Annotated in this window: 57 protein-coding genes (2 of these 57 only partly in view); 24 read left to right on the top strand and 33 right to left on the bottom strand. The window is 60.2% G+C overall.

The annotated features are described in order from the left end of the window. Window positions 1-312, bottom strand: the 5' portion of a protein-coding gene (locus OU993_RS28255) for a sigma factor-like helix-turn-helix DNA-binding protein (RefSeq protein ID WP_268162490.1). The gene continues 60 nt to the left of window position 1, outside the view; 312 of the gene's 372 nt are visible here — the first part of the coding sequence; its start codon is at window positions 310-312; its stop codon lies off the left edge, out of view. After that, window positions 297-944, bottom strand: a complete 648-nt coding sequence (locus OU993_RS28250) for a regulatory protein GemA (RefSeq protein WP_268162489.1) — start codon at window positions 942-944, stop codon at window positions 297-299. The genes OU993_RS28255 and OU993_RS28250 overlap by 16 nt, the downstream gene beginning before the upstream one ends. A 77-nt stretch (window positions 945-1,021) precedes the next feature. On the opposite strand from OU993_RS28250, the gene OU993_RS28245 reads away from it, so the two are divergent. Beyond that, window positions 1,022-1,807, top strand: a complete 786-nt coding sequence (locus tag OU993_RS28245) for a hypothetical protein (RefSeq protein ID WP_268162488.1) — start codon at window positions 1,022-1,024, stop codon at window positions 1,805-1,807. Window positions 1,808-1,874: 67 nt separating this feature from the next. On the opposite strand, the gene OU993_RS28240 is transcribed toward OU993_RS28245, so the two are convergent. The 10 genes from OU993_RS28240 to OU993_RS28195 all read right to left on the bottom strand — a co-directional run bounded on the left by OU993_RS28240 (window position 1,875) and on the right by OU993_RS28195 (window position 8,341). Then, window positions 1,875-2,531, bottom strand: a complete 657-nt coding sequence (locus OU993_RS28240) for a DUF3164 family protein (protein ID WP_268162487.1) — start codon at window positions 2,529-2,531, stop codon at window positions 1,875-1,877. 21 nt (window positions 2,532-2,552) lie between these two features. Then, window positions 2,553-2,792, bottom strand: coding sequence for a hypothetical protein (locus OU993_RS28235; RefSeq protein WP_268162486.1), 240 nt, complete (start codon window positions 2,790-2,792; stop codon window positions 2,553-2,555). Next, window positions 2,789-3,088 carry a hypothetical protein gene (locus OU993_RS28230; protein ID WP_268162485.1) on the bottom strand — a complete coding sequence of 100 codons (300 nt, stop codon included), beginning with the start codon at window positions 3,086-3,088 and terminating at the stop codon, window positions 2,789-2,791. Before OU993_RS28230 ends, OU993_RS28235 begins: the two co-directional genes overlap by 4 nt. Continuing rightward, on the bottom strand, window positions 3,085-4,104 hold the full coding sequence (locus OU993_RS28225; RefSeq protein ID WP_268162484.1) for an AAA family ATPase: 1,020 nt from the start codon (window positions 4,102-4,104) through the stop codon (window positions 3,085-3,087). Before OU993_RS28225 ends, OU993_RS28230 begins: the two co-directional genes overlap by 4 nt. Before the next feature lie 120 nt (window positions 4,105-4,224). Then, a complete protein-coding gene (locus OU993_RS28220; RefSeq protein WP_268162483.1) occupies window positions 4,225-6,222 on the bottom strand; it encodes a transposase domain-containing protein in 1,998 nt (665 codons plus the stop codon). Further along, window positions 6,222-6,680, bottom strand: coding sequence for a hypothetical protein (locus OU993_RS28215; RefSeq protein WP_268162482.1), 459 nt, complete (start codon window positions 6,678-6,680; stop codon window positions 6,222-6,224). The genes OU993_RS28220 and OU993_RS28215 overlap by 1 nt, the downstream gene beginning before the upstream one ends. Next, window positions 6,680-7,519 (bottom strand): ParB/RepB/Spo0J family partition protein, encoded by an 840-nt coding sequence (locus OU993_RS28210; RefSeq protein WP_268162481.1) that lies wholly within the window; start codon window positions 7,517-7,519, stop codon window positions 6,680-6,682. Before OU993_RS28210 ends, OU993_RS28215 begins: the two co-directional genes overlap by 1 nt. After that, window positions 7,519-7,878 (bottom strand): hypothetical protein, encoded by a 360-nt coding sequence (locus OU993_RS28205; RefSeq protein WP_268162480.1) that lies wholly within the window; start codon window positions 7,876-7,878, stop codon window positions 7,519-7,521. Before OU993_RS28205 ends, OU993_RS28210 begins: the two co-directional genes overlap by 1 nt. Then, window positions 7,875-8,003 (bottom strand): hypothetical protein, encoded by a 129-nt coding sequence (locus OU993_RS28200; RefSeq protein WP_268162479.1) that lies wholly within the window; start codon window positions 8,001-8,003, stop codon window positions 7,875-7,877. Before OU993_RS28200 ends, OU993_RS28205 begins: the two co-directional genes overlap by 4 nt. Before the next feature lie 2 nt (window positions 8,004-8,005). Further along, window positions 8,006-8,341: a helix-turn-helix domain-containing protein gene (locus OU993_RS28195; RefSeq protein ID WP_268162478.1), complete on the bottom strand. Its 336-nt coding sequence runs from the start codon at window positions 8,339-8,341 to the stop codon at window positions 8,006-8,008. A 135-nt stretch (window positions 8,342-8,476) separates the two neighbouring features. Between OU993_RS28195 and OU993_RS28190 the strand changes: the two genes are divergently transcribed. Both OU993_RS28190 and OU993_RS28185 read left to right on the top strand, forming a co-directional pair. Further along, window positions 8,477-9,190, top strand: coding sequence for an XRE family transcriptional regulator (locus OU993_RS28190; RefSeq protein ID WP_268162477.1), 714 nt, complete (start codon window positions 8,477-8,479; stop codon window positions 9,188-9,190). Between the two features lie 26 nt (window positions 9,191-9,216). Continuing rightward, window positions 9,217-10,149 (top strand): hypothetical protein, encoded by a 933-nt coding sequence (locus OU993_RS28185; protein ID WP_268162476.1) that lies wholly within the window; start codon window positions 9,217-9,219, stop codon window positions 10,147-10,149. A 22-nt stretch (window positions 10,150-10,171) separates the two neighbouring features. Here OU993_RS28185 and OU993_RS28180 read toward each other — a convergent pair whose 3' ends face one another. The 4 genes from OU993_RS28180 to OU993_RS28165 form a co-directional block, all read right to left on the bottom strand. Next, complete coding sequence (locus OU993_RS28180; RefSeq protein ID WP_268162475.1) at window positions 10,172-11,224, bottom strand: hypothetical protein; 1,053 nt, start codon at window positions 11,222-11,224, stop codon at window positions 10,172-10,174. Between the two features lies 1 nt (window position 11,225). Further along, a complete protein-coding gene (locus OU993_RS28175) occupies window positions 11,226-12,662 on the bottom strand; it encodes an AAA family ATPase (protein ID WP_268162474.1) in 1,437 nt (478 codons plus the stop codon). 797 nt (window positions 12,663-13,459) lie between these two features. Beyond that, window positions 13,460-16,381 carry a hybrid sensor histidine kinase/response regulator gene (locus tag OU993_RS28170; RefSeq protein ID WP_268162473.1) on the bottom strand — a complete coding sequence of 974 codons (2,922 nt, stop codon included), beginning with the start codon at window positions 16,379-16,381 and terminating at the stop codon, window positions 13,460-13,462. Between the two features lie 244 nt (window positions 16,382-16,625). Beyond that, the gene (locus tag OU993_RS28165; RefSeq protein WP_268162472.1) at window positions 16,626-16,838 is read right to left on the bottom strand and encodes a hypothetical protein; all 213 of its coding nucleotides are present in this window, start codon (window positions 16,836-16,838) and stop codon (window positions 16,626-16,628) included. Window positions 16,839-17,225: 387 nt separating this feature from the next. On the opposite strand from OU993_RS28165, the gene OU993_RS28160 reads away from it, so the two are divergent. Continuing rightward, the gene (locus OU993_RS28160; RefSeq protein ID WP_268162471.1) at window positions 17,226-17,474 is read left to right on the top strand and encodes a hypothetical protein; all 249 of its coding nucleotides are present in this window, start codon (window positions 17,226-17,228) and stop codon (window positions 17,472-17,474) included. Between the two features lie 54 nt (window positions 17,475-17,528). Here OU993_RS28160 and OU993_RS28155 read toward each other — a convergent pair whose 3' ends face one another. After that, entirely contained in the window at window positions 17,529-18,347 is an 819-nt protein-coding gene (locus OU993_RS28155; RefSeq protein ID WP_268162470.1) for a polysaccharide deacetylase family protein, read from the bottom strand. A gap of 351 nt (window positions 18,348-18,698) precedes the next feature. On the opposite strand from OU993_RS28155, the gene OU993_RS28150 reads away from it, so the two are divergent. Beyond that, entirely contained in the window at window positions 18,699-18,902 is a 204-nt protein-coding gene (locus OU993_RS28150; RefSeq protein WP_268162469.1) for a hypothetical protein, read from the top strand. 41 nt (window positions 18,903-18,943) lie between these two features. On the opposite strand, the gene OU993_RS28145 is transcribed toward OU993_RS28150, so the two are convergent. After that, window positions 18,944-20,719, bottom strand: coding sequence for a methyl-accepting chemotaxis protein (locus OU993_RS28145; RefSeq protein WP_268162468.1), 1,776 nt, complete (start codon window positions 20,717-20,719; stop codon window positions 18,944-18,946). 377 nt (window positions 20,720-21,096) lie between these two features. On the opposite strand from OU993_RS28145, the gene OU993_RS28140 reads away from it, so the two are divergent. Next, window positions 21,097-21,279, top strand: coding sequence for a hypothetical protein (locus OU993_RS28140; RefSeq protein WP_268162467.1), 183 nt, complete (start codon window positions 21,097-21,099; stop codon window positions 21,277-21,279). A gap of 43 nt (window positions 21,280-21,322) precedes the next feature. Here the strand turns inward: OU993_RS28140 and OU993_RS28135 are convergent, their stop codons facing one another. Then, complete coding sequence (locus tag OU993_RS28135; RefSeq protein ID WP_268162466.1) at window positions 21,323-22,570, bottom strand: AGE family epimerase/isomerase; 1,248 nt, start codon at window positions 22,568-22,570, stop codon at window positions 21,323-21,325. 165 nt (window positions 22,571-22,735) lie between these two features. On the opposite strand from OU993_RS28135, the gene metH reads away from it, so the two are divergent. Next, the gene (gene metH, locus OU993_RS28130) at window positions 22,736-26,509 is read left to right on the top strand and encodes a methionine synthase (protein WP_268162465.1); all 3,774 of its coding nucleotides are present in this window, start codon (window positions 22,736-22,738) and stop codon (window positions 26,507-26,509) included. 83 nt (window positions 26,510-26,592) lie between these two features. On the opposite strand, the gene OU993_RS28125 is transcribed toward metH, so the two are convergent. The 9 genes from OU993_RS28125 to OU993_RS28085 form a co-directional block, all read right to left on the bottom strand. Further along, window positions 26,593-26,889 carry a HigA family addiction module antitoxin gene (locus OU993_RS28125; RefSeq protein WP_268162464.1) on the bottom strand — a complete coding sequence of 99 codons (297 nt, stop codon included), beginning with the start codon at window positions 26,887-26,889 and terminating at the stop codon, window positions 26,593-26,595. A gap of 32 nt (window positions 26,890-26,921) precedes the next feature. Further along, entirely contained in the window at window positions 26,922-27,203 is a 282-nt protein-coding gene (locus tag OU993_RS28120) for a type II toxin-antitoxin system RelE/ParE family toxin (protein WP_268162463.1), read from the bottom strand. Window positions 27,204-27,281: 78 nt separating this feature from the next. Continuing rightward, entirely contained in the window at window positions 27,282-28,151 is an 870-nt protein-coding gene (locus OU993_RS28115; protein ID WP_268162462.1) for a protein phosphatase 2C domain-containing protein, read from the bottom strand. 5 nt (window positions 28,152-28,156) lie between these two features. Next, the gene (locus OU993_RS28110; protein ID WP_268162461.1) at window positions 28,157-29,200 is read right to left on the bottom strand and encodes a zinc-dependent alcohol dehydrogenase family protein; all 1,044 of its coding nucleotides are present in this window, start codon (window positions 29,198-29,200) and stop codon (window positions 28,157-28,159) included. 109 nt (window positions 29,201-29,309) lie between these two features. Further along, on the bottom strand, window positions 29,310-30,371 hold the full coding sequence (locus tag OU993_RS28105; protein ID WP_268162460.1) for an ABC transporter ATP-binding protein: 1,062 nt from the start codon (window positions 30,369-30,371) through the stop codon (window positions 29,310-29,312). 13 nt (window positions 30,372-30,384) lie between these two features. Next, window positions 30,385-31,167 (bottom strand): ABC transporter permease, encoded by a 783-nt coding sequence (locus OU993_RS28100; protein ID WP_268162459.1) that lies wholly within the window; start codon window positions 31,165-31,167, stop codon window positions 30,385-30,387. Beyond that, window positions 31,164-32,063, bottom strand: coding sequence for an ABC transporter permease (locus tag OU993_RS28095; RefSeq protein ID WP_268162458.1), 900 nt, complete (start codon window positions 32,061-32,063; stop codon window positions 31,164-31,166). The genes OU993_RS28100 and OU993_RS28095 overlap by 4 nt, the downstream gene beginning before the upstream one ends. Window positions 32,064-32,159: 96 nt before the next feature. Continuing rightward, on the bottom strand, window positions 32,160-33,263 hold the full coding sequence (locus OU993_RS28090; protein ID WP_442793054.1) for an ABC transporter substrate-binding protein: 1,104 nt from the start codon (window positions 33,261-33,263) through the stop codon (window positions 32,160-32,162). 140 nt (window positions 33,264-33,403) lie between these two features. Next, window positions 33,404-34,291, bottom strand: coding sequence for a MurR/RpiR family transcriptional regulator (locus tag OU993_RS28085; protein WP_268162456.1), 888 nt, complete (start codon window positions 34,289-34,291; stop codon window positions 33,404-33,406). Window positions 34,292-34,463: 172 nt separating this feature from the next. Here OU993_RS28085 and OU993_RS28080 point away from each other — a divergent pair, with 172 nt between their 5' ends. From OU993_RS28080 to OU993_RS28035, 10 genes are all read left to right on the top strand, one after another. Further along, window positions 34,464-35,231 (top strand): N-formylglutamate amidohydrolase, encoded by a 768-nt coding sequence (locus OU993_RS28080; protein ID WP_268162454.1) that lies wholly within the window; start codon window positions 34,464-34,466, stop codon window positions 35,229-35,231. Between the two features lie 143 nt (window positions 35,232-35,374). Then, complete coding sequence (locus OU993_RS28075) at window positions 35,375-35,884, top strand: TRAP transporter small permease subunit (protein WP_268162453.1); 510 nt, start codon at window positions 35,375-35,377, stop codon at window positions 35,882-35,884. Further along, window positions 35,881-37,206, top strand: coding sequence for a TRAP transporter large permease (locus tag OU993_RS28070; RefSeq protein ID WP_268162452.1), 1,326 nt, complete (start codon window positions 35,881-35,883; stop codon window positions 37,204-37,206). The genes OU993_RS28075 and OU993_RS28070 overlap by 4 nt, the downstream gene beginning before the upstream one ends. Window positions 37,207-37,314: 108 nt before the next feature. Next, window positions 37,315-38,355 carry a TRAP transporter substrate-binding protein gene (locus OU993_RS28065; protein ID WP_268162451.1) on the top strand — a complete coding sequence of 347 codons (1,041 nt, stop codon included), beginning with the start codon at window positions 37,315-37,317 and terminating at the stop codon, window positions 38,353-38,355. Between the two features lie 116 nt (window positions 38,356-38,471). Continuing rightward, window positions 38,472-39,842: a glutamine synthetase family protein gene (locus OU993_RS28060; RefSeq protein ID WP_268162450.1), complete on the top strand. Its 1,371-nt coding sequence runs from the start codon at window positions 38,472-38,474 to the stop codon at window positions 39,840-39,842. Next, window positions 39,839-40,366 (top strand): helix-turn-helix domain-containing protein, encoded by a 528-nt coding sequence (locus OU993_RS28055; protein ID WP_268162449.1) that lies wholly within the window; start codon window positions 39,839-39,841, stop codon window positions 40,364-40,366. Before OU993_RS28060 ends, OU993_RS28055 begins: the two co-directional genes overlap by 4 nt. Continuing rightward, window positions 40,335-40,754 (top strand): type II toxin-antitoxin system VapC family toxin, encoded by a 420-nt coding sequence (locus OU993_RS28050; protein WP_268162448.1) that lies wholly within the window; start codon window positions 40,335-40,337, stop codon window positions 40,752-40,754. Before OU993_RS28055 ends, OU993_RS28050 begins: the two co-directional genes overlap by 32 nt. Before the next feature lie 23 nt (window positions 40,755-40,777). After that, window positions 40,778-42,157 (top strand): aldehyde dehydrogenase family protein, encoded by a 1,380-nt coding sequence (locus OU993_RS28045; protein ID WP_268162446.1) that lies wholly within the window; start codon window positions 40,778-40,780, stop codon window positions 42,155-42,157. Between the two features lie 5 nt (window positions 42,158-42,162). Then, complete coding sequence (locus OU993_RS28040; protein ID WP_268162585.1) at window positions 42,163-43,308, top strand: iron-containing alcohol dehydrogenase; 1,146 nt, start codon at window positions 42,163-42,165, stop codon at window positions 43,306-43,308. Between the two features lie 195 nt (window positions 43,309-43,503). Beyond that, window positions 43,504-44,220 carry a ParA family protein gene (locus OU993_RS28035; protein WP_268162444.1) on the top strand — a complete coding sequence of 239 codons (717 nt, stop codon included), beginning with the start codon at window positions 43,504-43,506 and terminating at the stop codon, window positions 44,218-44,220. A gap of 91 nt (window positions 44,221-44,311) precedes the next feature. Here the strand turns inward: OU993_RS28035 and OU993_RS28030 are convergent, their stop codons facing one another. Beyond that, window positions 44,312-45,892, bottom strand: a complete 1,581-nt coding sequence (locus tag OU993_RS28030; protein WP_268162442.1) for an adenylate/guanylate cyclase domain-containing protein — start codon at window positions 45,890-45,892, stop codon at window positions 44,312-44,314. Window positions 45,893-46,031: 139 nt separating this feature from the next. After that, complete coding sequence (locus OU993_RS28025) at window positions 46,032-47,450, bottom strand: L,D-transpeptidase family protein (protein WP_442793053.1); 1,419 nt, start codon at window positions 47,448-47,450, stop codon at window positions 46,032-46,034. Window positions 47,451-47,635: 185 nt separating this feature from the next. Here OU993_RS28025 and OU993_RS28020 point away from each other — a divergent pair, with 185 nt between their 5' ends. The 6 genes from OU993_RS28020 (at window position 47,636) to OU993_RS27995 (ending at window position 52,475) form a co-directional block, all read left to right on the top strand. Beyond that, the gene (locus OU993_RS28020) at window positions 47,636-48,475 is read left to right on the top strand and encodes a DUF4432 family protein (RefSeq protein ID WP_268162440.1); all 840 of its coding nucleotides are present in this window, start codon (window positions 47,636-47,638) and stop codon (window positions 48,473-48,475) included. Between the two features lie 90 nt (window positions 48,476-48,565). Then, window positions 48,566-48,904, top strand: a complete 339-nt coding sequence (locus OU993_RS28015) for a TIGR01244 family sulfur transferase (RefSeq protein ID WP_268162583.1) — start codon at window positions 48,566-48,568, stop codon at window positions 48,902-48,904. 81 nt (window positions 48,905-48,985) lie between these two features. Next, entirely contained in the window at window positions 48,986-49,327 is a 342-nt protein-coding gene (locus tag OU993_RS28010; protein ID WP_268162438.1) for a RidA family protein, read from the top strand. A 29-nt stretch (window positions 49,328-49,356) separates the two neighbouring features. Beyond that, a complete protein-coding gene (locus tag OU993_RS28005) occupies window positions 49,357-49,557 on the top strand; it encodes a hypothetical protein (protein WP_268162436.1) in 201 nt (66 codons plus the stop codon). Between the two features lie 119 nt (window positions 49,558-49,676). Next, window positions 49,677-51,422 carry an alginate export family protein gene (locus OU993_RS28000; protein WP_268162581.1) on the top strand — a complete coding sequence of 582 codons (1,746 nt, stop codon included), beginning with the start codon at window positions 49,677-49,679 and terminating at the stop codon, window positions 51,420-51,422. 30 nt (window positions 51,423-51,452) lie between these two features. Continuing rightward, on the top strand, window positions 51,453-52,475 hold the full coding sequence (locus OU993_RS27995; protein WP_268162434.1) for an SDR family NAD(P)-dependent oxidoreductase: 1,023 nt from the start codon (window positions 51,453-51,455) through the stop codon (window positions 52,473-52,475). Between the two features lie 357 nt (window positions 52,476-52,832). On the opposite strand, the gene OU993_RS27990 is transcribed toward OU993_RS27995, so the two are convergent. Then, complete coding sequence (locus OU993_RS27990) at window positions 52,833-53,204, bottom strand: hypothetical protein (protein WP_268161446.1); 372 nt, start codon at window positions 53,202-53,204, stop codon at window positions 52,833-52,835. A 463-nt stretch (window positions 53,205-53,667) separates the two neighbouring features. On the opposite strand from OU993_RS27990, the gene OU993_RS27985 reads away from it, so the two are divergent. Further along, window positions 53,668-54,195, top strand: coding sequence for a hypothetical protein (locus OU993_RS27985; protein ID WP_268161447.1), 528 nt, complete (start codon window positions 53,668-53,670; stop codon window positions 54,193-54,195). Window positions 54,196-54,426: 231 nt separating this feature from the next. On the opposite strand, the gene OU993_RS27980 is transcribed toward OU993_RS27985, so the two are convergent. Together OU993_RS27980 and OU993_RS27975 are read right to left on the bottom strand one after the other, a co-directional pair. After that, on the bottom strand, window positions 54,427-56,076 hold the full coding sequence (locus OU993_RS27980) for a thiamine pyrophosphate-binding protein (protein ID WP_268162432.1): 1,650 nt from the start codon (window positions 56,074-56,076) through the stop codon (window positions 54,427-54,429). Then, a protein-coding gene (locus OU993_RS27975) for a CaiB/BaiF CoA transferase family protein (RefSeq protein WP_268162430.1) crosses the window boundary here: on the bottom strand, window positions 56,073-56,222 show its final stretch. Its footprint extends 1,083 nt past the window's final position; 150 of the gene's 1,233 nt are visible here — the last part of the coding sequence; the start codon falls outside the window, past its right edge; it ends in the stop codon at window positions 56,073-56,075. The genes OU993_RS27980 and OU993_RS27975 overlap by 4 nt, the downstream gene beginning before the upstream one ends.

Genomic DNA, 56,222 nt, shown 5'->3' with positions numbered 1-56,222 from the left:
GCGGGCACGCTTCAGAAGCCTGTCGACGCCGCCTTCGGTGAGACCAAGGCGCTTGGCAATCTCACGGTTCGTGGCGCCGGCCTTGTGATAACGCACGGCCCGGAATTCGCGAGCAAGAGGTACCCGTATATAGCCGCCTGGGAACATCTTGGAAAGCCTCACCGCCGCGTCGGCGCCGATCGCCGCCGGCAGTTCCGAACGGTCCGGATCTGACGGAATATAGAGGCGCACACCGGCATGGACCTCGACAAGCCGGAAGAAGCCGTCGTCGCCAAGCGTGTCCTTCAGCTCTTGGGTCAGGTCTTCGGGCATGGTCGTTTCTTTCGGACTTCGACGCCCAACCCGTTCATCACCGTGTGCCATTCACGATCCGTGACAGCCGCCAGATAGAGGACTGGCTTGCCAAGGAGGGCAGAGACAGTTTCGTCGAAACCATTGCGGGCCGACAGGCTCGCATCCGGGTGCAGGATCTTCCATTGCGCCCAAGCCACTTTCGCGCCGTCCTTGGCAAGCCAGTCGAAGCCGTTGGTGTTGCCGTACATCACGCCGGCTTCGCGTTTCAGCCAGGCCTTCAGCGCCTCGATCGCCTTGTGGGCATCATCGGGGAAGTGAAGGAAACGGACGTGGTCGATGCCCGTCTGGCGTTTGACGAAGGCGAGAAGGGCACTGTCCCGGCGGTCACGGAAGACGCCGAGATTGTAGCCGGCGATCCAGAGCGCCTGGAGTTTCTTCGCGTATTTGCCGGACAGTGCTTTCGAGGACTGGCGGTTGTCTGGCTTGAACCCTTCGTTGCGGAAGACCGCGAGAACCTGGACGCGTTCAGTCTCGGTCATGTCCTTGGCGGATGTTTTGCCCGTTAGGTTGGCGAGCTTCGCACGGTAGGTGTCGTCGTCCAGTCCGAGGTGCTTCTTTGCAATGTGAAGTGCGGCGAGTGAGGTCGTCATGCGATCCTCGCTTGCGGAATCGACGAAGGGCACGGCACAACAACCGAGGGAACGTAAGTCCGGGGGTGTTTGCCGATATGTTTGAGCGCAACTGGTTTCGGAAGATTTTGTTGGTCGTCATCATTGCGGCGATTGTCCCGTCGATCATTTTTGGCGAACCTCGCTTGATCGAAGGACAGAGGGGTGGTGACGCTTGGCGTAACATCCTGTTCGACTTCCAGACGCTGATCGGAGGATTGCTGGCGATCTTTGCCGCGTGGTGGACGGTCGACACCATGGAGCGGACTGATGTGTCCGCAGAAGCTCGACATCAAAGAACAATTGATGAAGGTCGAGCGGTCGAACGCAACTCGCATGCGAGGCATCAAGAACTTGTTGATCTTTCGCAGAGAGCCGAGAAATTGAAGGTCGAGCGTGTGATAAACCCCCAACGAAGTGAGGTTGAGGTACTGGATCGGAAAGCTAGGCAGCTTTCTGAGGTATGGCCCAGGATTGTGAACGGAGAACCTGGAGTGTGGGGGCGGTGGGTCATTGCAATCAATTCCCTCGTCCGCGATCTTCACGATGTCTTGCACCGCCCGCAATTCGTAGGTGGAGAAGAGCTTTTCGACGGCAATTTGGCATTTGTCGTGTGGACTCTGCGAAACGGTTTGGCCGAGGTTCACCCATGGGTGACAAAGGCATACTACTTCGCCACTGAAAGTCACACTTATGAAGATGAAGGCGCGCTTTCGTTTTGGAGCGACGATGGGGGAGAGGAGCGTTTGAATAAATTCGTTTCCCTGTGCACCGATTGTCTGCCGGACTTGATTAGGGCGCTCGACAAGATGGGCGACCTGTATAACCTTTCCGGTGCTCGCTGAGCTGAGCCGCTGCAGTAGATTGACCGTGTTGCTGCTTCTTTTGCTTGCGGTATGAAGCTTTATCATCTCACGCCCTCGCCAGATCAATCGTGACCGCCTGCCAGCCGTCCTCCGGCTTCTGGCGCGTGTAGAACCGCACATATTCCTTTGAGCCGGTAATCCGCATCGCGTCGCGGATGGCATCCATGGCCCGCTGCCAGCGCACGTCCTCGATCGAATGGCGCAGCAGCATGAAGATCTTCGAGCGATTGATCTTGCCCTCCTTGTCCGTGTCGAAGGCGTCCGACACCAGCGCCTGGATCTCCGGCCGGCTGTCGGCCGACCATTCGTTCAGGCACTCGTCGACCAGCTTCTTGGCGACCTGCAGTTCCGGCCCAAAATCCACCTGGTCGGCCACCTGGACCTGAACCTTCATCAGGCCGTCGAAGGTCTGATAGGTGCGGTTGCCCTCGGCGCCGCCGATCTTGGCGCCGTATTCCTGGGCAAGCAGGGCGTCGAAGGTGCCGAGATCCAGCATCGTGTGATCGCGAAACCGTGCGATCTGAGCGTTAAGATCAAGCGCGAAGGCCATGATCTTGCGGACGGTTTCGTCTTCAAGCTTGTGTTGGGCCTTGACCATGTGGACCGGGACGTAGCCGCCCTTGGCGTCGGTGAGGAACTCGCGGCCGTTGATGATGGTGACGCCATCTGTGCGGTTGGTTTCTTCGATGATGACAGCTTCCATGGTGGTTCTTCTCTCTGAAATTCAGGCGTTCTTAGCGGTGACGGTTTCAACGAGGCGCAGGCAGGGCTTGCCGGCGTGGCGCGCGTTCAGCGCAAGCTGGATGATCCGCTTTTCGTCTTCGGTTTCGCGCACCAGTTCGATCGTCGTGTTGAGTTGCTGGACGAGGGCGGCGGTGTCTTCGCTGGAGAGCCGAAGCCCTCCGTGGATGGCCGGCTTGATCCGGTCGCGGATGGCCGTCAGTTCGATGAGTGCGGTGATCATGAGCGGCTTCCTTTCGTGAAATCGGGCCGGATGACATTGCCTTCGGCAGCGAGGATCAGGCTGCCGGCCGTCTCGGTCGTCAGGGCTTCGAGCGTGGCCGCCTGGGCGCGGCCGAGTTCGGTGAGGCGATGAACGGAAAGCTCGGTTTCCAGGCTCTTCGACAGCTTCGACAGAACCGAGATCCGTTGTGTCAGTCGCTTCACCTCCGGGCCGGTCATCGCAAGGCCGGTCTTGGTGAAGGGCTGGAACTGACGCTTCAGCAGATCGAGTTCGAAGGAGAGGGCGGAGAGGCTCATGCCATGTCCTCCACGTCTCGGTTCTTCCAGGCAGCCTCGATGTCGCGGATGCCGACCTCGCGGTTGTCGCCAAGTGCGATCATGCTGGCGAGCTTCATCGTCTTGTCGATCTGGCCGAGTGCGCCGCCCTTGAGGCCGATGCCGGTCAGCAGGCGGGTGCATTCAGGATCGGTCACGCCCCATGCGCGGATGAAGGCGGCGATGTCTTCGGCATAGGGCTTCTGGCGCTTCAGGTGCTTGCCGATCCGCCGTTTCAGCTGGGCGTAGGAGCGGCCCTTCACCTGTGCGACGAAGCGGGAATAAACCTCCTCGTTGCCGACGAGTGCGATGCCGCACTGGTGAATATCGGAGAAGTGCCGCAACTGGTTGATCGCGTCATCAACGAGGTTCTGCGCCTCGTCCACGATCAGAAGCGAGCCACCACCGACGCGGCTGAGCTTGGCGCCGATCGCGCGGGTGAGGCGGGATGGGTTGTTCTCGTGCACATCCAGTTCTGAAGCGAGTTCGACCAGCATGCCGTGAACGGTCTTGGTGTGCGGGCTGATCGTGGCATGGAACACATGCGGGTGCGTCGCGCGGTAGTGGCGGCAGGTCATCGTTTTGCCGATGCCGGCCGCAACGGTGATGATGACCAGATCGGCCGTCATCTGTGCCCACTGCAGCGTCTGGGCAATTTCCGACGAGATGCGGGTTTTGACGAAGGCCGGAGAGGTTGGGATTTCCGGCATACCTGCCGCTTCAATGACGGCGGTAACCCAATTGCGGAGCTGCTTGTTGATGTTTTCCAGACGCCCCGGATAGGTGCCCGAAAACCACTGCGAGAAGGTGCCGTCCTTCGCGCCGCTGCGGCGGGTGACCTCGGCTTTCGTCCAGCCGTTGGCGATGGCGATTTCGGCGACCTGGGAGCGGATCTGGCGCCAGTCCTCAAGGTCGTCGGCATGCTTGTCAATAAAGGCCTGTTCCGGTTCAGGCTGCTCCCAGCCGGAATAAGGTCTTGTGTCGATATGCTTGTTCATGCGATGGTTCCGTTGGTTGGCCCCTTGTGGGGCGTATTGTCGGGCGGGTTATCCCCGCCCGTTTTTTTGTTCGGGAACCGGACTCGGTACATTTCGGCTCTGCACTGCGATCCCGACGCACTACTTCCGGGATCGATCCCCTTGCGGGAATTGGATGACCGCTGACCCTCCGGAGATCTTCGTCAGGGCGCGGGAAAAGCTGTCTTCGAATGCGGCGTCGTCCGGCAGCGCGGGTTGTGCGCTGATCTTTGAGGGAACGATGCGGGTGACCTTTGGCCGGTTCGGCTCCGGGGCGGGCGGCGTGTTGCGTATGCCTCGGCTGTAGAGGTCGGCGAGCTGCCGCGCCGTCAGGCGGGCATGGGTTGCCTTCTCGGCGGCGATTGCCTTGCGATAATCACCGCGTGCCTTTTCGTGCCGTCGGGCGGCTTCGGCGTCGTAGAAGCCACTGTCCTCAATGCACTCGGCCTCGCAGATCAGCATGTCCTTCAGATCGTAGACCTTGATCGCGCGATGCAACTGCTCCGGATCGAACCGGATGATGACTTTCTTTCCCGCGTAACCCGTGAGCGCTGGCGACCAGTAGCGGTTGCCATGCAGGTGGATCTCTCCGTTCGGCTTGCGCGCGGTGAAGCCCTCGGCGGCCAGAAGCCAAAGAGACCGCTGGGCAGCCGTTGCCGTGCGAACGATCGTGCCAGGTTCCGCCATGCTGGCGTTGAAAGTCTCGTCGAAGCTTCGGCCATCGCAGTTGCCGCCTTTGCGCCCGGTGCGGGCGTTGTGTTCGGCCATCTGGTCGTTCACCAACGCCACGAAGGTGTCGAGCGGCACGGCACTGCTGCCGTAGTTGTCGGGCTTGGCCTCCGGCTTGTTGCCGGTATAGGCGCCGGCGCAGACCGGGTGCCGTGAAATGTCGTCGGTCAAATCGCGGAAGGCGCGCTCGATCGGCTTCGACTGGCCGGAATAAGGCTTGGTGAAGCGCAGATCGATGCCAAGGGTGGTCAGCAGACCTTGCGGATCTTCATCGCGGATCTTGAAGCGATAACGTGTCGGCGACCGGCCGGTGATCCACTTGCTCGCAAAGGCGCGGCCATTGTCGAGCGTGATGATGTCCGGGATGCCGTAGCGCTCGACCATGTCGCCGATGACCAGACGCACGGTCTCCTTGTTCTCGCTGTCGGAGATCCGCCAGGCGACGAATTTTCCCGAATAGAGATCCTGCAGCGCGATCATGAAGACGCGGCCGATCCTGCCATCCGGGAAGCGGACGAAGACGTCGAACTTGTGGCCGTCCATGTTGACCGCCTGCATGGCGTGCAGGTCGGCCCGGCTGCGGCGCTGGGCGGGATAGAGCGCCTTCGCCTTCTCACGCCCCTCGCGGGCGGCAATCTGGACGGCTTCCGGCACTTCGTGATCGAAGCGGCGGCGAAGCGCGCGCTCCGTCGGGATTGGAGACCACTTTTTGGTTTTGGCGAGTTTCACCACGCGACGGTAGCAGGCGGAGAAGGTCGGCCGTTCCGGGCGCAGGTAATCACTTTTCAGTATGTCCCAGGCTTCCTGGTGGCATTCGGCCCATTTGGTCTCGGTGTTGTACGAGGGGGCGAGCGCCGCCAGCCAGTCCTCGCGGGCGTGGCCGGCCACCAGCTTGCGCCATTCATAGAAGGCAGACTTCGTCACACCCGCTCTGGCGCAGGCCATGGTGACCGCCGCGCGCGAGGTCATCCCGCCGGCTTCCAGATCCTCCGCAATTTGAAGCGCCTTCAAACGGGCTTCGCAGAGGATTTTATGCTCGCTCGAAAGCGCCTCATAGGCATGCCAAAGCTTCGACTTGCGCTCCTTCTGTAGGTTGCGGTCGTCATTGGCGGGAACGGTGTGGATGACCAGGAGCCGGGTCTGAGCCGCACGCGGCAGAAGCGAATAGTGATACTCCCAGACCGGCTTGGTCTTGCCGGGTACACGGCGAGCCAGGCGCTCGTCGCCGCGCCAGTGGGCGCGTGCAATCTTGTCGATCGCCGAGATATCGCGCGGCAGGTCGGGAAGCCTGGCTTCGGCCAGTTCGGCGACCGAGAAGAACTCCTTCATCGGCAGTAGCGGTGCGGGTTTATGAGAGCGCTTCGGTGACATCACAGCCCCCGCCGCTTGATAGCGATCGGAACCGACCGGAGGGATTTGAGGCGCTGCTGCAGCTCGCGTTGTTCCTGCTGCAGGCGGGCAATCTCGGCAAGCCGCGCTTCGTCCCCTTCGAGCAGGGTCAAGCCGTCCTCGGAAACGACGAGATCCCAAAGCCAGACGGCGCCGGTGGCGCGCACGAAGGCCTTGAAGCGCACAAGGCTCACATCGTGGCTTGCCTTGCTTTCGGCCGTGTAGGCGTCAAGCGTGTTCTTCGACATGTTGGGCAGGCCGAGGTAATGCGCCATGCGGCCGGCGATCACATCGCGGGAGTGCGGGCATTCCCGAATGGCGCGGGCCATCTCCCGTTTCAGGCGGGAGCGGAACCGCTCGATGTCGATCGTCGCGACCGGTGCGCGCACCGGAAACATTGGTTCGAGGAAGAAATCCAGCTGGGCAGGGTGCTTGCTCATTATGCCGCCTCCGACTTCAGCTCGGCGAGCAGCTGCGACAGCTGATCATTGGTGGTCAGCCCGATATGCTCGAGGAACTGCGCGCGGGTCTCTTCGCTGGCATCTTCCCAGGCGGTCACCAGCCGAGAGAGAAGCAGCGCCTGGTCGGCCTTGGCTTTCGGCAGGCGAGGGGCGGGGTCAACGATGGCAAGCGCCTTCTTGACGTCCGGCTCGGATTTGAGGGCAACGGCGACCTGACGCTGTTTCTGCGGTTCCAGCTTGGCCAGCGCCAGCAGCTGCGACTGGTTGTCGGCGGCTGGTGTGCTTTGCAGGGACGCACGGAGGTCCGGGTGAAGCTTGCCACAGATTTCGCCTAGCCTCTTTGCAGACGTCGGCGAGAGCCCAAGCTTATCTGCAACAGCCCTCGTGTAGCCCTTCGCGGCTTCAGCGTCGAATAGGACCAACTTGGTCCTATTCGTATTCCCAGGGTTGATTTTTCCGTACTTGTTCTCCCAAAGGTCGCGATACGCCTGCACGAAATACGCCCGATCGAGAACGGAGAGATCCCGGCGGTGCAGGTTTTCCGCCAGTTCCAACATCTGCGCATCGGCGCTGTTGGCCTTCACCACGATGGCATCGAGCATCTCGATCTCGTGGATTTCGGCGCCTGCGCAGCGATGGCCGCCGATGACGAGCGTGTAGGGGCGTTCGGCTGCTGGCGTGGCGCGCACGACAATCGGCTGCAACTGGCCATGCTCTTTCATGGAGGCGCCGATCACGGCGGCATAATCCCGGTCGATCGGACGCTGCCGGTTGCCGATCAGGATCTGCGAAAGCGAGAGCTGCTTGTAATCCGGCATCAGGCAACCCCTCTCTCTTCTTCCGTCTGCAGGAAGGCGAGGGCATGCGCCCGCTTGGCAATACTGCGGTAATGCGTGCCGAAACGCGGGCTATCCAGACGACGGTCGATGGTACGGAGTGCCCGATTGACGGCTTCCCGCGAGCGGTCCTCGACCTCGACGACGCGGCGCTTCGGCCATTTGAACTCGGTGACCATCAGGTGGATCACGACCTGGCGGGCAAGCGCTGCATCAAACCACTGATGCGGCGGTTCCATGATGTCGCGGATCGCCAGATGCGGAAAACCTTCGCGCACGGCCGCATAGCAGGAATGAAGATGGGCTTCGTACAATGCCTTGGAGTTGAAGCTGTTGATCATGCGAGCACCTGCGAGATCAGGGCGGCTGTTGCGGCGATGAGGCCGGCAATCACCAGGCCAAAAATCAGGAGCCAATCTGCCAGGCGGCAGACGCTGGAGCGGGAGGGGATGAAGGGGTTTTCCATGTCTAGGCCCGCGCTTCGTTTTGGCGTTGCGCCATGGTGGCGGGACGGACATAGTTTTCAGCGGGTTGAGGCGACTTCCGCAGACCGGAGGCGTGGTAACGCGTCCGCCAGAGCAGTTCTGGCCGTGTGCCGAGAGCTGCGGCAATCGCCCGCTCACCCTTCACATTGGGCTCCCGGAGCGTCGTTCCGGCGGTTCCTCTGGGGAGGTTATAGTCTCGATCGATCTGGAGAAGCGAAAGACCCGCCGAAAAGAGCTTGCCCTTAATGGTGGTGATTTCCGAAATCTTCTTATCGATACGGGTATGGGTCTGCTTGTCGGCTTGGCTGGGCCGGTGCATAGTGGATCCTCGTTGTGGAGAGGGAGACCCTGGCCGGTCTCCCTTTTCATGGGGGTTTTGGTCCGTATTTATGGAGAGGATAAAACTGAAATCAGCTTATGTAAAGCTGAAATCAGTTTTAACGCGTGAATTGCATTGGCGAGGCCTGAGAGTGATCCCAAAACGCCCCTTGCAGCGCGGCTTCGAACGCTCAGAAGGGAAATTGGAGACCCTGACCGTGATGTGGTCGCGAAGGCTGTGGGGGTGAGTAAGAGCGCTCTCGCTTCTTACGAGCGTGGCGAGTCTGAACCGACCGCTTCGGTTTTGAGGGCGTACAGCAGCGAATTCGGTGCAGATCTCGTTTGGCTTCTGACCGGAGATGGCGCGATGCGCGGAGGCGCTGCGCAGCAGCTGGTTGCTGGTTCATCGTCGATTGGGGACATCGTTCGGCTTCCCCGGTTCGATGCCAAGGCGTCAGCCGGAAACGGCCTAATAGCAGTTGATCAAATGCCTGCTGGTGAAGTTGCGTTTGGCCGTGAGTTTCTGCGCAACCTCGGAGCCAATCCAGAATACTGTTACATCCTGGAAGCTCGAGGCGACTCCATGTGGCCCACCATTCCGGACGGCGCGCTCTTGATCGTTGATTCCTCGAAAACCGAAGTCGATGATGGCCGCATCTACCACTTCAACGTCATGGACAAAGTCTTGGTCAAACGAGCCAGGTGGTCCATGGACGGAAAGCTACATCTGACCTCCGACAACCAAGCCGCCGGCTATCCGCCGGAAGTCTTCACGGCCGATCGCGTGCACGAGCTGAGCGTCGGGGGCCGGGTGATGTTTACGGGGCACGCGCCGATGCCGGTGCGGTAGAGTAGGCATACATATAGGGACGACTTTTGCGCCAATCTGTTACCGTCATTTTCGCTCTGACCGTCAGCGTGCTCGCGGCGCTCTTTTTCTATGATTTGGGCGCCGCAAATCGAGAGATTGAAGGCCGGAGCAGTGAGATTCGATCATACTTAGAGCGCCAACAGAGGGCGCTTATCGAGAGCGAGTGTAGGCTCCCGGATCTAAATTCCGTTGCAACTTGCGTGACAGAGATATTGGGTCAGTCGTTGGAGGCAATACATAATCAGAAAGACCTCATTGCTCAGCAGAAAGTGGCAGAATGGACCAAATGGGTAGTAGCGACCGGACTTATTCAGACCCTCCTCTCCGCCGCAGCACTTATTTGGGTGGCCAAGACGTTTGCACAAACGTCCGCTGCAACACGGATTGCTCTTGAGAGCACCGCGTTAGCCAGAAGTGCCTATGAGACGGAACATCGACCCTGGCTGCACTTTGATGAACTGAACGCTTTTAGAGTACGGGTCCGGGGATCGTTTGTTCGTGTTCACCTGAAAGTCGGTTTCATCAACTACGGCAAGACGCCGGCACGGAATATTCGACTGCATGCCAAGGCTTATACATACCCCTTAGGTGCCAATGAAATGATGTCGTCCTTCGAAACCTACGCTCGAAATAAAGGCACGTCCGCTGTTTACACTCTCGCGAGCAACGCAAAATTGATGGAGGAGACAGTTGCGGTTTATCACCTGGCTGAACACGATAACGATGACCCGTTCGCTCAGTCCGAGGTTCGGTACTTGGTCGTCTTCCTAGGTGCGACGTATTCCAGCATGATAGATTCCGATGCTGAATACAGTACAACAGCCGCTATGTTCCTAGAATTTAACGAGGACATGAGGCCGGTTGTAGCGCAAATGGGTGAAATCGATCCAGCTAATTTTACTGTGGAGCGACAGCCGAAAATGGATCGAATGAGTTAGCTACGTAGGCTGATTGCTAGCTTCACGTTCTGAGCGCACCATTCGACACAAAGTACCAGAAGATTTTTTCGAAGAAGGCAAAGAATCTTTGTTGCCACCGCCTCTCCCGGATCAAAGCTCTAAACTCGGAGATCAGGCGACCGCTGGATTTGATTTGCTCAATGATCCGATCGCCATAGCCAGGCACATCTGTCAACTCGTGTAAGCCGGCTAGCTCAAACCTGCTTCGTATCCAAGATGCTGCTTGTTCGTTCAATGCGCAGCATTGCAGTTGTATGCCGGATTTTAAATCTGCATACATTTCGATCCTTTCTACAAGATCTATCGATGCGTCGTCTTCAGCAGCGGAAATTCTTAAATATACATCATTCGCAGTATTTCTAGTTCCTGATGGGAGTTGGCGCAGTACATCGAACGGAACAAAATTCTCTACCTCTCGGCACGGCGTGATAAAAAAGTCTCCAACGTTCCAGTTAGCCGTTTCGAACAGATGCGACAAAGAGGATGTTTTCTTCTCGACGCTACAGTCGGGACTGCTTTTATCGGAGTCTATTATTGCCAAAGCAATTCTTTTCCTCTCGAACTTGTCACGCAAAACGTTAACGGAGTTCTGTCCACCGCCATGTATGAGCTCGTACTCAAATTTTCTAACAGGTGATTTCCTGGCGATCTCCTCGAATATTTGTTTATACATAAACCCGTCAGAGACTACATCCTCTACAACTACAGCGCATGGATCAAGGACGCGAGATTCTATCGCAGCACCAATGGATATCTTAAAACAGTTATCTTGCTTGTGAGCGAATACACTTATATCATTTACTATGCTGACGTAGGCATAAGCTTGTTTGTGCAGATTTCCTGTTTGAGTATAATCCTGTGAGAGGCGATTGGTAAGAGCTTTTTCCTGATTGGAAAGGTCCAGGTCTTGAATTGCGGCAGCAATGGTTCTGTCGAGAACAACTAAGTGGTGTCCCCGGCGGTGACATCTTAGGAGCTCCCTCGCAAGCTCCAACAGCCTCGCATCGGTTGCGAGGGGAGGGAAGTTATCATCGTACGTCCATCTAATGATCATATCAAAACACTGCAGGTTGGAAAAATCCGTAAGGCCAATCGACCAAGCTGCCATCGTCGTCAAAGCCAACGGTTCGTACACTTGTGAGCGATGACGCGTCTCTGGGCTCGAAGAGAACCACTTGCACATCTGAGGGCAGGAGACGCTTAGAGGCAATGAATTCCCCCAGACGGTTGATCAAGGTTTCGCTGTGCGTTTCGACAACGTAGCGCATTTGAGGCCCAGGCTGCTTCGATCCGCCCTCAATACCGCTAGTAAGCGCATCTGCGAGTAGCGCTTGGTGGGCAGGGTGGAGATGTAGTTCTGGTTGCTCGATGGCCAGTATAGACAATGGCGGAGGGTTGCTTCTGTTCGGCGGCCTATTCTTTGCCCACCAAATTTGGCCAAGTACAGGCAAGATCTGCGAAACGCCATATCCGACGTCAACGATGTTTGACTCCATGCCGCCGTCGGTCAAGTTGATGCTGATGTGTCCAGTCTGTCGCGAAACGTTTACGCCATAGCCAAATAAGTGCTTCACCCATGATGAAAACTCGTCGATTTGACGTTTGCTCAATGAGTTAAGGAACATGGGGAAATTTTTGCCATCCGGATCAATTTCGGAGACCGCCAAGTCCTGATATCGGTAATAGCGATCACTGCGCACACGCGCCGGGCCGATGTACAAAGTTGATACAAATGTTCGTTCAAGATACTGATAAACAGCTCGAAAAATGCTGGGGCAGTTTATGAGATTTATTATCTGGTAGATCGCGCTGTAGGGGCCTATATTCGGGTAATTTGCAATGCTCCTAATAGCCGCGGCCACCGTTACTCCTTGTGTCCGAGCCAAAGCTGATATTTTTTCTGACGTAGGAATTCCGGAGTGGGCTAGTCGTGTCGCTAACTCTGCAACTGTTTTATCCTTCGTCCGATTATCAATTAATCGCCTCAAAGCTCGCGTAAGATGTGGGATAAATGATGTCCCACCTTGTAGAGCCCAAGGGGTAGATGTGCTCTCATCTCGCGGACGCCAGTAACTGATTTCGGGGAATAAGCTACCCGATGAAATTCGTACTCTCATGGGGGATATGATGGGGGCTATATCCTGACCATCAATTTCCATCCTCATAAAGTTGTTGTTTTCTTCAAGGGTAAGTGAATATTCAACCTTTGGATCCGATATTTTAAGATTTATGTTAGATATTACTGTTCTTTCGCCTCTCCTGTCTATCGCGCACTCGATCTTTACACCCTGTAGTCTGGATGTTGCGGATGGCATCCGCCGATAATCGCCGAACTGGTCAAAAAAGAAGGGGCGTTGTTCGGTAGTCAATTCGTCAATTTCGAATTTAAACCATATCTTTTTTTCCGGTGATTGACGATTGACCACTGTTTCGAATGTGCCGAAGTCCACAAAGTCGCCATACCAAAGCATTGGCGAACTGGTTCGCGTCATCAGTGACTGACGAAGTAGTGGGAGCGTCCGGAGAAATGAGCTTTTGCCACCGCTATTGCGGCCGACTAGCAGGGTAATCGGCTTTAACTCGATCGGATCCACTTGCTCAAGTCGACGTACATTGCTCAGTCCGTATTTAAGCATAGCGATTCGATGCCTCGGTTGTGATAGCGTTCTTTACACAATCTTTTTCTGCGGGAAAGGACTCTTTGGCTGAACGACGCTCAGTCTCTGCGGATGCATCTCGTTGGCGTCTCAGCGTACGTTAACCGTCACGGTTCAACGTTGTAGCACTGTTGTAATTGCCGGATCCTATTCACCTCCCGATCACCCCATCCCGGAAAATGCCAGAAAAGCAAGTGGTAGGTTGTGCTTTACCAATCAGGTGCTGACAGCGGCCCAAATGTCCGGTTGCTTCACCGTTGCCTTTGGTCCGTAGCACGGAGCGCAGCGCATGGCGCAAATCTCGCTTAGTGGAAAACGACACAAACACCTGAAAAACAAGTGTTTCTCGAATCCAATCTAATTGCCGAAATGTTTTTTGTAATCGCCGGTACCCAATCCTCTCCCTTTTGTCGCGGTCTCGCCGGTAAAGTCTCGTATAATCAACGGATTGGAGACACGTCGGGAGCGGCGTGGGCAGTTTGACGCTGATTTGAAAGCCGCGGCCAATCAGCAGGGATTTGCCGCATAAGAGCGGAATATGTAACCTCTTGGCTCCCCGAGCCGGAGTTAAGCCGCGCAGGGCTGACAACCGGTAAAATGCTGAAATGGCGGGCGTTTTCGCTTGTTCCCAGTTAATCCCGGAGATTCCCGCTATTTCCATCTTCTCCGGTCACCATCACCCGAATCCGCTTTGCCAACAGATCGTAATCATATGGTTTGGTGATCAGGCTGGCGCGCTCCAGGCCTTCGGAGCCGGGGACGTGCATGTCGCCGGTGGCGAAGATGACGGGGAGGTCGGGCTGGATGTCGCGGATGCGGCGGATGAGGTCGAGGCCGTTCATGTCGGGCAGGTGCACGTCGGTGACGAGGATGTCGATCGCGGCGCCGTCGATGGCGGCCAGCGCTTCGCGGCCGTTGCCGGCCTCCACCACGCTGAAGCCGAAGTCCGACAGGTAATCGGCCGTCGAGATGCGGATCAGCGCCTCGTCCTCGCAAAACAGCACACGGATCGTGGAGGATTTTTCGGTCATCATGGAAACGCCTCCTGAAGCTTGAGCGGATATCGCCTGGCCTGCCCGTTCGCGCGCCTTGTCGAGCAGCGCGCGGATCTTGCGGGCCAGCGTCTCGCGTGCATAGGGTTTGCTGAGCAGGTTCACGCCGGGATCCAGCCGGCCGCCATGCACGATCGAGTTTTCCGTATAACCGGAGGTGAACAGAACCTCGATCTCCGGGCGGCGTTCCTTGGCCTTGCGGGCAAGCTCGCTGCTTTTCAGGCGCCCGGGCATCACCACGTCGGTGAACAGGAGGTCGATCGCGACACCGCTTTCGATGATGGCAAGGCCGCTGTCGGCATCGCGGGCTTTCAGCACCTTGTAACCCAGATCCGAGAGCATGTTGACGGTGATGTCGCGCACCGCCTCGTCATCCTCGACAACCAGAACCGTCTCGGATCCACCGGTCACGTCGCCGCCGACCTCCTCGGCCAGCAGGTCTTCACTTTCCATCGAACGGGGAAGGTAGATGCGCACCGTCGTGCCGCTGCCCACCTCGCTGTAGATGTTGATGTGGCCGCCCGACTGCTTGACGAAACCATAGACCATGGACAGGCCAAGGCCGGTGCCTTTGCCCTCGGGTTTGGTGGTGAAAAACGGATCGAAGGCGCGTGCCAGCACGTCCGGCGGCATGCCGCAGCCGGTGTCGCTGACGGCCAGCATCACATACTGGCCTGCCTCCACATCGAAGGCATTGCGGGTGTAGTGATCATCCAGAAAGGCATTGCCGAGCTCAATCGTCAGGCGTCCGTGCCCGTCCATGGCGTCGCGCGCGTTGATCGCCAGATTGAGCAGCGCGTTTTCGACATTGGACGGATCGACCAACGTGTTCCACAACCCGCCGCCGACGATGGTGTCGATCTCGATCGCTTCGCCGAGGCTGCGGCGGATCAGGTGGTCCATCTCGCGTACCAGCCGGCCGAGATTGATCACTTTGGGGGCGAGCGGCTGGCGGCGACCGAAGGAAAGAAGCTGCGAGGCAAGCCGGGCTCCACGCGAGGCGCCGGAGAGCGCGCTTTCCAGCCGCTTTTCCGCCACGGGGTTTCCGGCGATGTCCCGTGCCAGCAATTGCAGATTGCCGGTGATCACCTGCAGCAGATTGTTGAAATCATGGGCGATGCCGCCGGCCAGATTGCCGATCGCCTCCATCTTCTGGCTCTGGCGCAGCACTTCCTGCGTCCTCAGAAGCTCGGCCGTGCGCTCTTCCACCCGGGTTTCGAGCGTTGTTGCGAGCGTTTCCAGACGGCTTTCGGTGTTCTTCTGGTCTTCGATGTCGGTGTTCGTGCCGACCCAGCGGATGATCTCCGCACTGGCATTGGCAATCGGCACCGCCCGGCTGATGAACCAGCGGAAGTTGCCTTCGGCACAGCGCAGGCGCACTTCCGCCTGGAAACTGCGCGCCTTGGCGATCGCCTCGCGCCAGACGCGCAGAACCCGCTCGCTGTCGTCCGGATGGATCATGGCGTCGATGGCATCGCGACGGCCGGCAATGTCATCGATGCCGAGATAATTCAGCATCGGCAGATTGCACCAGTCCATGCAGCCTTCGGCCGTCGCGGTCCAGACATGGTTGGGCAGAGCCTGCGCCAGCGAGCGGAAACGGTCCTCGCTCTCGCGGGCGGCCTCCTGGGCCTGGCGCAGTTCGGTGACGTCATTGCCCTGCACAAAGATGCCGGTCACGGTGCCGCTTGCATCGCGGACGGGCTGGAAAACGAAGTCGACGAAGCGATCGTCCGGAGCGCCGTGTCCGAGGCGACGCAGGGCGACCTTGGCACCGAAAGCCCGGTAAGGTTCCCCCGTCGCGAAGACCTGGTCCAGCAGTTCGTAAAATCCCTGACCTTCGATGTCCGGCAGGGCATCGCGCACCGTGCGCCCGACGATCTCGCTGCGGCCGACGAGTTTCAGGTAGGCGGCATTGGCGATTTCGAAGACATGCTCCTTGCCCTGCAGCACGGCCATGAAACCGGGTGCCTGTTCGAACAGGCTGCGCAGATATTCCCGCTCGCGGCCCAGCGCCAGATTTTCGCCCTGCACCGCATCGGCACGCCGCAGCACATCCGTTTCGACCTGCCAGGAACTGGGCACCGACTGGCGCAGAAGATGCAGTTCGGTGACATCGACCGTATGCTGCAGGATCAGCCGCACCTGGCCTTTTTCCGTCTTGATCGGTGTGTGCGTGGCGCTCCAGTAACGCTCCGCCATGGTGCCGTCGGGTTTGGCGATAGGGTAGGGGATCAGTGGCAGTTGATCGGGTTTGCCCGTCTTGAACACTTTTGCGAAGGATTGGCGCAGCAGCCGGCCATGAACGGATTGCGGATCGCTCGGGAAAACCTCGAACATGCCTCGACCGAGCAGCGCCTCGCGCGTCTGCATCGTCACGGCCAGATAGGCGTCGTTCATCCCGACCATCACCAATTCGGGATCAAGGATCACATAGGGATTGGGCGATAGATTAAAAAGCCTGTCAAGATCGAGCCCGGAGAGCCCAGTCCTTCGAAACATGCCATGTCCCCGCGCCGCACCTGTGATTCTCACTGGTTATAGTGCGCAAACACCCCCTGGCAAGGCACAGGCCGGGAAGAAGACGGCGGTGGCAGGCTTCGTCCAGTAACGGACAGTCAGCAATCGATCATAAAGTTATCGTTGAAACGATGACGCTGGTGACGAGAATCTGATGCTGCCGTTCCGCGCGGTTCGCTGGACTTCGGTCTCGGAGACCGCCGCGCCGGCACGCCCATCACTCTCGTCAGACAGCTTGTACCCCGGATGGTGCCGCGCCGACCAGATGCTGTGCCGCGCGCAAATCCCGTCCGTAGGAGGTGCGCAGGTTGTCGCGTCCGGCATCGGTCAGGAGTTCCTCCTTGCGCGTCAGATGGAAAACACCGTCCGCGAAGGTTCCGGTCGCGTTCTCGTCGCTCTCTTGTTTCAGCCACTCATCAATGAAGGTCATGATCGTCATCGCCCACTCCGTCGACAGCCAAACGAGCAACATGCGGCTTCGTTCCATTAGATCATGTGAAGGTTAAGAAAATGCGGCGGCGTTCGCTTAACCGACATCCGTGGGTCGTTCCATAATGGAACGGATGAAGAACGTATCGGGATCGGCGAAATCGGCAATTCACAGCTTTTCCACAACCCGTCCCGAGGCCGATTTTGGAGAGATCGCGTGTGTGATCAAAGGCTTGGATATTTTCCGCAAGAACGCTTGTGGATCAGGCTTCCGCTTCGGAACGTGGGTCTTGGCCCCGGTTCGGCGAGGCGTTGTGCCAGACCGGAAAACGGAGGCCTCGCGATATTTCTGTCGTAATTTACAGCGATAAAGGGTTTCGCTGCTGGAGGAATGGCGATGGATACCGAACTCAGCATAACCGAACTGGCCAATGATCCCCTGATCGGCCTTCTGATGCGTGCCGATGGCGTCGATCAGGAGCAATTGTCCGAATTGCTCGGCCGGACAGCCCGCTTGCAGGTGGCGCATCTGCAAGACCGCATCCGCCAGGCGCGGGCGGAGGAATTCTACAGCCGCCTCGATCTGGTGCATGCCCTGCGACCGGCCAATACGGCCTCTGCGAATGCGGCCTCTGCGCAGGTGTAACGCTGCGAACACTCTTTCGGCATCCGCGGTCGGATCGTGATCTCGGATCCGCTGTTAGGGGCTTGTGCCGGCCTCGCCAATTTCCTCGACATCCGACAGGCGCACGAAACTGACGCCGCGTCGTTTCAAGCTCGAGAGCGCCCGCGCAACACCTTCTCCGGCGGCGTGGCCGGGTTGGTTGATGTGGGCGATGATCACATCCCCGTCTCTAGCCGAGGCGATCTTCTTTTCCGTGATCGACGCACCGAGCAATGAACCGCCGTCGCCGTTGAGGGAATAACCGGCGATGCGATATCCCATCGCGCGGATCTGGCGGATGGCGGAGGGATCGTATTTGGCGGTCGATCCGCGAAACCAGGTGGCTTTTGGAAATCCTGCGGTCTCGATGGCCGCATTGCCGCCAATAACTTCCTGCGCGACCGCCTCGGCAGAACCTGCAGAGGCGATGCCGTAGATCAGGGTCGGAACATCGACTGCTGGCACATGGTTGGCGCCGTGGTTCTCCACCTCGAACAGGTCCGGATGCTGGCGCAGGATTGCGACGGCCTCCGGATTGCTGCGCAGCCATCTCGCCGTCACGAAGATGGTGGCCGGGATCCGTTCTGCGACCAGCACCGAGAGGATGCGCATGTCCGTCTTTCCCATGCAGGCATCCAGGGTGAGCGCCACCTGCGGCCGGTTGCGATCCGGTGCGGGCAGAAGGTGCAATTGCGGCTCCAGCAGGCGTGGCGATGGCGGCCTGGGTGGCATCGGTGCGGCCACGACGGCGGGTGAGCCGATCGCCACAGGTTCGGTGGCATGGCCAGGCCCCTCCGGCAACGACACAGAAAGAAGGGCGGCAAGAAGCAGGGCGGAAAGCGCGCGGTCGGTCATCGGTGCAGGTCTGAACGGGAAGCAGGACGGATGGGTTGCCCAGGGAGGACGGGGCCCCGTTCCTCTATCGCAAGGCGACCGTTTACGCCAGTCACGGTGGGATGCCGATGAGACTTCAGGAGGCATTGTCTCTGATCATGTGTCGGAACGGGGCATCAGACCTGCGTGCGCAACCAAATGGTAACCTCATCTGGCAATGGCGGGAGACGTTTCGCGACAGGTTGGTAATCTTCTGTTTGCCATCCCTGGTGGCGAGGGAAACCGTCGGACCCCCCACTCTGACGAGTGCGACGGTTTCCCTCCAGTTTCCGCATGCGGCGGCAAAACGAAATACGATGACAGGTGAGCTTGATGATCAAGGAACACACGGCCATCGAAGGCGTTCTGACCCCTGAGGAACTGGCGCTGCTGCAGCGCATTTTCGATGATGCCCTCAAGGGAACGGGTTATTCGAAGCAGAGCCTGGAGGCCAATCTTCTGGCCTCGCTCGTCATTCATCTGTACCTGCGCGGCGTTCGAAACGAAGACAGCCTGCGCGCGCTTCTGGCGGCCTGATCAGACCGCCATCACCGCCGTTTTGTGCTGATCCCGAGGGATCAAAACTCCTCCCAGTCTTCCTTCAGGGCATTGGCTCCGCTGACGGCCGGGCTCGGGCGTCTTGTCGGAGCGCTTCTGGCCGGGGCTACTGGCGCCTGGGTGGCGTGGCGCTGCGGTGCCGGGGCACTGGCGCGGCCGTTCAATGTGAAGTGGGACAGCAATTGCCGGAGGCTGGCGGTTTCGGAGGCAAGCGACGCGCTGGCCGCGTTCGACTCCTCGACCATTGCGGCATTCTGCTGTGTCATCTGATCCATCTGGTTGATGGCGCTGTTGACCTCGCCGAGCGCCACGGACTGTTCCTTCGCGGCACTCGCAATCGCTTCGATGCGTTCGTTGACGGCGGAAATATTGCCTTCGATCAGCTTCAGCGCCTTGCCGGTCTCGCTGACGAGGCGAACGCCGTTTTCGACCTCCGTTGACGAGTTCTGGATCAGGCCCTTGATCTCTTTTGCCGCGGCCGCCGAACGCTGCGCCAGTTCGCGCACTTCCTGGGCGACGACCGCAAACCCCTTGCCGGCTTCGCCCGCACGGGCGGCCTCGACACCGGCATTCAGTGCCAAAAGGTTGGTCTGGAAGGCGATTTCATCGATCACGCCGATGATGTTGGAGATCTGCCCGGAGGACGCTTCGATGCGTGCCATCGCGCTGACGGCATCCGCCACGACTTTTGCCGAGTTGATCGCGCCGGTATTGGCGGTCGCGGCGGCCGCCTTTGCCTCGTCGGCCCGCTGGGAGGAGGTCGTCACGTTCGTGGTGATCTGGTCCAGCGCTGCGGCGGTCTCTTCCAGCGATGCGGCCTGCTGTTCCGTGCGCTTCGACAGATCCTCCGCGCTGCGGCTGATTTCCCGCGTTCCGGTATCGATTTCCTGGGTCGAGCGGGCAACCGCGCCCAACGTTTCTGCCAGTTGTGAAACCGCAGTGTTGAAGTTGTTGCGCAGGACTTCGAAATCCTTGGCAAAACTGGACTGGATCGTGCAGCTCAGGTCACCACCGGCAACTCTCTTCAGCCCTTCGCCGATCTGGTCCACGGCGCGAACGCGCTCCGTCACATCGGTGGCAAACTTCACCACCTTCGTCACGCGCCCCTTGTCATCAAGGATCGGGTTATAGGATGCGTTGATCACGACCGTGCGGCCACCCTTGCCGATGCGCGTGAACTCGGCGGCCTGGAAGCGACCGGCATTCAGTTCCGCCCAGAAGGTCCGGTAATCGGCACTCTGGGCATAGGTCGGATCGACGAACATGCTGTGGTGCTTGCCCTGGATCTCGTCCAGCCGGTAGCCCAGCGTCGTGAGAAAGTTTTCGTTTGCGGTCACCACCTTGCCGTCGGTCGTGAATTCGATGATCCCCTGAACGCGGCTGATTGCATCCATCTGGTTCTGGTAGTCGATGTTCAGCATGCGCGCTTTGGCATCAAACCATTCGACGGCAAAACCGGTGACCTTCGAGCCTTCCTTCAGGGGCGTCACCGTCAGATCGAAGGCGCGGTGGCCGACCCAGATGGTTGCCTTATGCTGCTTCTGCAGAGAGGAGAGCATTTTGCGCTGATACTGCGGGTTCTTGTGAAAGATGTCGATGTTGCTGCCGATCAGCCTGTCCACGGCAAAGGCCGGCAGTTCCTTCTTCAGGTCGCTCTCAGCTTCAACGAGAAGTGCGCGGACGGCATCATTCATATAGCGGATGTTCAAATCCACATCCGCAATCATGATGTTGGCTCCGACACTGTTCAGCGCCTGCATCTTCATTCCGAGGGTTTTTCCTGCAAAGCCGAACATTCACGTCTCCCATTGACCAGTCTGGTCGTTCACTGTTGCGTCAACGATGCCGGACAGTTGTCGAGCACATTTCACACGCATTAGTCCTGATTTTTAGGGATCCCTAATTAAGACAAGGTAAACCGATGTCGCCAGCTTCCGATGTATGATTTCTTGGATCTCTTGCGAAAAGCCAAGAATTTGGCGGCTCTTGGCAGGCCAGGCCGCTCATCATCACATGGTCAGTTTTGCGCCATCTTTCGCCGTTAACCTTTTGTTCCCAGATATCGGTATAGCCTGGACTATCTGCCGCACGATTCGTTGAACCGCCTGGGAGGAACGAAGGAACGGCAGTTTTCGTTGGAGGCCAATATTCCGGCGAAAGACGGGAGGAACCCATGCGTGGCAGAGGTAAGACCGTAGAGAAAATCCAGCGTCTGTCGATGAAGATCCTGATCGGCGCGTTTCTGGGCTGTGCTTTGCTGGCAGGGCTCCAGCTTCTCGTGCTGACCCGCGTTGATGCTGCCTTGAAGATGCAGCAGGCAAGCCTGATCGACCGTCAGGCAGCGGTGGTCCGCTAGCCGCGCGGCGCGTTTTTTCCGCGCGGCCAATCCTGTTCGGACTTCAGAACGATCCGCCGTGTTCGGTAATCACCTTCGTCAGGCTGCCGGTCGCCGGGAAAAGCGGGATGAGGCAGGCCTGGAAGGCGTGATAGATGTCACCCTTGCCGGGGAAAAGCGTGGTGGCGGGCACAAGCTCCTCGGTGGTTTCTTCGAACCAGCCGCCATGGTCGCGGTCGATGAAATGGCCGGCAATGGTCGACCAGATCAGGCGGTAGCTCTCCTCGTGGAAGGCGCTCGGTGCATGCGCGTTGAGGAAATGCGCGGCGCCAGCCGCCTCGCACATCGGCCACCAGAGCTTGCTCTTTTTCTCCGGCACGTCCTGCCAATCCAGTGTGTAGAAGAAGCCGCCCTTGGCCTTGTCCCAGCCGAGCGTCATCGAACGTTCGAACAGGGCTTCGGCCGCTTCCGGCATCCAGGCATGCGACTTGCCGCCCAGCGCGTAGAGCTGCAGCAGCAGGCGCGCCCATTCCAGCCAGTGGCCCGGCGTCGTGCCGGCCGGCCGGAACATCTCGTTCGGATGGTAATAGGTGCGGTCGACCACCCATTCCTCGGAAAAGTGCTCGGCAACCCGAAAACCCTCTTCCCGGGCGCGGCGGTTGATCAGGAGATCGGCAATGCTTTCCGCTTTCTCGAGATAGTGGCGCTCGCCGGTCACCTCGAAGGCGGCCATCAGGCTTTCGGTCAGGTGCATGTTGGAGTTCTGGCCGCGATAACCGGGTACGGGCTGCCAGTCCGCCGAGAATTCTTCGGCGATTGCGCCGTGGCGCTCCTCCCAGAATTTCGTCTCGATGACCTCGGTGATATCGGCCAGCATCTTGTCGGCCAGCGGATGACCGATCACCTTGGCGGAAGAGGCGGCGAGCAGAACGAAGGCGTGGCCGTAACCTTGCTTCGAGGCATCGGCGGCGCCGTCATCATTGGCCTGCCAGAAATAACCGCCATGCGTCTGGTCGCGGTGTTTTTCCCAGAGATAACGCATGCCGTGATCGACCACATCGGCAGCGCCCGGACGGCCGAGCAGGTCGGCGATTGCGAAACAATGCACCATGCGGGCGCTGGCATGGATGCCGCGCGCCGGATTGTTCGTGTCGAGGGCCACGCCCGTCCGATCAAGATCGTAAAAGCCGCCTTTCGGGTTGATGGCGCGGTCCTGGAAAAAATCCATCAGGCCTTCCGCCTGGGACAGAAGCCAATGGCGATGATAGGGGCGATTTGCCCAAAGCGGGCTGAGCGGTCCGGCGGCGGTCATGTCTGCTCCGAAACTTGGAATGGGAACCGAACACGCCTATAGCTCGCCGGCGGGATGCTGTCATGACCCATTGGCGCCTATCGCGTTCCGTTGGCTTAACATTGACATAAAGATATCTTTATGTGATTAAGCCTGATCTGCCCCACAGCCCCGAGGAGAGTGCCCGTGTTCGATCATCTGTTTGGTCCCGAAGGAGCGGCGCGCAACGGTCACGAGATCTTCGAGGCGCTGGCGAAGGCCGCGCGCGAACGCATTCTCATTCTCGACGGCGCCATGGGTACGCAGATCCAGGGATTGGGTTATAATGAGGACCATTTCCGCGGTGACCGTTTTATCGGCTGCGCCTGTCATCAGCAGGGCAATAACGACCTTCTGATCCTCACCCAGCCGCAGGCGATCGAGGACATCCATTACCGTTATGCCATGGCGGGTGCGGATATCATCGAGACGAACACCTTTTCCTCGACCCGCATCGCCCAGGCCGATTACCAGATGGAAGAGGCCGTTTACGATCTCAACCGCGAGGGCGCGCAGGTGGTGCGCCGGGCAATCGAGCGGGCCATGCGCGAGGACGGCAAACGCCGTTTCGTCGCCGGTGCCATCGGCCCGACCAACCGCACCGCCTCCATCTCGCCGGATGTCAACAATCCCGGCTACCGCGCTGTTTCCTTTGACGATCTGCGGCTTGCCTATGCCGAGCAGATCGATGGCCTGATCGATGGCGGCGCCGATATCATCCTGATCGAGACGATCTTCGATACGCTGAACGCCAAGGCGGCGATCTTTGCCTGCGAGGAACGTTTTGCGGCGAAGGGCATCCGTCTGCCGGTGATGATTTCCGGGACGATCACCGACCTTTCCGGTCGCACGCTGTCCGGCCAGACGCCGACGGCGTTCTGGAATTCGGTGCGCCACGCCAACCCGTTTACCATCGGCTTCAACTGCGCACTCGGTGCCGATGCCATGCGTCCGCATCTGCAAGAAGTGTCGGGCATTGCCGATACCTTCGTTTGCGCCTACCCGAATGCCGGCCTGCCGAACGAGTTCGGCCAGTACGACCAGTCGCCGGACGACATGGCGCGTCAGGTGCGCGAATTCGCCAAGGAAGGACTGGTCAACGTGGTGGGCGGCTGTTGCGGTTCGACGCCGGAGCATATCCGCGCCATTGCCGAGACGGTGAAGGAGTTTGCCCCGCGCCAGGTGCCGGAACATCGCCCCTTCATGTCGCTCTCGGGTCTTGAGCCCTTCGAACTGACGAAGGACATTCCCTTCGTCAATGTCGGCGAGCGCACGAACGTCACGGGTTCTGCAAAATTCCGCAAGCTGATCACGGCGGCCGACTACACATCGGCACTCGCCGTTGCCCGCGACCAGGTGGAAAACGGTGCGCAGATCATCGACATCAACATGGACGAGGGCCTGATCGATTCCGGCCGCGCCATGGTGGAGTTCCTCAACCTGATCGCCGCCGAGCCCGACATCGCCCGCGTGCCGGTGATGATCGACAGCTCCAAGTTCGAGATCATCGAGCAGGGCCTGAAATGCGTGCAGGGCAAGGCGGTGGTGAATTCCATCTCGCTGAAGGAAGGCGAGGAGAATTTCATCCGCCAGGCAACGCTGATCCGCCGGTTCGGGGCCGCCGTCGTGGTCATGGCATTTGACGAGCAGGGGCAGGCGGATACCTATCAGCGCAAGGTGGAAATCTGCCGGCGTGCCTACAAGATCCTGACCGAACAGGCGGGTTTTCCGCCGGAAGACATCATCTTCGATCCGAACATCTTTGCGGTGGCGACCGGCATCGAGGAACACGACAATTACGGCGTGGATTTCATCGAAGCCACGCGCACCATCCGCCAGGAAATGCCGCTTGTGCATATTTCCGGCGGGGTCTCGAACCTCTCCTTCTCGTTCCGCGGCAATGAACCGGTGCGCGAAGCCATGCATGCGGTGTTCCTCTATCACTGCATCCAGGCCGGCATGGACATGGGCATCGTGAACGCCGGCCAGCTGGCGATCTACGAAAACATCGATCCGGAGCTGCGCGAGGCCTGCGAGGATGTGGTGCTGAACCGCCGCAAGGATGGCACCGAGCGCCTTCTGACGGTGGCCGAGCGCTTCCGCGGCGTGGCCGGCAAGGAAGCCAAGGCGCAGGATCTGTCCTGGCGCGAATGGCCGGTGGAAAAGCGGCTGTCGCACGCGCTCGTCAACGGCATCACCGAATATATCGAGGCCGATACGGAAGAGGCACGCCTTCAGGCGGAGCGTCCGCTGCACGTCATCGAAGGCCCGCTGATGGCCGGCATGAACGTGGTCGGCGATCTCTTCGGCTCCGGCAAGATGTTCCTGCCACAGGTGGTGAAATCCGCCCGCGTGATGAAGCAGGCGGTGGCCGTGCTGCTTCCTTACATGGAGGAGGAAAAGCGCCTCAACGGCGGCGAGGAAAAACAGGCGGCCGGCAAGGTGCTGATGGCGACCGTGAAGGGCGACGTGCACGATATCGGCAAGAACATCGTCGGCGTGGTTCTCGCCTGCAACAATTACGAGATCATCGATCTCGGCGTGATGGTGCCGGCAACCAAGATCCTCGAAGTGGCGAAGGAACAGAAGGTCGATGTGATCGGCCTGTCCGGCCTCATCACGCCGTCGCTCGACGAGATGGTGCATGTGGCGGCCGAAATGGAGCGTCAGGGTTTTGACGTGCCGCTCCTGATCGGTGGCGCAACGACGAGCCGCGTGCACACGGCGGTGAAGATCCATCCGCAATACAAGGCGGGGCAGGCGGTCTATGTCACCGATGCCAGCCGCGCCGTCGGCGTCGTCTCGAACCTCCTCGCCGAAGGTGGCCGCGAGGCCTATGTCGAGGGCATCCGCGCCGAATATGCCAAGGTGGCAGCCGCCCATGCGCGCGCCGAAGCCGAAAAGGTGCGCCTGCCGATTGCCCGCGCCCGTGCCAATGCCCAGAAGGTGGATTGGGCCGCCTATCAGCCGGTGAAGCCGAGTTTCCTCGGCACGAAGGTGTTTGACGACTATTCGCTGGAAGACCTGGTGCGCTACATCGACTGGACGCCCTTCTTCCAGACCTGGGAGCTGAAGGGGCGTTACCCGGCGATCCTTGAGGATGAGAAGCAGGGCGAGGCGGCCCGCCAGCTTTACGCCGATGCGCAGGCGATGCTGACAAAGATCGTCGCGGAAAAATGGTTCCGGCCGCGCGCCGTGATCGGCTTTTGGCCGGCGAATGCGGTGGGGGACGACATTCGCCTGTTCACCGACGAGAGCCGTGCGGAAGACCTGGCGACCTTCTTCACGCTGCGCCAGCAGCTGTCGAAGCGCGACGGCCGGCCGAATGTGGCGTTGAGCGATTTCGTCGCGCCGGTCGAAAGCGGCAAGGTGGATTATGTCGGCGGTTTCGTCGTTACCGCCGGCATCGAGGAAGTGGCGATTGCCGAACGCTTCGAGCGGGCCAACGACGATTATTCCTCGATCATGGTCAAGGCGCTCGCCGACCGGTTTGCCGAAGCCTTTGCCGAACGTATGCACGAACAGGTGCGCCGCGAGTATTGGGGCTACGCCAAGGACGAAAGCTTCTCGAACGAGGAGCTGGTCGCGGAAGCCTATGCCGGCATCCGCCCGGCGCCGGGTTATCCCGCGCAGCCCGACCACACCGAAAAGCGCACGCTATTCGACCTGCTGAAGGCCGAGGAGACCACCGGCGTGGTTCTGACGGAAAGTTATGCCATGTGGCCGGGCTCCTCCGTTTCCGGCCTCTATATCGGCCACCCGGACAGCTATTATTTTGGCGTGGCCAAGGTGGAGCGCGACCAGGTGGAAGACTATGCCCGCCGCAAGGGTATGGAGATCCCGGAGATCGAACGCTGGCTCGGGCCGGTGCTGAACTACGTGCCGGGCAATGGCGAGGAGACGGTGGACGACGCGGCGTGAGGGGGGGAGCCGAACCTTCACAGGTCGCCGCGTGGTACGCCATGATGGCGACGGTATTACCCCCGCGCCGGCGTTTTCGCGCGCTATGCCGCTTCGTATCGCTGGATCCTGTCGATATCAGCCCGAAGTTCTCTTGCACTGATCTTCAGGTCATAGCTCGCCTGAAGATTCATCCAGAATTCCGGCGAGGTCGCGAAGAACTTTGCCAGACGCAGCGCCGTGTCTGTCGTGACCGGGGCGGTCTCCTTGGCGATTCGCTCGATGCGCGTGCGGGGCACGCCGAGTTTCTTTGCAAGCGAACCGGCGCTCAGGGATAACGGCAGGAGATATTCCTCACGGAGAATTTCACCGGGATGCACTGGCGGAAGAATATCAGTCATTGTGTAACCTCCTTTACTGTGTGAGCCACATTTTAGTGGTAATCGACGATCTCAAGATCTTCCGCGCCTCCCTCTCGCCATACAAAGCAGATCCGCCACTGGTCGTTGATGCGGATCGAGTGTTGCCCGGAGCGATCACCTTTCAGGGCCTCCAGTCGGTTGCCCGGAGGCGAGCGCAGGTCGTCAAGCGTCGTTGCCACATTGATCATGGTGAGTTTTCTGATCGCGACCTTCAAAATGCTAGATGGGAAGCCTTTCGGAGTGTGACCACCGGCTACCGATCTCGTTCTCGCATCTTTGAATGAGCGGATCACGTTGCCACCGCATACTCAATGTATCGTGGTACGATACATAACACGGCAGTTGCCGACATGCTAGGGTCGGGCAATGCCTCACCCCTCCACCCGCACCAGCATCGCCGTCGTATCATCGCTCTGTTTGAACCGCGGGTATTTGAGGCCGTCCGGGTCCACCGCGCGTTCCAGGTGCCGGAGTTCCGCGATCAGCGGTCCAAGGCCGGCGGTGGCGGCGCGGCGGATGAGGGCGCCGGCATCGTAGATTTCGTAAAGGCTGACGAGATCGGCGAGGCCATCCGAGCAGATGATCGCCGTGGCGCCGCCGGTAAGCGGAATCGTCTTCTGCGCAAGATGGTCGGCGGCGTCGGGCACGAGGCCGAGCGACCAGACCCAACCATCCGGTGTGTTCTGTTTGGCGCGGCTTTCCCTCAAATCCTTGAGCGTCTCGGGGTCACCGACGAGCGAGCCGGCTGCGCCGATGCCGCCGAGCCGGGCGAGATGGGCCCGGGCGGCGGCCTTTTCGCGGGCGAAGGCGTCGGGTAGGGCGGTGAACGTTTCCGTCCGGCCATCGTCATGGAGAAGGTAGACGACGCTGTCGCCGAGGCCGAAAAACTGAAGGCCGGCATCGGTCACGCGAAGACCGGCGAGTGCGGCTGCCGGCCAGGCATAACGCGGCTGGTCGCCGGCGGTCGCCTCGAAGATCGTCCTCGCATCGGCGCTGATGCGGCGGACAAGCTCTGCCACCTGCACCTCGGGCACCAGTTCGACGGAAAGCCGTTGCGCGGCGTATTCGGCGATCCAGGCGGCATCCGTCTCGAAGCCGGTCATGAACTGCCGGTCGCCAAGGCCGGTTGCGCCGTCCAGCACGAAGGCGGCGGTGCGGTTGGCGCCGAACCGGTCCTCGTTGGGGCGGCCGGGTTTGCCGGCATCGGAGAGGCTGGCGATGACATCGAGGCGGACGGTCATGGGGGCTACTCGAAACGGTCGATGATGCTGATGCCGCTTTCGCGGAACGTATTCATGGCGGGCAGGGCCTCGGCGGCATCGGTGAGGCTGATGTGCCGTCCGATCAGCTTTTCGGGCGACAGCGTTCCGGCCTCGATCATCGCCAGCATGGCGTCGTAACGCCAGGCCTGCATGCCGTGGCTGTCGTAGATTTCCAGTTCATGGGCAATCACGCGGGCCATCGGGATTTGCGGCATGGCATGGTCAGCCAGCATCAGGCCCACCTGCACATGGCGTCCGCGGCGCCGGAGGTTGGAGATCGAATTGCAGCAGGTCTGCGGATGGCCGAGCGCATCGACCGAGACATGCGCGCCACCGCCGGTCACGTCACGCACCGCCTCCGCCACATCGGTTACCTCGCGGCTGTTGATGGTGGCTTCCGCACCCAATTCCCGCGCCAGCGCCAGCTTGTCGTCGGCGATGTCGATGGCGACGATCCGTGCGCCAAGTCCCTTGCCGATCATGATGGCCGAGAGGCCGACGCCGCCGCAGCCGTGCACGGCCAGCCATTCGCCGCCCTTCAGGCGTCCCTGGTCGATCACGGCGCGGAAGGAGGTGGCAAAGCGGCAGCCGAGGCTGGCCGCCGTCGCGTAGGACATGGCGTCCGGCAGGTGGACGAGGTTCTGCTCGGCATGGTCGATTGCCACAAATTCGGCAAACGAACCCCAATGGGTAAAGCCCGGCTGGAACTGCGCTTCGCAGACCTGTTGATTGCCCGAGCGGCATTCGTGGCAATGGCCACAACCGGAAACGAAGGGCACGGTGACGCGGTCGCCGACCCGGAAACGGCTGACATCACGACCGACAGCGGCAATTTTCCCCGCAAATTCGTGGCCCGGCACATGCGGCAGTGAGATGTCGCTGTCATGCCCCATCCAGCCATGCCAGTCGCTTCGGCAAAGGCCGGTGGCCTCGACCTTGATGACGACGCCATCGGCGGCGGGGCTTGGGTCGGGCAGGGTGGCAACCTTCGGTGCTTCGCCGAACCGTTCGAAATAAAGCGCGCGCATGATGGCCTCCCTCTCGTCAAAACCGGGCCAGCATTAGCCCGATTTGCCTTTCGGTGGAAAGACGCAAGCGCATGCGCCTCGCCCTGCGTCGGGACGGGAGAGGCGAGGATCAGTCGCCCAATACCATCAAACCGTCCTGCTGCAGCGCAAGCGTTACGGTTTCGCCGGCCTTCGGCAGCGTGGCCGAGGGATGGTTGAACATGTCGAAGGAGATGATATTGCCGCCGAGATCGACCTTGGTGCGCAAAACCGAACCGAGGAAGTTGGAGGACAGTACCGTGCCGGACAGCACGGCCGGTCCCGTGGAGGGGCCGGCAAGCATAGCCGCTTCCGGACGGAAGGCGATGGAAATCTGGCTGCCATCCGCCTTGCCCTCGATCGACTGCGGCAGGCTCAGCGTTTCCTCACCGATCTTCAGCGCGCCCGTGCTGCCGTTGACAAGTGTTGCCTGAATGACGTTCAGCGTACCGACGAAATTGGCGACGAAACGGGTGGTCGGACGGTTGTAGATCTCGCCCGGCGTGCCGATCTGGTCGGCCTTGCCGGCATTCATGACCACGATACGATCGGAGATCGACAGGGCCTCTTCCTGGTCGTGGGTGACGAACACGGTGGTGATGCCGAGCTGGCGCTGGATCTGGCGGATTTCTTCGCGCAGCGAGACGCGGATCTTCGCATCAAGCGCCGAGAGCGGCTCGTCCAGCAGCAGAACCTGCGGGGCTGGGGCGAGCGCGCGAGCCAGCGCCACGCGCTGCTGCTGACCGCCGGACATCTGGTAGGGGTAACGGTCGGCAAGGTGCTCGAGATGGATCAGCTTCAGCATCTCCTTGACGCGCGTCTCGATCTCGCTTTTCGGCTTGCCGGCGACCTTCAGGCCGAAGGCCACGTTGTCGAACACGTTCATGTTGGGAAACAGCGCATAGGCCTGGAAGACCATGCCGATATTGCGCTGGTTCGGTTTCAGCCGCGTCTGGTCCTTGCCGTCGATGACGATCGAACCGCCGGACGGCAGCTCGAAGCCGGCGATCATGCGCAGCACCGTCGTCTTGCCGCAACCGGACGGGCCGAGGAAGGAAATGAACTCGCCCTTGTCGATGGCCATGTTGAAATCATGCACGACCTTTGTCGCGCCAAAGGACTTCTGCAAATGTGAAAGCGTCAAAAAGCTCATATCAAATCATTCCTCAGACCGGGCGCTGCGGGGTTTTCTGCAGCTTGGAAACCAGCTGCATCAGGCCAAGGCAGGCCCAGGTGATGCCGAATGCGATCACGGCGAGCGCCGCAGGTTCATAGGCGCGGTTGGCGCCGAGCAATTGCATGTAGGGGCCGAAAGCCGGTTTGTTCAAAAGGGCGGCCATGGTGAATTCGCCCATGACGATCGCGAAGGTGACGAAGGCACCGGACATGACCGCAACCGTCACGTTCGGCAGGATGATGCGACCGATGATCGTCACCCAGCCGGCACCGAGGCTCTGGGCGGCTTCTGTGAGCGTTGTCACGTCAATAGTGCGAAGGCCGGTATCGACCGCCCGGTACATGTAGGGCAGGCTCAGTGTCGCATAACCGAAGACGAGCAGGATGTCGGTGCCGACATAGGAACCCGTCAGCGGCAGCCAGCTGGAGGTGTTGTAGAGCCGGATATAACCGAAGACGATGACGATCGCCGGGATGACGAGCGGCAAAAGCGTGATGAATTCGATATAGGGGCGCAGGAAAGGCAGCTTCAGGCGCACCCAGTAGGCGGTCGGCACGACGAGGAATACGCCGAAGATGATGGTCAGCAGCGCCATCCAAACCGAATAGCTGAAGGTCTCGTGGAAGCGGCTGTCGGCAAACACTTTTGCGTAGGCGTCGAAGGAATATTCGCCACGCCGCATTTTCAGCGAGAAGTTCGTCATGCCGACGAGCGGCAGAATAAAATAAAGAAGGCCGATGATGAGTGCGGCCCAGGCCCAGAGGCGTTTCATTTCAGCCACCTTTCGCTGCGGGCGCGAAGCCAGATGTAGATGGCATTGGCAATGCCGGTGACGACGATCATGCCGAAGGCAAGCGCATAACCCAGATGCGGATCACCCAGCACGTCGCCGCGGATCTGCGCAAACAGCAGGATCGGCACGATGTTGAGCGAGGAGCCGGTCAGCGCAATCGCGGTCGCCACCGCGCCGAAGGCATTGGCAAACAGAAGCGCCAGCGTGCCGAGCAGCGAGGGCAGAAGGATCGGGAAGGCAACGAGGCGCCAGTATTGCGCATTGGTGGCGCCGAGAATGGAGGCCGCTTCGCGCCATTCCCGCTTCAACCCGTCGAGCGCCGGCGTGATGATGAGGATCATCAGCGGGATCTGGAAGAAGAGGTAGGTGATCGTCAGGCCCCAGAAGGACAGGATGTTGAAGCCGAGCAGCCGCAGGTCGATGCCGAGTTCGCTGCGCAGGAAGACCGTCACGAGACCGACGGGGCCGAGTGTCGCCAGGAAGGCGAAGGCGAGCGGCACGCCGGCGAAGTTCGAGGCGACGCCCGAAAAGGTCAAAAGCGGTCCGCGGATCGTGCGCGGCAGGCCACCCAGCACAACGGCGGCGGCCATGGCAAAACCGATCAGGCAGCCGAGGATGGCGGAGGCGAAGCTGATCTTGATGGAAATCCAGTAGGCGGCGAGAATGGACGGTGTAAAGAGGCCGGCGACATTGGTAAACGTCAGGCTGCCGTCCGGCGTTTGGAAGGCGCCAATGACGATCTTCATCGTCGGCAGAATCAGGAACAGGAGCACGAAGGCGGCGAAGGGCAGGATGCCCAGCCAGTGCAGTGGTAGGCGCTGGAGCGGTTGCGCAGGCGCTGCGCCCGGTGCCCCGTTTGCCGTCTCAGTTGACATGTCGTCTTGCCCCTCTTGCCCGCGTTCAACGCGGATCTTTGCAGAAGCGGTGCCGCCCCGATCCTCGGACCGAGGGCGGCACCGCGATCTTATGCCTTACTTGACGTTGGCGCCGACGACCTTGTCCCAACCGCCGGTGACGGCAGCCTTGTTGGCGTCGACTTCTTCGAGCGTCGGGAAGTAGGCCTTTTCATAGGCAGCAGCCGGCGGCAGCTTGTCGATCAGGTCCTGCGGAACCTTGCCGGCCTTGACCATGGCGTTAAAGCGGGCCGGGTGGCAGTAGCCCTTCAGCCACAGGTTCTGGCCTGCGTCGGAATACAGGTGCTCCATCCAGAGCTTGGCAGCGTTCGGATGCGGTGCATAGGCGGAGATGCCCTGAACGTAGACGCCAGCGAGAACGCCGGAGGCCGGAACGACGACTTCAACCGGCGGGTTGCCAGCGAGCGTGTCCTTGGCGGCGAGTGCGTTGTAGTCCCACATCACGACGATCGGGGTGGCGCCCTGAGCGAGCGTGCCGGACTTGCCGATGACCGGAACGAAGTTGCCAGCCTTGTTGAGGTCGGCGAAGTACTTCAAGCCAGCTTCGCCGGCGTCCTTGCCAGCCTTTGCGCCGCTTGCCATGCCGGCAGCGAGAACACCGAGGATGGCCTGGTTGGAAGCGCGCGGGTCACCGGCGAGAGCGACCTGACCGGCATATTCCGGCTTCATCAGGTCGGCCCAATCCTTCGGCGAGGTCTTGACCAGGTCCTTGTTGACCAGGAGCGACATGACGCCGTAGTAGTCGCCGTACCAGTAGCCGTCAGCATCCTTGATGTTGGCCGGGATTTCGTCCCAGGTCGAAACCTTGTACGGCTGCAGCAGGCCTTCCTTCTTCATCTGCGGGCCGAAGGCCAGACCGACGTCGACAACGTCCGGAGCCTGCGGGCCCTTGTTGTCCTTGTTGGCCTTGACGGCTTCGACTTCGTCAGCCGAACCGGCATCCGGGTTCAGTTCGTTGACCTGGATTTCCGGGTACTTCTTCTTGAAGGCGGCAATCACTTCGCCGTAACCGCACCAGTCGTGGGGCAGGGCGATCGTCGTCAGCATGCCTTCCTTTTTGGCGGCAGCGATCAGTTCGGCGCTCGGCTCGGCATAGGCCAGGCTTGCCGTCGCAACGACCATCGCGGTCGTCATGGAAAGAAGTCGGTGGAACTTGGTCATCACGATAATCCTCCTGAGTTGAAGTCGTGTGGCGGCACTCGTAGAGCCGTTTGATGAATGGCATGTGACATGTGGATGTCTTGAAGTCTGTCGGCCGGGCCTGTGTCTGCCGGCGGCAGCTGTCCCCTTGTTTGTCGCGTCTATCCTTCCTTTCCCGTCTCTGTCCTGCGGAACAGCCGGCTTCGTTCGAACAGTCGTTCGAGGGCGCTCATGCGCTCCCGGGTCTTTTCCCAGGTGGCGCTCTGCACGGCCTCGATCAGTGCTTCCACCGTAAACAGGGTTACGACGGAGGAATCCCATGCGGAGGGCGCCTCGATGCGGACCTTAAACACATGCCGCGCGTGGCGCGCGACGGGCGAGGCCCAGACATCGGTGAACAGGATGATCACCACGCCGCTCGCGGCTGCCGCTTCTGCCAGCGTCGCCAGTTCCTGCTCATAACGACGGATGTCGAAAATCACGAGGACATCGCCCTGGTCCATGTTCAGGAGATATTGCGGCCACGAACTGCGGTTCGTCGAAATCAGCGTCGTCTTGGAACGGATGACCTGCATATGGGTGAAGAAATATTCGGCCAGTGCGCCCGTGATGCGGCCGCCGACGAAATAGATGCCGCGTTTGTCATCCTGCAGAAGCCGTGCCGCATCGTCGAAGGTCTTCACGTCGATGCTCGACAGCGTGTCGCGCAGATTGTTCGTCACGGCGTCGGCGAAACGGTTCAGGATATGAGCGGTCGGCGCACCGGACGCCCAGCGGTCGTGTTTGGCGATCGGGCTTGAGATCGTCGCCTCGAGGTCCTGGTGCAGGTGATGCTGGAACTCCGGATAACCCTTGTAACCGAGCTTCTGCACCATGCGGGCAACCGTCGGCGTCGAGACGCCGGCATTGTCGGCAACGGTGGTGATGCTGCCGAGACCCGACACGGGATAGTGCTCCAGCAGGCTGTCGGCCAGCTTGCGTTCAGCCGGAGTCAGTCCGTCGTAATGCAGACGGATGACGTCGAGCACCGTATGGGAAGGTGACGTCACGTTCAGCTCTATTCCCCCTTCCGGTCTTACGCCGGTTGATGGCCCGAATTAACAATCTCCAAGTGCAAAGAGTCAATGCAGGCGCTGAAAAGAAATTTTCAGGAAACCGGTTGACGAGGGTCGGATGATGAAGAATTCTCTTCGGTGACAACGACGGGGGAGTTGATGTTCCATGCTGGCTGAAGCGCGGCTGTTGAGCGATGCGGATGGTGATCCCGTTGCCATCGATAATCCGCAAGGGCGCGGCGACATCCTGCTGGTCTGTGAACATGCCAGCCGCCTGCTGCCGGCCGCCTTCGGCACCATGGGACTGTCCGAGGAGGCGCTTGCCTCGCACATCGCCTGGGATCCGGGCGCGCTTGCCGTCTCGAAGCTGATGGCGCGACGGCTGGATGCGGTGCTCATCCACCAGCGCTTTTCCCGTCTGCTCTATGACTGCAACCGGCCGCCGGACTCGCCCGGGGCGATCCGCGAGGTCAGCGAGATCTACCGGATTCCGGCGAACGAAAACCTGAGCGACGGCGAAAAGGCGGCCCGCGCCGAAGCGTTCTATTTTCCCTTCCAGAACCGCATCGCAGACGAGATTGCCGCTCGCACCGCGCGTGGGCAGGCGACGGTTCTTGTTACGGTGCATTCCTTCACGCCGGTTTATTTCGGCAAACAGCGTGCGGTGGAAATCGGTATCCTGCATGATGCAGACAGCCGGCTGGCCGACCGGATGCTGAATGCCGCCGCCGATACCCGGCTCTACCGGATCGAACGCAATGAGCCCTATGGTCCGTCCGATGGGGTGACGCATACGCTGTTGCTGCACGCAGCGCCTGGTGGCCTGCTGAACGTGATGATCGAAATCCGCAACGATCTGATCGCCGATGAGGCGGGGCAGGGCGTGGCGGCCGATTTCCTCTCGGGGCTTCTGACGGAGGCCCTGACGCAATGATGTCACGCCGGCGCGAGCCGGCACAATTTCAAACCTGGCACAATAACCACAAAAGAGGGAACAGATGCCGGTGAAGAAGGAAATGGGGGATCGACGGTCGAGCCTTGTGCTGCGGCGTGTCGTGATGAGCGAGCGGAGGCGTGATGCCTGAAGCGCTCAAGATTTATGTGCGCATCGTCGATGCGTTCAATCGGCGCGTCGGCCGTATCGTCATGTACGGCGTCTTCGTCATGATGGGCATTCTTCTGTACTCATCGATTTCCAAGACGATGTTTCTGCCATCCCAGTGGACGCTGGAAATGGCGCAGTTCGTCATGGCCGGTTATTACCTTTTGGGCGGCGCCTATTCGCTGCAGCTGGACAGCCATGTGCGGATGGATCTTCTCTACGGAAAATGGTCGCCGCGCACCAAGGCCATGGTCGATGTCGTGACCATCTTCATGCTGTTCGTCTATCTGTATTTCCTGCTGTATGGCGGGATTTCCAGCACGGCCTATGCGCTGAAGTTTAGCGAGACGAGTTATTCGTCCTGGCGGCCCTACATGGCGCCGATCAAGATCATCATGGTTGTCGGCATCGCGCTGACCTTCCTCCAGGCGACGTCCATCCTGATCAAGGACATCGCCATTGCGCGCGGGAGGCCGATCGCATGAGCTATGAACTGATCGCACTCTTCATGTTCATGTCGATGATGCTGTCCATGCTGACGGGGCAGCGGGTGTTTGCCACGATCGGTTTTGTCGGTGTCGTCTCCGCCGCCTTTCTGTGGGGTAATGGCGGTTTCGAGATGGGCTTTTCCGCCAGCATGAAGCTGATGAAGTGGTACCCGCTGCTGACGCTGCCGCTCTTCATCTACATGGGGTACATGCTCTCGGAATCCGGCATCGCGGAGGATCTCTACAAGGCCTTCCACGTCTGGTTCGGCGGCATGCCGGGCGGCTTGGCCGTTGGCACGATCGGCCTGATGGTGGTGATTTCGGCGATGAACGGGCTCTCGGTCGCCGGCATGGCGATCGGCGCCTCCATTGCGCTGCCGGAGCTTTTGCGCCGCGGTTATGACAAGATCATGGTCTCCGGTGTCATCCAGGGCGGCAGTTCGCTCGGCATTCTGGTGCCGCCCAGCGTCGTCCTGGTGCTCTACGGCATGATCGCCCGTCAGCCGGTCGGCCAGCTCTGGCTTGCGGGTGTATTTCCCGGCCTGCTTTTGGCGGCGCTGTTCTGCCTCTACATCATCATCCGCTGCCGCATCAATCCGGCGCTTGGCCCGGCACTGCCCAAGGAGGAACGCGAGGTTCCGCTTGTCGAGAAGCTCAAGCTTCTTCGCGCCGGCATTTTGCCCTTCCTGATCTTCTTCCTGATGATGGGCCTGTTCCTGATGGGGATCACAAGCCTGGTGGAAAGCTCGGCGGTCGGTGCGCTGAGCGCGCTGTTTGCCGCCTGGTTCAAGGGAAGGCTGACAAAGGAGGTCTGGAACCGCGTTCTGGAACAGACGCTCGGCATTTCCTGCATGTTCATGTGGATCATCCTGGCGGCCCTCTGCTTCGGCGCCGTCTTCGATGGGCTGGGTGCGGTGAAGGCGATCGAGAAACTGCTGATCAGCGATATCGGGCTCACGCCGTGGGAAGTGCTGATCCTGATGCAGCTGTCCTTCCTGGTCATGGGCGCCTTCTTGGACGATACGGCGATGCTCGTCATCGTCGCGCCGCTTTATATTCCGCTGGTCGGCAAGCTGGGTTTCGATCTCATCTGGTACGGCGTGCTCTACACGATCACCTGCCAGATCGCCTACATGACACCGCCCTTCGGTTACAATCTCTTCCTGATGCGGGCCATGGCGCCGTCTCAGATCACGCTCGTCGACATCTATCGATCCGTCTTTCCCTTCGTGCTGCTGCTGCTGCTCGGCATGGCCATCATCATGGCCTTTCCGGAGATCGCCACCTGGCTGCCGAAGCACGTCTATGTGCGGGGGTAGGGCGCAAAGGACATAACGAGGCCTGCCATACAGGCCCTTTCCTACAGGTCATGCGCCCCGGCTGGGCGGGGCGACACACATAAACCAACGGAAACAGAGGGACTATCAATGACCAACAGCAGACGTAATTTCCTGAAGACGGCCGCCGTTGCGGCGCCCGCGGCTCTGGCGGCCCCCTATGTGAAGGCGCAGGGTAAGAAGATCACCTGGCGCCTGCAGACCTATGCCGGCGCGGCCCTTGCCGAATTCGTCATCCGCCCCTCCGTCGATGCCTTCAACAAGGCGGCAAATGGCGAGATGGAAATCCAGCTCTACACGGCCGACCAGTTGGTGCCGACCGGCGAACTCTTCCGCGCCATGCAGGCTGGCACGATCGATGCCGTGCAGTCCGACGACGATTCGATGAATTCTCCGGTCGATATCAAGGTCTTCGGCGGCTACTTCCCGTTTGCCTCGCGCTACAGCCTCGATGTGCCGACACTGTTTTACGAGTATGGCGTGGCCGAGATCTGGGACAAGGCCTATTCGGAGGTTGGCGTGAAGTGGCTTTCCGCCGGTGCCTGGGACCCGTGTAACTTCGCCACCAACAAGCCGATCAAGGCGTTGGCCGACCTCAAGGGCCTCAGGGTCTTCACCTTCCCGACGGCCGGCCAGTTTCTCGCGCAGTTCGGCGTCGTGCCGGTCACCATTCCTTTCGAGGATGTTCCGGTTGCCATGCAGACGGGTGAGATCGATGCGATTGCCTGGTCCGGCATCACGGAAGTCTTCACCTCCGGCTGGGTGGATGTGACGAAATACTTCCTGACCAACAACGTCTCCGGTGGTTGGGCCGGCTCCTTCTTCGCCAATGCCGACCGCTGGAAGGAAGTGCCCGAGCATCTGAAGGTGCTCTGGCAGATGTGCATGGATTCCTCGCACTACAAGCGCCTGCACTGGTACTGGGGCGGCGAGGCACGGCTTCGCGCCGAAGGCGGACGCCTGGAGCTGACGAGCATTCCGGATGCCGAGTGGAAGACGGTCGAAGATGCCGCCCACAAATTCTGGGAGGAGATCGCCGCGCAGTCTGCCCGCAACAAGCAGCTGGTCGAGATCCTGAAGAAGTATAATGCCGACATGGAAAAGGCCGGCAAACCGTATCGTTACGGCTGACAATGGCGCGCGCACCCTGCCGGTCTTTCCGTCGGGGTGCGTCTCCTGCGGCGAACACAAGAACGAAAAACACGGGATGACGGGCAGCGGCCTGTCGTCAACCAGGGACGGACACGATGACCTCCATCTACACATTCGACGACCTCAAGATCGACGTCGCGGCGGGCCGCATCGACACCGTGATCGCGGCCCAGATCGACATGCAGGGGCGTCTCATGGGCAAGCGTTTCCAGGCGGAATATTTCGTCGACAGCGCCTGGAAGGAAACCCATAGCTGCAACTATCTGATGGCGACCGACATGGAGATGGAAACCGTGCCGGGCTACAAGGCGACCAGCTGGGAAAAAGGCTATGGTGACTACACCATGAAGCCGGACCTTTCGACGCTGAGGAAACTCCCCTGGCTGGAGGGAACGGCGCTTGTGCTCTGCGACGTGCTCGACCATCACACCCATGCCGAAGTGCCGCATTCGCCGCGCGCGATCCTGAAGGCGCAGGTCAAGCGGCTGGAGGCCCTGGGCTTTTCGGCCTTCATGGCCAGCGAACTCGAATTCTTCCTGTTCGACCAGACCTTTGAAGCGGCGCGCGACAGCGGTTATCGCAACCTGAAGCTTTCCAGCGCCTATAACGAGGATTACCACATCTTCCAGACCACCAAGGAGGAGGAGGTGATGCGGGCGGTGCGCACTGGCCTGCAGGGCGCCTGTATTCCCGTGGAAAACTCCAAGGGTGAGGCTTCCCCCGGTCAGGAGGAAATCAACGTGCGGTATGCCGAGGCACTGACCATGGCCGACCGGCATGTGATCATCAAGAACGCGGTCAAGGAGATCGCCTGGTCGAAGGGCAAGTCGGTGACCTTCCTTGCCAAGTGGCACAATGCGGCGGCGGGATCGTCCTCGCATATCCACCAGTCGCTGTGGAGCGCCGACGGCAAGACGCCGCTGTTCTTCGATAAGGATGCTCCGCATGGCATGTCGGCGCTGATGAAACATTACGTGGCGGGGCTTCTCGCTTATGCCGGCGACTACACCTATTTCCTCGCGCCCTACATCAATTCCTACAAGCGCTTCGTGGCCGGCACGTTCGCACCCACCAAGGTGGTCTGGAGCAAGGACAACTGCACCGCCGGTTTCCGCCTCTGCGGCGAGGACACCAAGGGTATCCGCATCGAATGCCGCGTCGGCGGCTCTGACCTCAATCCGTATCTCGCGATGGCCGCCCTTCTGGCCGCCGGCATCAAGGGGATCGAGAACAAGATGGAACTCGAAGCCGCCTTCGAGGGCGACGCCTATGGCGGCACGGGTATCAAGGAAATCCCCCGCACGCTGCGTGACGCGACCCTCATGCTGAAAGGGTCCGCCATGCTGCGCGAGGCTTTTGGCGACGAGGTGATCGATCACTATGTACGCGCCGCCGAATGGGAGCAGGAGGAGTATGATCGCAAGGTGACGGACTGGGAGGTGGCGCGCGGTTTCGAGCGGGCGTGAGCATCGAGGCGTTTGATGCAATCCTATTGCTGGAATGCTATCATCACAATCAGCGGAGGTTGTGTCCGATGATCGATAGCGCATGGTTCTACGGGAGGCTGAAAGCGCAGGGGAAAACCTTGGAGGACTTGGCGCGGGCACTTCGTCTCGATCCGGGTGCGGCATCCCGTCTGTTGCGCGGAGAGCAGACAATGAGCGCCGAGGAGCAGGATGTAATTGCGCTTTATCTCGGCGTTTCGCTGGAGGAGGTCGCGGCACGGCGGCGCGGTCGTCCGCCAGGTTTTGCCGAGGACGGGCAGGAAACGTTTCAGGCAGAGAAGACTGCGGGATCGGTTCAGCCCGGTCCTGCCGGCCAAGATGAAGGCAAACGGGACGACGAGGTGCACAAGAGCTTTTATGAGCGTGTGCGTCGAAAAATGGCGGGTACAGTCACCATTGCCCCAGGGGTTGATTTGACGGAACCGACGGATCCGGAGTGGGCACGGGTCTACGATGACGACTATGACTACCCGCTACATCTTTGACACCTGCCTTCTGCTTTTCCTGGGTGAGTTCGGCGCCGAGGTTTCGCCAGGAGCCCGGCAGGTCCTAGACGCGCCAGACGGATTGTTTCACGTCTCGGCGATCAGCGCCTGGGAGATCGGTTTGCTGGTGGCGAAGGGGCGATTGAGGTTGACTCGTCCGCCGCTCGACTGGTTCCGGGACTTTTGCAATGAGCAGGATCTGGCCGTTCTGGAGACCACGCCGGCAATCCTGGTGGCCGCCTCCTTCCTGCCGGAACCGCTGCATGGCGATCCGGCCGACCGCATCCTGATCGCCACTGCGCGCGAACTGGATTTGACCATCATCACACGCGACCGGGCAGTCCTCGCCTATGGTGCCGCGGGACATGTGAAGACACTCGCCTGTTAGCAGGCATCTGACTGGAGAATGAAATGTCGATGATCCAATGTATCTCCCCGGTGGATGGCTCGGTTTATGCCGAGCGGCCGGCGCTGACCCTCGATGCGGCGAAAGCCGTCGTTGATCGGGCCCGCAAGGCGCAGAAAAGCTGGGCGAAGCGCCCGCTGGACGAGCGTGTCCAGCTTGTCATGAAGGGTGTTGCCCGCCTCAATGAGATGGTCGATGAGGTGGTGCCGGAGCTTGCCTGGATGATGGGCCGACCGGTGCGTTATGGCGGCGAGTTCAAGGGTTTCAACGAGCGGTCGAACTATGTGGCGAATGTGGCGGCCGAGGCGCTGGCGCCGATAAACATCGAAAGCAGTGCCGCCTTTACCCGTCGTATCGAGCGCGAGCCGCATGGCGTCGTCTTCGTTATCGCGCCGTGGAACTATCCCTACATGACGGCGATCAATACCGTGGCGCCAGCGCTGATGGCCGGCAATACGGTCATCATCAAACATGCCGCGCAGACGCTTCTCGTCGGCGAGCGCATGGTGCGCGCCTTCGTCGAGGCCGGGGTGCCGGATGATGTGTTCCAGAACGTCTTCCTCGATCACCAGACCTCGGAACAGCTGATCGCGGCAGGCTCCTTCAACTTCATCAACTTCACCGGTTCTGTCGCCGGCGGCCGTGCCGTCGAGCGCGCCGCAGCCGGCACGTTCACCGGCATGGGCCTGGAACTCGGCGGCAAGGATCCGGGCTACGTGATGGAAGACGCGGATCTCGATGCCGCCGTCGACACGCTGATGGATGGCGCGACCTACAATTCCGGCCAGTGCTGCTGCGGTATCGAGCGCATCTATGTGCACGAAAGCCTCTATGATGCCTTTGTCGAAAAGTCGGTTGCCTGGGTCTCCAACTACAAGCTCGGCAACCCGCTCGACACGGAAACGACGCTTGGGCCCATGGCCAATGCACGTTTTGCCAGAACCGTGCGCGAACAGGTGGCGGATGCGGTGGCCAAGGGCGCCAAGGCGCTGGTCGATCCGAAACTCTTCCCGCAGGATGATGGCGGCGCCTATCTGATGCCGCAGGTGCTGGTCGATGTCGATCACTCCATGGAGTTCATGCGTGAGGAAACCTTCGGGCCGGCGGTTGGCATCATGAAGGTGAAGAGCGATGCGGAAGCGCTCGGCCTCATGAACGACTGCAAATACGGACTGACTGTTTCGCTCTGGACGAAGGACGAGGAACGCGCCTCGCGCCTTGGCGCTGGGCTCGAGACGGGGACCGTCTTCATGAACCGTTGCGACTATCTCGATCCGGCGCTGGTCTGGACGGGGGTCAAGGAAACCGGACGCGGCGGCTCGCTCTCCGTGCTGGGCTTCCACAATTTGACGCGGCCGAAATCCTATCACCTGAAGAAAGCTTGACGCTCATGAACATCACCGCCAACTGGAGCTACCCCACCGCCTTCAAGCTGGGACGTGGCCGGATCAAGGAACTCGCTGCCGCCTGCAGCTCTCTCGGCATGAAGAAGCCGCTGTTGATCACCGATCGCGGCCTTGCCGGCATGGCGATCACGCAGACCGCGCTCGACGTGCTGGCCGAGGCCAGCCTCGGGCGAGCGCTGTTTGCCGATGTCGATCCGAACCCGAACGAGATCAATCTGGAGGCCGGCATCAAGGCTTACCGCGACGGCGGCCATGATGGCGTCGTTGCCTTCGGCGGCGGCTCCGGGCTTGATCTCGGCAAATGCGTTGCCTTCATGGTCGGCCAGACGCGGCCGGTCTGGGATTTCGAGGATATCGGCGACTGGTGGACCCGCGCGAGCGTCGAGGGCATCGCGCCGATCGTCGCCGTGCCGACCACCGCCGGCACCGGCTCGGAAGTGGGCCGCGCCTCGGTCATCACCAATTCGAAGACGCATGTGAAAAAGATCATCTTCCATCCGAAGTTCCTGCCCGGCGTCGTCATCGCCGATCCCGAACTGACGACGGGCATGCCGAAGGCGATCACCGCCGGCACCGGCATGGATGCCTTCGCCCATTGCCTCGAGGCCTATTGCTCGCCCTTCTTCCACCCGATGAGCCAGGGCATTGCGCTGGAAGGCATGCGGCTCGTCAAGGAGTTCCTTCCGCGCGCCTATCACGAGGGGGCCGATCTCGAGGCTCGTACCAACATGATGGCGGCTGCGGCCATGGGCGCGGTTGCCTTCCAGAAGGGGCTCGGTGCCATCCACGCGCTGTCGCATCCGATCGGTGCCGTCTACAACACCCATCACGGCATGACGAATGCGGTGGTGATGCCGCCGGTGCTGAAGTTCAACCGGCCGGCGATCGAAGAAAAGATCGCGCGTGCCGCCGCCTATCTCGGCATTTCCGGCGGTTTCGACGGCTTCTATGATTATGTGCTGTCGCTGCGGGCGGAGCTGCATGTGCCGCAGACCTTGACGGCCATGGGCATTCAACCCGACCGCATAGACCAGCTGTCCGCCATGGCCATGGACGACCCGTCCTGCGGCGGCAATCCGGTCAAGATGACGCTGGAAAAGACCAAGCAGCTCTTCCGCGACTGCTTCTGAGACTATCGTCCGGCACCGTCCTTCGGCGGTGCCGGCCCGTTTCGGTTGTCCTAACTATCGGAACTCCTAGGTCATATTAACTAGGTCTAAATTTACCGTTCATTAACCCTGTTCTTCCAGGATTGGTAGCGTCGGCACCATGTATCTCCGGTGCCCGTCGGAGCGATGCGGCTCGATCATTCTCGAGGACACGAAATGCCAGTCATCTCATTTGCGAATGCCAAGGGCGGTGCCGGCAAGACCACCGCCGCGCTTTTGCTCGCCACCGAACTTGCCCATCAGGGGTACCGTGTCACCCTGATCGATGCCGATCCGCAGCGCTGGATCAGCCAGTGGCATGACATGTCCGGTGCTGTCCGCAATATCACCATCATCACCGAGGTGACGGTCGCGTCGCTGCAATGTCATCTGCGCGAGATGTCGGCTGCCACGGATTATTTCATCGTGGATCTGGCCGGGGCTCGCGATGCACTGGTGACAACGGCCATCGGCCTCTCCGACCACGTCTTCATCCCGATCCAGGGTTCGGCGATGGATGCCAAGGGCGGTGCGCAGATCCTCGATCTTCTCGCCCTGATGAAGGATAAGGCCGGTCTTGCCATCGCCCATTCCGTCGTGCTGACGCGCGTGACCCCGGTGGTCACCACACGATCGCTTCTTGCCATCAAAGGGCTGCTCGCCCAGCGTGGCGTGAACGTGCTGAATACGCCGATCGGTGAACGCACCGCCTTCCGCGAGGTCTTCGAGGCCGGTGGCACGCTCTACAGTCTCGATCCGGCCAAGGTCTCCAATCTCGACAAGGCGCGCGAAAATTCCCGGGCGCTCGCCGACGAGATCAAGCAGTTGATGCCCGTCCGTGTGGTGCGCAGCGGCATGCCGCGCGTCTTGAACTTCAAGCGCGACGCGGCGTAACAACCAGTCTTTGCCCCGAGGTTTTTTGTACCGTGATTGCGGAAGCGGATTTCGGGCCGTTTCCGCAAGCAACTTCTCTGGCGACCCGCCGCTATTCGAGGGCAGCCGTTCGATCGAGCGCTGCAATTGCCTCCATCAACTGCTTGCGGATTACGTCGCGTTCCTGCGGTTCTAAGCGCCCAATGTCCAGATTGAGTTCGAGGCCCTTGAACTTCGCCGCTGCGGGATCGGCATCTTCCATCAGCCGCTCCACAGCGTAGGGGATCACGGCGCGGCTGATGCCCTTCATGGAAATCTCTGGCAGCGGCCTGGCTTCGACAATGTCCTTTACCAGGGCATAGGTCTCATAGCTGATGACGATTTTGCCTGAATCGGCAATCGATTGCAGGCGCGCGGCGAGATTGGCTTCCGCACCGATGATCGTATAGTCCATGCGGTCCTCGCTTCCGAAATTGCCGACATTGCAATAGCCGGTGTTGATTCCCATGCGGACAATGAAGGGATCCTCCGTCCCGTTTCGTCGCCACTTCTCGCGCAGATGAACGAGCCTTGCCTGCATGTCGATTGCCATGCGCAGGCATGCCTTTGCATCCTCCTCGGCGCCCTTGGTCTCGGGATCTCCGAAAAAGATCAGGACCGCATCGCCGATGAACTTGTCGATCGTGCCGCCGTGCCGCAAGGCGATCTCGGCCATTTCGGTGAGGTATTCATTGAGCATCTCCGTGAGGGTTTCCGGCTGCAAACGTTCCGTTGTTGCCGTGAAATCCTTGATGTCGGAGAAGAAGATGGTGAGACGTTTGCGTTCCGTCTGGACGACAACATCCTTCTGTCCGCTAAAAATCTGCTTGTAGATCTGTGGCGACAGATAACGGGAAATCTTCAGCGAAATCCCGGCCAGAAATTCATTGGCTGCTTCAAGTTCGCGGTTGAAACTGCGGATGACGTAGGCTTGGCGCCGCTGCAGTATGATGAAGCTTATGCCAATCGTCGCGACGAAGACGAAATACAACAACAGATATTTGAAGGCGAGGATATTGTCGGCGAAGGGCTGCGCGACAATGATTTCCTGAATGCCGCGAACATCACCCGTCTTCCAATCGAGCTTGGGACTATCGGGATGGCTATTGTGGCAGGCGACGCAAGCAGGCCCCATCACCACAGGTGTCACAAGTCGCAGCGTACTGGTCAAGCCGTGCCAATCCTCGTCGATCAGAGTTTGGTCGGAATTCTCTCTGAGAGACGCCAGAGCATCCGTTTCAAACTCATCCAGCTGATGCGGGGCTCGGTTGTGAAAGGGCAGATCGGAGACGAACCGATAGGTAATATTGGCCTGCTGTTCTCGAATGACATCGCCAAGTTCAAGCGACAGGGTGGCTGGCAGCGGAATGGCGCCGGGGATCGTCGCATAGCGGTCCGAGACGGTGGTTGTGGCGTTTGTGCCTTCCGTTGTATGCGCTGCGAGGACACGGTCAACAACATTGGTGGCGTAATAGCTGCGAATGCTGGATATGACCGAACTGAGATCGCGTGCCTGTTTTGCCGCCGCTTGCTGTGACAGGTTGCTGACATCCAGCCAAACGGCCAAGGGCAGCAGCGCGAGCATGGCCAGAACAACTGTGGCGATCACATAGGCATTTCGCCGTGCAGAAACTTCCTCAACTCCACGAGGCATACACACATCTCTCCGTGCCCTCTCGCAAAGCTTGAGGTTGTAAAAACATCAGAGAGCACAAAGCGCCCGGGCTCGTCAATTCTCGCAAACTCTGTCCGTCGATGAGGCGCGCCGTGACATCCTGGTCAACGGGTGGCTGTCAATCGACGAATTCCACCACCGTGCCGGGCTTCACCATCTTGGCGAGTTCGGTCGCATCCCAATTGGTCAGGCGGATGCAGCCATGGCTGTTCGTCTTGCCGATCTTGGAGGGTTCCGGTGTGCCGTGGATGCCGTAGGTGGGTTTGGAGAGCGCGATCCAGACCGTGCCGACCGGGCCGTTCGGACCCGGCGGGATCTGCAGGATCTTGTCGTTGTCGCCCTGTTTGAAGTTGATCTTCGGATTGTAGGTATAACCCGGGTTCAGCGCGATCCGCTCCACCGTATGGGTGCCGGAGGGCGAGGGCGTATCCGATGAGCCGATGGTGGCCGGGTAGGCGGCGACCAGTCTGCCGTCCGCGCCATAAGCGAAGACCTGCTTCTTGGCCTTGTCGGCCAGGATGCGCACCACTTCGCCGGTCTTCGGCTGGCCGGGATTGACCACCTTGATGATCGTGCCGGGGATCGAGAAATCGACGCCGGGATTGAGCGCCTTGAGGTAACCTTCATCCATGTGGAACCGTTCGGCGAGCGCTTCGCTCGTCGAGGTAAACGACATGGCCGGCAGCTGTGCCTTGTGGGCGTAGTCATCCGGGATTGAGGCGACGTAGGGGCCTGCCGCATCGGCCGCCGTGATGGTGTAATCCGAAAACGGCAGGCCGCCGGAATAGGACAGGCGCTGCATGATCTCTTCGGAATTGTTCGGGTCGAGCGTTTCGCCGGTCATTTCCTGCCAGGCGGCGACCGCCTTGTTGACGTTGTCGCCGAGATGGCCATCGATCACGCCCGGCGAAATGCCCTGGCGGTCGAGAAAGACCTGAAGAGCGACGATTTCCGCCTGCGGCTTCTTCGTCACCGAGATGACGGGTTTGTTCGACTGCGGCGCAATGGTCGGCTGGGGCAGGGGCTGCGGCTCCAGCGATGCTTCCTGCTCGCCGTCGTCCAGTATGGCGCCGTCTTCGCCGAGCGGCAGGCGGATGATCGAGCTATCATGCGGGATGGAGCCGGTGACTTCGCCGGGTTCGCCGTAACGATAGTCCCGATAGTCGCGATAGGCGCCGTTGCCGTAACCGCCATTGCCATAGTCGCGCGGGCGTTCGCCGGGCCGCTGATAGGAGTAATCCCGCGACGAGGGGGCTGGCGGGTAACCGTAACCGCGCTGCGGGCGGTCAGGATTTCCGCGCATCTCCGTGGCGATCAGATTGCCGTAGCGGTCATACAGAACGCGGCGGCCCATGCCGTCGCGGCGAACCACCACTTCGCCGGCTTCCGGGACATAGTCCAGGATCGCCCCGTCGGGGGCCACCAGAATGGTGTCAGAGGCATAACCGCCATAGCGGCTCTGGGCGACCGAGGGCTCGGCGGCGGACAGGGACAGCACGAGTGCCAGACTGATGCTTGTCAGGAGTGCGGACTTCACGATATCACCGATTCCAGTTTTGACGGACAACGGCGGTTCGCCCGCCTCGTTCCCAGGGTCTTCTGCCTTTTCTCAGACAGGCAAATTTTGTCGCCAGTGTGGAAAAATAGAAAGTCATGGTGAACGATCGATGAATAACACGGTTCTGCTTGCCAGTCTGTCGGCATGATCAGGGGAGAGACGGCGTGAAGGCTTTTTCGGCGGCGCGGGGACCGAAGCTGTTCCTCGACGAAACGAGTGTGCTCGATATCGGTGGCTGTATCGTCAACGGCATCGATATCGCGCCCGGCAGAGCCATTCCCGATGACGGTGACCCGCGCATCGACCATTCGCTGGAAGGTTTTCTCTTCACCTGCGGGCCTGACCATATCCGCCATCCGCAACCGATCCCCGGTGATCCGGACGGTCGCAAATACCCGCTGCACGGCTCCTATTCGTCGCATCCGGCCGAAATCCTCTTCTGGGATGTCCAGGGTGAGGATGCCGAATGCCAGGCGCGCGTGCCGGTGAAGACGGCCGATGGGGGCGAGGCGCTTCTCGAACGTCACTGGCGCATCAGCGGCGAGACCGGTGAGGTGACGTTGTCCGATCGGCTGACGAATGTCGGTAAGGTCGCCTTCGCCAAGGTACACATGTATCACATGAACATCGGCGCCTGGCTGTTTGATCCGCATGTCAATTTGACCGGCCGCATGCTGGAGGGCGGCGGTTTTGCCTGGAACTTTGGTGAAGACCCCGGCGGCGTGTTCTGCGTGCCGGCAAAGGTGGATGGCGAAGACTGGGCGGAGGTGGCACTCGGGCCGCTTGCTTCGCTCGGCGGCGTCACGCTGAAGGTGAAGTTCCGCACCGATACGCTGCCGCACCTGCAGATCTGGCGCAATCAGCAGGCACCGGCGCATGTGCTCGGCATCGAACCCGTCTCGCACCGCTGGGTCTCGCGCGAGGAACTGGCCGCCAGCGGCGAATTGCACATGCTGGAGCCGGGTGAGAGCGCCGATTATGCGCTGCGCTTTTGCTTTTCGTGAGGACGGATCGAGCCCAAGCCGTCATTGACGCCATCCGGTCGCCATCGTAAGTGAAGGCCCTGTTTTGGCAAAAGCCGGAGGCTGATGATGATGGATATCCGCCAGATCAACGACGAATACGCCGTGACGGGCCAGATCACGCCCGATGACGTCGACCAGATCAAGGCGATGGGCTTCAAGTCGATCGTCTGCAATCGCCCGGACGAGGAAGAACCCGGCCAGCCGAGCTTTGCCGAGGTAGCCGCACGCGCCAAGGAACTCGGCCTTGACATCGCTTATGTGCCGGTCGGCCGTATGGGTGTCGATGCGGAAGCGGTCAGCGGCATGGTCGATGCACTGGACGAGTTTCCGCGCCCGATGCTGGGTTATTGCCGCTCCGGCGCCCGCTCGACGGCGATCTACGAAAAAAGCCAGCATCTGCGCGGCTGATCCGTCGCATTTTCCGGGCGCTCTTCCTGTGCGCCCGTTCATCCCTTTCTTTCCAAGCTCATTTTAATGGGGAGCATGTCCATGAACATCAAGCGTATCGAGCCCGGTAAGCGCATGAGCGGTGCCGTCGTTCACGGCAACACCGTCTATCTCGCCGGCCAGGTTGGCGAAGGCACGACCGTGACGGAACAGTCGAAGTCGGCGCTGGCCGAAGTCGACCGCCTGCTGGCGCTTGCCGGCACGGACAAGTCGAAGATCCTGCAGACGATCATCTACCTCTCCGACATGTCGACGTTCGCTGAAATGAACGCTGTCTGGGAAGCCTGGATCGACCCGGCCAACCCGCCGGCCCGCGCCACCTCCGGCGCGCCGCTCGCGACCCCGGACTACAAGGTCGAATTCATCGTCACGGCCGCTCTCTGAGCCTTCTGACGATCTGAATCAGGAACCCGGTGGATCATGTTGATCTGCCGGGTTTTTTATTGGTGGGACATGTGCCGGGCGTCATCCTGCAGGGTTTTGTGGCAGAGGGTTTTGCAAGCTCTGCCGTTCGCCCCATCACGATCGTCCAGATCGCTTTGCGCACGTTCAAAAATGACGATGCCAGGCCGGCCGCTTCCGTCTCTGCAATGTGGAGTGGTGGTGTCCTGTGACGCCGATATTTGGTGTTGACAATTTTGCGTCCCAAGAGAAGCTTCCGGAAGTGTTGGGGGGCGTGCGGATGGCTGGTCGTGGTAGAGTTTCATCCCCTGTCAGATCGCTCATGCTCGTGATGCCACGTGTTCGGCATCAGGTTCTCAGACTGCTGCTTGGCGTTCTCGGTCTGGTGTTTGTCCTCAGTGGATCATTGACAGAGGCTGTGGCCCAGTCGGTGCGCACGGATGATGGTCAGGTCATCGAGCGTATCGAGATTTTGATCCGCAATCCCTCCTCGGATCCGCAGGTCAACGGGCGCGTCTCTGATCTTCTCCGTCGCAACATCAACGTCTTTCCTGGCATGATCTTCAATCGCACGGAGGTGCAGATTTCGGTTGCCCGCGCCAGCCGGCTTGCCGCGATTGCGGATGCACAGCTGGAGACAATCCAGGGTGAAACGGGCGGCATCGTGGTGAAGGTCAACGCGACGCTCGGCGACAGGGTGGCGCGGGAGGATCGGGGATATCTGCTCACCCGTGACGTGAACGATCTGCCGATCCTGTTTGATCGCGACGGCACGATCATCGTCGGCAAGCTCGAGATGCTGACCATGCTCTATGGCAATGCCAATGCCTGGTATGGTCGTCCGGATCTCTTCCTGTCCGGCAATCCGCTCGCCTCCGGCGACATGGCCGGCAAGGGCACCAGCGGCTGGGGGGAGGGGTTCATCCATGCGGGCCTTTATGGACTGACACCGCTTGGCGAAGACATCTATGCCTATGGTGGCTTCAGTGCGATCCTGAGCGGCTCGGCCGGAACCGAGCTGTTTACCGATGAAAGCCGCCAGCATCTTGGCGTGGAGGATGCCTACGTCGGCCTTGTCGGTGGTGAAACCGCTGAGACGGGCGACCGGCTGTTGTGGAACGTGTCTGCCGGGCGCAAGCGTTATGCGATCGGCGACAGCATGATCATCGGCAACAGCGCGTCGAATGGCGACGACAGAGCCGCCCTGCAATCGAATCCGCGCTGGGCCGCCGATATGCTCGTGCTGGGGCAGGTGCGTTACAACAACACGCTGATGGAAGTCTTTTATCTCGATCCTGACGAACTGCCGGTCGTGGATTCCGAAACCCGTATGGCGGGCCTCAATCTCGAAACCGATGTCGGCGGCGGCCTGAAGCTGGGCGGCGCCTTCATTCAGGTGCTTGAGTCGGATTATGCCTATTTTGCCCTGACGCCGCCCGATCCGGCCTCCGCCACGCTCGGTCGAGACGGACTGCAGATCTATGACGCTCGTCTCCAGTGGAAACAACCGAACGGGCATTTCTTCGCCAATGCCGAATTTGCCGTCCAGCGAAACGACCGTTTCGACATGTTCGCAACCGCCATTGCGGGCGAAGTCGGCTACCAGTTTCAGGATCTGCCCTGGACGCCCGTGTTCAGCTACCGCTACGCGCAGTTTTCCGGCGACGATCCGTCAACGGCCCGTTTTGAGCGATGGGATCCGATGTTGTCCGGCGGCAATGGCGAACAGTGGGTTCAGGGCATCAACCATTTCAAGGTTTTCCAGGACAGCAACCTCGTGACGCATCGCTTCCAGTTGCGGTTGCGGCCGGATCCGAAGGTGGAACTTGTGCCGCAGTTCTGGATCTTTACGGCGGACAGCGCCACCAATCTCGGCGGCAATCCGGCCCTGTCCTTCCTTGGATCAAAGGAGCTCGGTTACGAGGTCAACCTGACGGCCAAGTGGTTCATGTCCTCGCGCATGATGCTGCAGGGCCATGTCGCCGCGACTTTCCCCGGCGAGGCCACCAAACAGGCGGCCTCGGATGATCTCGACCCCTGGTGGAGCGCCATGGCGTTTCTCCGCATCGCATTTTGACTTGAAGTCTCGCTAAAGGGAGGACACGACATGGACAGACGTGATCTGCTGAAGGGAATAACGCTGGCTGCCGGCGCGGTGGCGGCCACCGCGACCGTCGACGGAGTGGTCGAGACCACGGCGAGCGCGCAACAGGCGGGCGGACGCCCGGACGGCAATGCCGTCGTCGACATCAAACCGGTCGACAGCGAATTCTTCATCTCCAACCGTTTTGCCGGTCGCACCTTCATCGTGACCGGTTCGGCGCGCGGCATGGGCCGGGCCGCGGCAATCCGGCTGGCGCGCGAGGGCGCCAATGTCGTCGGCGTCGACTGGATCAAGGATCTCGGGGAAGAGACCCATCAGGCAATCCTTGGCGGCGGTGGAAAATCCGCTTTCGTGTTCGGCGATGTCGGTGATCCCTCCATCGCGGAACAGAGCGTTTCGACGGCGGTCTCGACCTTCGGCAAGCTCGATGGCGCCCTCAACAATGCCGGCGTGATGGATGGCGTTTATTCCGGTGACCCAATCGACTTCGAAAAACAGCGTGACCTGATCTTCGCTCGGATCCACGAGGCGAGCGATGCCTATTGGGAAAATGTCTTCAGGACCAATGCGACCGGCATGTTCTACTGCATGCGCGCGCAGCTGAGGCAGTTGGTCGCTCAGGGCCGCGGCGGCGCGATCGTCAATGTCGGTTCGATTGCCGGGATGACCGGCCTTGCCGGCAATCCGGCCTATGTCGCGAGCAAACATGCGGTCACGGGACTGACGCGCAATGCGGCCATCGACTATGCCCCCTACGGTATCCGGGTGAATTCCGTCAACATGGCGGCAACCGACACACCGATGGTCGCACGCGCCGGCGAACTGGTGGCACTGTCGGCAAAGGCGACGGTCGGGCCCACCATGGGCCGCCTGAAGATCGACAGCATTCTTGCCTATACCGACAAGAAGCACAGGCCGGCCACTGTTGCCGAACAGGTCGGCATGATGCTCTTCCTGCTGTCCGACGAAGCCTCGAACTTTACCGGCGGCATTTACGCGACCGATGGCGGATGGACCGCCTATTAGGAGAGCCGCTGCCCCGGAAGGACGTAGTCAAGACATACATCTGATGCAGATCCCCGAACCCTCATTCTCTGTTGGCGAACGCAATGGAGGCGCCCATGCCGGGAGCAGCCGTGGAAGATGACGAGCGCATGGGCCTGGCATTGCCGCATCGGAGAAATCCGAACTGTTGCGGTCGGCGATGCTGAGCAATACCGACCTTAACAGGTCCGTGACACAGTCCGGTTAGCGCCAATAGGAGACATGGACTGCTTCGACGTTAGAGGCTGGAATGGGGCCGATACCGGACTGATAGCTTGCGACTCATTCTGAGGTTTATGGCCATCGAGACCGATCCGTTTGACCGATGCGTTTCACCTTTTATTTGCCGAACTTTGTAATGCGTGTTTGTTCATCGGCGCAGATCATTGCTAAGAAGTTTGTGCGCCCGAAGAACTGGAGTACCCACGCGGAAAGCATCCCATCGACACCACCCAATGAAAGGAAAGCATAGGCGCAAATATCTGAATCAGTAGTGCCGATTTCAAATCCTGCCAGCGTTTGTTCAGGAATTTCCTCCCGTTGAACATCAGCGAAGACCTGGCCATCGGCAACAACAGGCGACAAATTGTGATATCTCGACAATCCCCGTACTATTTTGCGGACACTCCGCAAAATCCGCTCGTCTTCTGCGGGAAATATTCGATAGCGCTCAGGTCCCGCGTCCGGCGCCGGCCGCATAATCGCAAACATATCGAGCGCCCTACGACGGCCGTCGATTTGAGCGAATCCTCTTCGAATAGGTCCTTCCCAGAGTTCTTGGACCGCATCTGTCGCGTCACCTGCAACGGACATAACATTGCGAAAGTGCGCGTCATCATCGGAAGTCCCACTGTTGCATGCCGTGCAGTCTGGTATCGTGATCCTTTGAACCTTACTGGTCGCACTCGATAGCGGATAAATACCGCGAGGAAATATGTGCTCCCGCGTCGTCAATTTGTATCTGCCGCAAAAGCTACAATCGCCCCAATGCCCCTTCTTTTTTGACAAATTCTCAAAACCTCTTTGCCGAAGTGCAAGCCGAATCGGTCCTTATATTGGACCACATTTACCTTTCCGTCGCCTACGTCTTCGATATTCCCGAAGAACTGCGTGTCATGACGCTTCCTGATTTCGACGCGCCCGTCTAGGAAGAGACCAGCAACGGGGGAGCGTCATGGAAGATTGGACAACGAAGGAAATTGTCGGCACCATCATTGCCACCGGTTTAGTGTCGGCAATCTTCACGACGGCTATGGGGTGGATCGGCAGTGCATTTTCGTCGTGGCTCAAGACAAGGCAGGAGCGTTCCTATCTTGCAAGCCGTGTCGCCGCCGCACTCGAGAACTACGCGGCACAATGCTCGTCGCTCTCGGGCGACGTGAGCAGTGAATACGATCGGTACCAGGAAGTTTCGTCATTGGCTCTGCCGCGTCCGCCACAGTTTCCCGCAGATGCGGACTGGCGGTGCATGAAGGTCGGATTGGCCTACAAGGTGCTTACGTTCCTGAATGAGATCGAGGCCGAGGACAGGTATGCGAACTACGCCCGGCACTTTGAAAACAACCCGTTTCAGGTGGCATCTGGAGCGCGCGCCAGCGGCGAACGGGCACTGGCACTCGCCGCCGAAGTCCGGCGGTCCATCGGCCTGAGAATTGATCAGGACCATGAGGCGGCGCTGGCCAAACTTTTCCCGAAGAAGTGAGCGCCGCAGCTCATCTGCCAACAACTGACCCAAAGTCGGTGCCGGCCCGAGCCACGTCTGGGAGCCCCAAAAATTGCCCGATTACGGTCTGCTTTTGAGGAGGTCGCCAAAGGAGCTGAACGGCTGACTTGGAAGCAAAGCTGCCCATTCAGATTCGCTCGGCAACGTCCGCTTCGGGCCGATTGCCGACTGCGACGAGCCTCGTGGCTCGTCGCTGGCAAGCTCCACCCCTCAGGCTTTTTCCCGGATCTGCGTCAGCGTCCTGGTCGGAGTGATCGCTTCCGGCGAGAGCATCACCTCGATGATCGCCGGTTTGCCGGAGGCGCGGGCGCGCTCATAGGCCGGGCCGAATTCGTCGGTCTTCGACACCCGCTCGCCATGGCCGCCATAGGCCGCTGCGAAGGCCACGAAATTCGGGTTGACGAGGTCGGTGGCGCTGACGCGGCCGGGGAATTCCCGTTCCTGGTGCATGCGGATCGTGCCATAGGTGCCGTTGTTGACGAGCACGGTGATGATCGGCAGTTGATAACGCACGGCGGTGATGAATTCCTGGCCATGCATCATGAAGCAGCCGTCGCCGGCAAAGCAGACCACTTCGCGCTCGGGGAACAGCTGTTTTGCCGCGACCGCCGCCGGCAGGCCGTAGCCCATGGAACCCGAGGTCGGGGCCGCCTGGGTGTTGTAGGCCTGGAAACGGTGGAAACGGTGCAGCCAGGTGGCATAATTGCCGGCGCCATTGGTGAAGATCGCCGTCTTCGGTGTGTTTTCTTCGATCCAGTCCATGATCGGGCCCATCTGCACGTCACCGGGACCGGTCTGCGGCGGGGTCGACCATTTCAGATAGGCGTCATGCATGGCTGCGGTGCGCTCCGCCCAGACCGGCCAGGCGGGAGCTTCGAGGTCACGAAGGGCTGCGACGAATTCCGCCGGCGCGGCGGCAATCGCGAGATCCGGTCGGTAGATGCGGCCGAGCTCTTCCGGATCGGGGAAGACATGCACGATCTTCTGCGACGGGTAGGGGATGTCGAGCAGCGTATAGCTGGAGGAGGGCATTTCCGACATGCGGGCGCCCAAGAGCACGATCAGGTCGCTGTCCTTGATCTCTTTTGCCAAGGCCGGATTGATGCCGATGCCGACATCGCCGGCATAACAGGTGTGCAGGTGGTCAAACAGCATCTGACGACGGAAGGAGCAGCCGACGGGGAGGTGAAAGCGTTCGGCAAAGTCCCGGATGCCGGCAACGGATTCTTCGCTCCAGCGGGTGCCGCCGAGGATGACCATCGGGCGGCGGGCCTCCTTCAGCATTGCCGCGAATGTCTCGACCTGGCTCTGGCCCGGATGACTTTCGACGCGGGTATAGCGCTTGGCGGGCGGGGCCTCGACCTCGTCCATCAGCATGTCTTCCGGCAGCGTCAGCACCACCGGGCCGGGGCGGCCGGAGGTCGCGACCGCGAAGGCGCGGGTGACGAATTCCGGAATACGGCGCGCATCGTCGATCTCGCCGATCCATTTGGCGAATTCAGTGAAGGCGCGGCGATATTCGACTTCCTGGAAGGCCTCGCGTTCGCGGGCATCACGCTGCACCTGGCCGATGAAAAGGATCATCGGGATCGAATCCTGCATGGCGACATGCAGGCCGGCGGACGCATTGGTGGCGCCCGGTCCGCGGGTGACCATGCAGATGCCGGGTTCGCCGGTCAGCCTGCCCCAGCAATCCGCCATCATCGCCGCGCCGCCTTCCTGGCGGCAGACCAGAACGTCGATGCCGCTGTCATAAAGCGCGTCAAGCACCGCGAGATAACTTTCCCCCGGCACGCAGGAGACACGGCTGACGCCGTTTGCCTTCAGCGCCTCAACGATGAGTTGGCCACCGGTCTTCATGGGGTCTGCCCTTCCTTGTCTGCAATGTCTTTTTTGTCTTCGGTGTCTTCGATGCCGAATTCGGCGAAAACGTCGTCGGTGTGCTCGCCGAGCGCCGGGCTTGGCCGGTGATAGGCCAGCGGCGTTTGCGACAGCAGGATCGGCGT

The organism is Rhizobium sp. SL86, assembly GCF_026672545.1.
Taxonomy (GTDB): Bacteria; Pseudomonadota; Alphaproteobacteria; order Rhizobiales; family Rhizobiaceae; genus Neorhizobium.
This window is presented reverse-complemented; position numbering and strand designations above follow the sequence as displayed.

Excerpts from the sequence above, each read along its gene's own strand:
- OU993_RS28235 (WP_268162486.1), bottom strand. The coding sequence starts at position 2,792 with ATGATCACCGCACTCATCGAACTGACGGCCATCCGCGACCGGATCAAG.
- OU993_RS28220 (WP_268162483.1), bottom strand. The coding sequence starts at position 6,222 with ATGTCACCGAAGCGCTCTCATAAACCCGCACCGCTACTGCCGATGAAG.
- OU993_RS28095 (WP_268162458.1), bottom strand. The coding sequence starts at position 32,063 with ATGTCAACTGAGACGGCAAACGGGGCACCGGGCGCAGCGCCTGCGCAA.
- OU993_RS28135 (WP_268162466.1), bottom strand. The coding sequence starts at position 22,570 with ATGACCGCCGCCGGACCGCTCAGCCCGCTTTGGGCAAATCGCCCCTAT.
- OU993_RS28145 (WP_268162468.1), bottom strand. The coding sequence starts at position 20,719 with ATGTTCGGCTTTGCAGGAAAAACCCTCGGAATGAAGATGCAGGCGCTG.
- OU993_RS28050 (WP_268162448.1), top strand. The coding sequence starts at position 40,335 with ATGACGACTATGACTACCCGCTACATCTTTGACACCTGCCTTCTGCTT.
- OU993_RS28165 (WP_268162472.1), bottom strand. The coding sequence starts at position 16,838 with ATGACGATCATGACCTTCATTGATGAGTGGCTGAAACAAGAGAGCGAC.
- OU993_RS28230 (WP_268162485.1), bottom strand. The coding sequence starts at position 3,088 with ATGAGCCTCTCCGCCCTCTCCTTCGAACTCGATCTGCTGAAGCGTCAG.
- OU993_RS28210 (WP_268162481.1), bottom strand. The coding sequence starts at position 7,519 with ATGCCGGATTACAAGCAGCTCTCGCTTTCGCAGATCCTGATCGGCAAC.
- OU993_RS28070 (WP_268162452.1), top strand. The coding sequence starts at position 35,881 with ATGAGCTATGAACTGATCGCACTCTTCATGTTCATGTCGATGATGCTG.
- OU993_RS28180 (WP_268162475.1), bottom strand. The coding sequence starts at position 11,224 with ATGATCATTAGATGGACGTACGATGATAACTTCCCTCCCCTCGCAACC.
- OU993_RS27980 (WP_268162432.1), bottom strand. The coding sequence starts at position 56,076 with ATGAAGACCGGTGGCCAACTCATCGTTGAGGCGCTGAAGGCAAACGGC.
- OU993_RS28090 (WP_442793054.1), bottom strand. The coding sequence starts at position 33,263 with ATGACCAAGTTCCACCGACTTCTTTCCATGACGACCGCGATGGTCGTT.
- OU993_RS28115 (WP_268162462.1), bottom strand. The coding sequence starts at position 28,151 with ATGACCGTCCGCCTCGATGTCATCGCCAGCCTCTCCGATGCCGGCAAA.
- OU993_RS28030 (WP_268162442.1), bottom strand. The coding sequence starts at position 45,892 with ATGCCTCGTGGAGTTGAGGAAGTTTCTGCACGGCGAAATGCCTATGTG.
- OU993_RS28060 (WP_268162450.1), top strand. The coding sequence starts at position 38,472 with ATGACCTCCATCTACACATTCGACGACCTCAAGATCGACGTCGCGGCG.
- OU993_RS27995 (WP_268162434.1), top strand. The coding sequence starts at position 51,453 with ATGGACAGACGTGATCTGCTGAAGGGAATAACGCTGGCTGCCGGCGCG.
- OU993_RS27985 (WP_268161447.1), top strand. The coding sequence starts at position 53,668 with ATGGAAGATTGGACAACGAAGGAAATTGTCGGCACCATCATTGCCACC.
- OU993_RS27990 (WP_268161446.1), bottom strand. The coding sequence starts at position 53,204 with ATGTTTGCGATTATGCGGCCGGCGCCGGACGCGGGACCTGAGCGCTAT.
- OU993_RS28080 (WP_268162454.1), top strand. The coding sequence starts at position 34,464 with ATGCTGGCTGAAGCGCGGCTGTTGAGCGATGCGGATGGTGATCCCGTT.
- OU993_RS28075 (WP_268162453.1), top strand. The coding sequence starts at position 35,375 with ATGCCTGAAGCGCTCAAGATTTATGTGCGCATCGTCGATGCGTTCAAT.
- OU993_RS28105 (WP_268162460.1), bottom strand. The coding sequence starts at position 30,371 with ATGAGCTTTTTGACGCTTTCACATTTGCAGAAGTCCTTTGGCGCGACA.
- OU993_RS28200 (WP_268162479.1), bottom strand. The coding sequence starts at position 8,003 with ATGGAAAACCCCTTCATCCCCTCCCGCTCCAGCGTCTGCCGCCTGGCA.
- OU993_RS28205 (WP_268162480.1), bottom strand. The coding sequence starts at position 7,878 with ATGATCAACAGCTTCAACTCCAAGGCATTGTACGAAGCCCATCTTCAT.
- OU993_RS28155 (WP_268162470.1), bottom strand. The coding sequence starts at position 18,347 with ATGACCGACCGCGCGCTTTCCGCCCTGCTTCTTGCCGCCCTTCTTTCT.
- OU993_RS28100 (WP_268162459.1), bottom strand. The coding sequence starts at position 31,167 with ATGAAACGCCTCTGGGCCTGGGCCGCACTCATCATCGGCCTTCTTTAT.
- OU993_RS28065 (WP_268162451.1), top strand. The coding sequence starts at position 37,315 with ATGACCAACAGCAGACGTAATTTCCTGAAGACGGCCGCCGTTGCGGCG.
- OU993_RS28240 (WP_268162487.1), bottom strand. The coding sequence starts at position 2,531 with ATGGAAGCTGTCATCATCGAAGAAACCAACCGCACAGATGGCGTCACC.
- OU993_RS28160 (WP_268162471.1), top strand. The coding sequence starts at position 17,226 with ATGGATACCGAACTCAGCATAACCGAACTGGCCAATGATCCCCTGATC.
- OU993_RS28000 (WP_268162581.1), top strand. The coding sequence starts at position 49,677 with ATGCCACGTGTTCGGCATCAGGTTCTCAGACTGCTGCTTGGCGTTCTC.
- OU993_RS28225 (WP_268162484.1), bottom strand. The coding sequence starts at position 4,104 with ATGAACAAGCATATCGACACAAGACCTTATTCCGGCTGGGAGCAGCCT.
- OU993_RS28250 (WP_268162489.1), bottom strand. The coding sequence starts at position 944 with ATGACGACCTCACTCGCCGCACTTCACATTGCAAAGAAGCACCTCGGA.
- OU993_RS28215 (WP_268162482.1), bottom strand. The coding sequence starts at position 6,680 with ATGAGCAAGCACCCTGCCCAGCTGGATTTCTTCCTCGAACCAATGTTT.
- OU993_RS28245 (WP_268162488.1), top strand. The coding sequence starts at position 1,022 with ATGTTTGAGCGCAACTGGTTTCGGAAGATTTTGTTGGTCGTCATCATT.
- OU993_RS28045 (WP_268162446.1), top strand. The coding sequence starts at position 40,778 with ATGTCGATGATCCAATGTATCTCCCCGGTGGATGGCTCGGTTTATGCC.
- OU993_RS28170 (WP_268162473.1), bottom strand. The coding sequence starts at position 16,381 with ATGTTTCGAAGGACTGGGCTCTCCGGGCTCGATCTTGACAGGCTTTTT.
- OU993_RS28195 (WP_268162478.1), bottom strand. The coding sequence starts at position 8,341 with ATGCACCGGCCCAGCCAAGCCGACAAGCAGACCCATACCCGTATCGAT.
- OU993_RS28175 (WP_268162474.1), bottom strand. The coding sequence starts at position 12,662 with ATGACGCGAACCAGTTCGCCAATGCTTTGGTATGGCGACTTTGTGGAC.
- OU993_RS28010 (WP_268162438.1), top strand. The coding sequence starts at position 48,986 with ATGAACATCAAGCGTATCGAGCCCGGTAAGCGCATGAGCGGTGCCGTC.
- OU993_RS28040 (WP_268162585.1), top strand. The coding sequence starts at position 42,163 with ATGAACATCACCGCCAACTGGAGCTACCCCACCGCCTTCAAGCTGGGA.
- OU993_RS28150 (WP_268162469.1), top strand. The coding sequence starts at position 18,699 with ATGATCAAGGAACACACGGCCATCGAAGGCGTTCTGACCCCTGAGGAA.
- OU993_RS28035 (WP_268162444.1), top strand. The coding sequence starts at position 43,504 with ATGCCAGTCATCTCATTTGCGAATGCCAAGGGCGGTGCCGGCAAGACC.
- OU993_RS28110 (WP_268162461.1), bottom strand. The coding sequence starts at position 29,200 with ATGCGCGCGCTTTATTTCGAACGGTTCGGCGAAGCACCGAAGGTTGCC.
- OU993_RS28015 (WP_268162583.1), top strand. The coding sequence starts at position 48,566 with ATGGATATCCGCCAGATCAACGACGAATACGCCGTGACGGGCCAGATC.
- OU993_RS28125 (WP_268162464.1), bottom strand. The coding sequence starts at position 26,889 with ATGACTGATATTCTTCCGCCAGTGCATCCCGGTGAAATTCTCCGTGAG.
- OU993_RS28140 (WP_268162467.1), top strand. The coding sequence starts at position 21,097 with ATGCGTGGCAGAGGTAAGACCGTAGAGAAAATCCAGCGTCTGTCGATG.